53 protein-coding genes and 1 pseudogene (2 of these 54 only partly in view) are annotated in these 56,528 nt (G+C 61.9%); 33 read left to right on the top strand and 21 right to left on the bottom strand.

Annotated elements, in window-relative coordinates:
• The 7 genes from BM193_RS08715 to BM193_RS08685 all read left to right on the top strand — a co-directional run.
• Positions 1-556, top strand: the 3' portion of a protein-coding gene (locus BM193_RS08715; RefSeq protein WP_092798232.1) for a bifunctional 3-(3-hydroxy-phenyl)propionate/3-hydroxycinnamic acid hydroxylase MhpA. It extends 944 nt beyond the left edge of the window; only the last 556 of its 1,500 coding nucleotides appear in the window; its start codon lies off the left edge, out of view; its stop codon occupies positions 554-556.
• Positions 557-610: 54 nt separating this feature from the next.
• Positions 611-1,204, top strand: a complete 594-nt coding sequence (locus BM193_RS08710; protein ID WP_254785962.1) for a VOC family protein — start codon at positions 611-613, stop codon at positions 1,202-1,204.
• 10 nt (positions 1,205-1,214) lie between these two features.
• Positions 1,215-1,583: a nuclear transport factor 2 family protein gene (locus BM193_RS08705; protein WP_175533208.1), complete on the top strand. Its 369-nt coding sequence runs from the start codon at positions 1,215-1,217 to the stop codon at positions 1,581-1,583.
• A gap of 174 nt (positions 1,584-1,757) precedes the next feature.
• Positions 1,758-3,344, top strand: a complete 1,587-nt coding sequence (locus BM193_RS08700; protein ID WP_092798234.1) for a bifunctional 3-(3-hydroxy-phenyl)propionate/3-hydroxycinnamic acid hydroxylase — start codon at positions 1,758-1,760, stop codon at positions 3,342-3,344.
• 16 nt (positions 3,345-3,360) lie between these two features.
• Positions 3,361-4,254, top strand: a complete 894-nt coding sequence (locus BM193_RS08695; RefSeq protein WP_217638483.1) for an alpha/beta fold hydrolase — start codon at positions 3,361-3,363, stop codon at positions 4,252-4,254.
• A 5-nt stretch (positions 4,255-4,259) separates the two neighbouring features.
• Complete coding sequence (locus BM193_RS08690; protein WP_175533207.1) at positions 4,260-5,066, top strand: helix-turn-helix domain-containing protein; 807 nt, start codon at positions 4,260-4,262, stop codon at positions 5,064-5,066.
• A 31-nt stretch (positions 5,067-5,097) separates the two neighbouring features.
• Positions 5,098-6,282: a VOC family protein gene (locus BM193_RS08685; protein ID WP_092798237.1), complete on the top strand. Its 1,185-nt coding sequence runs from the start codon at positions 5,098-5,100 to the stop codon at positions 6,280-6,282.
• 183 nt (positions 6,283-6,465) lie between these two features.
• Here the strand turns inward: BM193_RS08685 and BM193_RS28260 are convergent, their stop codons facing one another.
• Positions 6,466-6,828, bottom strand: coding sequence for a hypothetical protein (locus BM193_RS28260; protein WP_139176141.1), 363 nt, complete (start codon positions 6,826-6,828; stop codon positions 6,466-6,468).
• Here BM193_RS28260 and BM193_RS08680 point away from each other — a divergent pair, their 5' ends adjacent.
• The 5 genes from BM193_RS08680 (at position 6,829) to BM193_RS08660 (ending at position 13,408) form a co-directional block, all read left to right on the top strand.
• Positions 6,829-7,902 (top strand): porin, encoded by a 1,074-nt coding sequence (locus BM193_RS08680; protein WP_175533206.1) that lies wholly within the window; start codon positions 6,829-6,831, stop codon positions 7,900-7,902.
• Positions 7,903-8,070: 168 nt separating this feature from the next.
• The gene (locus tag BM193_RS08675; protein ID WP_092832281.1) at positions 8,071-9,687 is read left to right on the top strand and encodes a bifunctional 3-(3-hydroxy-phenyl)propionate/3-hydroxycinnamic acid hydroxylase MhpA; all 1,617 of its coding nucleotides are present in this window, start codon (positions 8,071-8,073) and stop codon (positions 9,685-9,687) included.
• Between the two features lie 65 nt (positions 9,688-9,752).
• A complete protein-coding gene (locus tag BM193_RS08670; protein WP_092798240.1) occupies positions 9,753-10,661 on the top strand; it encodes an alpha/beta hydrolase in 909 nt (302 codons plus the stop codon).
• 164 nt (positions 10,662-10,825) lie between these two features.
• Positions 10,826-12,268 (top strand): MFS transporter, encoded by a 1,443-nt coding sequence (locus BM193_RS08665; protein ID WP_175533205.1) that lies wholly within the window; start codon positions 10,826-10,828, stop codon positions 12,266-12,268.
• Between the two features lie 120 nt (positions 12,269-12,388).
• Positions 12,389-13,408 (top strand): bile acid:sodium symporter family protein, encoded by a 1,020-nt coding sequence (locus tag BM193_RS08660; protein WP_092798242.1) that lies wholly within the window; start codon positions 12,389-12,391, stop codon positions 13,406-13,408.
• A gap of 241 nt (positions 13,409-13,649) precedes the next feature.
• Here BM193_RS08660 and BM193_RS08655 read toward each other — a convergent pair whose 3' ends face one another.
• A complete protein-coding gene (locus BM193_RS08655) occupies positions 13,650-14,396 on the bottom strand; it encodes a hypothetical protein (protein WP_092798243.1) in 747 nt (248 codons plus the stop codon).
• Between the two features lie 372 nt (positions 14,397-14,768).
• Positions 14,769-16,817, bottom strand: a complete 2,049-nt coding sequence (locus BM193_RS08650) for a M13 family metallopeptidase (RefSeq protein ID WP_092798244.1) — start codon at positions 16,815-16,817, stop codon at positions 14,769-14,771.
• 299 nt (positions 16,818-17,116) lie between these two features.
• On the opposite strand from BM193_RS08650, the gene BM193_RS08640 reads away from it, so the two are divergent.
• Positions 17,117-18,538: a carboxypeptidase-like regulatory domain-containing protein gene (locus BM193_RS08640; protein WP_139176144.1), complete on the top strand. Its 1,422-nt coding sequence runs from the start codon at positions 17,117-17,119 to the stop codon at positions 18,536-18,538.
• Positions 18,539-18,683: 145 nt separating this feature from the next.
• Here the strand turns inward: BM193_RS08640 and BM193_RS08635 are convergent, their stop codons facing one another.
• Positions 18,684-20,264, bottom strand: coding sequence for an isocitrate lyase (locus BM193_RS08635; protein ID WP_092798247.1), 1,581 nt, complete (start codon positions 20,262-20,264; stop codon positions 18,684-18,686).
• A gap of 336 nt (positions 20,265-20,600) precedes the next feature.
• A complete protein-coding gene (locus BM193_RS08630; protein WP_092798248.1) occupies positions 20,601-21,905 on the bottom strand; it encodes an MFS transporter in 1,305 nt (434 codons plus the stop codon).
• A gap of 152 nt (positions 21,906-22,057) precedes the next feature.
• On the opposite strand from BM193_RS08630, the gene BM193_RS08625 reads away from it, so the two are divergent.
• Positions 22,058-22,771, top strand: coding sequence for an SDR family NAD(P)-dependent oxidoreductase (locus BM193_RS08625; protein ID WP_092798249.1), 714 nt, complete (start codon positions 22,058-22,060; stop codon positions 22,769-22,771).
• A gap of 3 nt (positions 22,772-22,774) precedes the next feature.
• On the opposite strand, the gene BM193_RS08620 is transcribed toward BM193_RS08625, so the two are convergent.
• Genes BM193_RS08620 through BM193_RS08610 form a run of 3 tightly spaced genes read right to left on the bottom strand, consistent with a single transcriptional unit; the run spans position 22,775 to position 24,412 of the window.
• Positions 22,775-23,293, bottom strand: coding sequence for a hypothetical protein (locus tag BM193_RS08620; RefSeq protein ID WP_092798250.1), 519 nt, complete (start codon positions 23,291-23,293; stop codon positions 22,775-22,777).
• 28 nt (positions 23,294-23,321) lie between these two features.
• Positions 23,322-23,843 carry a DUF1993 domain-containing protein gene (locus BM193_RS08615; RefSeq protein ID WP_092798251.1) on the bottom strand — a complete coding sequence of 174 codons (522 nt, stop codon included), beginning with the start codon at positions 23,841-23,843 and terminating at the stop codon, positions 23,322-23,324.
• Between the two features lie 56 nt (positions 23,844-23,899).
• Positions 23,900-24,412: a hypothetical protein gene (locus BM193_RS08610; protein WP_092798252.1), complete on the bottom strand. Its 513-nt coding sequence runs from the start codon at positions 24,410-24,412 to the stop codon at positions 23,900-23,902.
• Between the two features lie 128 nt (positions 24,413-24,540).
• On the opposite strand from BM193_RS08610, the gene BM193_RS08605 reads away from it, so the two are divergent.
• The 6 genes from BM193_RS08605 (at position 24,541) to BM193_RS08580 (ending at position 31,174) form a co-directional block, all read left to right on the top strand.
• Positions 24,541-24,972 (top strand): hypothetical protein, encoded by a 432-nt coding sequence (locus tag BM193_RS08605; RefSeq protein ID WP_139176145.1) that lies wholly within the window; start codon positions 24,541-24,543, stop codon positions 24,970-24,972.
• 82 nt (positions 24,973-25,054) lie between these two features.
• Positions 25,055-26,020: a bifunctional helix-turn-helix transcriptional regulator/GNAT family N-acetyltransferase gene (locus BM193_RS08600; protein ID WP_092798254.1), complete on the top strand. Its 966-nt coding sequence runs from the start codon at positions 25,055-25,057 to the stop codon at positions 26,018-26,020.
• Positions 26,021-26,105: 85 nt separating this feature from the next.
• The gene (locus tag BM193_RS08595) at positions 26,106-26,744 is read left to right on the top strand and encodes a TetR/AcrR family transcriptional regulator (RefSeq protein ID WP_217649394.1); all 639 of its coding nucleotides are present in this window, start codon (positions 26,106-26,108) and stop codon (positions 26,742-26,744) included.
• Between the two features lie 126 nt (positions 26,745-26,870).
• Positions 26,871-27,674 carry an alpha/beta fold hydrolase gene (locus BM193_RS08590; RefSeq protein WP_092798255.1) on the top strand — a complete coding sequence of 268 codons (804 nt, stop codon included), beginning with the start codon at positions 26,871-26,873 and terminating at the stop codon, positions 27,672-27,674.
• A 147-nt stretch (positions 27,675-27,821) separates the two neighbouring features.
• Positions 27,822-30,053: a TonB-dependent receptor gene (locus BM193_RS08585; RefSeq protein ID WP_092832277.1), complete on the top strand. Its 2,232-nt coding sequence runs from the start codon at positions 27,822-27,824 to the stop codon at positions 30,051-30,053.
• A gap of 125 nt (positions 30,054-30,178) precedes the next feature.
• Positions 30,179-31,174: an extracellular catalytic domain type 1 short-chain-length polyhydroxyalkanoate depolymerase gene (locus BM193_RS08580; RefSeq protein ID WP_092798257.1), complete on the top strand. Its 996-nt coding sequence runs from the start codon at positions 30,179-30,181 to the stop codon at positions 31,172-31,174.
• Between the two features lie 13 nt (positions 31,175-31,187).
• Here the strand turns inward: BM193_RS08580 and BM193_RS08575 are convergent, their stop codons facing one another.
• Positions 31,188-32,162, bottom strand: coding sequence for a nucleoside hydrolase (locus BM193_RS08575; protein WP_092798258.1), 975 nt, complete (start codon positions 32,160-32,162; stop codon positions 31,188-31,190).
• 172 nt (positions 32,163-32,334) lie between these two features.
• On the opposite strand from BM193_RS08575, the gene BM193_RS28725 reads away from it, so the two are divergent.
• The 4 genes from BM193_RS28725 to BM193_RS08560 all read left to right on the top strand — a co-directional run bounded on the left by BM193_RS28725 (position 32,335) and on the right by BM193_RS08560 (position 33,965).
• Positions 32,335-32,472, top strand: coding sequence for a hypothetical protein (locus BM193_RS28725; RefSeq protein WP_175533204.1), 138 nt, complete (start codon positions 32,335-32,337; stop codon positions 32,470-32,472).
• A gap of 13 nt (positions 32,473-32,485) precedes the next feature.
• Entirely contained in the window at positions 32,486-32,752 is a 267-nt protein-coding gene (locus tag BM193_RS08570; protein WP_092798259.1) for a PAAR domain-containing protein, read from the top strand.
• An 83-nt stretch (positions 32,753-32,835) separates the two neighbouring features.
• Positions 32,836-33,486: a hypothetical protein gene (locus BM193_RS08565; protein ID WP_139176146.1), complete on the top strand. Its 651-nt coding sequence runs from the start codon at positions 32,836-32,838 to the stop codon at positions 33,484-33,486.
• A 44-nt stretch (positions 33,487-33,530) separates the two neighbouring features.
• Positions 33,531-33,965: a DUF695 domain-containing protein gene (locus BM193_RS08560; RefSeq protein WP_092798261.1), complete on the top strand. Its 435-nt coding sequence runs from the start codon at positions 33,531-33,533 to the stop codon at positions 33,963-33,965.
• On the opposite strand, the gene bla is transcribed toward BM193_RS08560, so the two are convergent.
• Together bla and BM193_RS08550 are read right to left on the bottom strand one after the other, a co-directional pair.
• On the bottom strand, positions 33,966-34,859 hold the full coding sequence (gene bla, locus BM193_RS08555; RefSeq protein WP_092798262.1) for a class A beta-lactamase: 894 nt from the start codon (positions 34,857-34,859) through the stop codon (positions 33,966-33,968). It abuts the gene before it with no gap.
• Entirely contained in the window at positions 34,856-37,528 is a 2,673-nt protein-coding gene (locus tag BM193_RS08550) for a hybrid sensor histidine kinase/response regulator (RefSeq protein ID WP_092798263.1), read from the bottom strand. Before BM193_RS08550 ends, bla begins: the two co-directional genes overlap by 4 nt.
• A gap of 523 nt (positions 37,529-38,051) precedes the next feature.
• On the opposite strand from BM193_RS08550, the gene BM193_RS08545 reads away from it, so the two are divergent.
• A complete protein-coding gene (locus tag BM193_RS08545; protein WP_092798264.1) occupies positions 38,052-40,283 on the top strand; it encodes a TonB-dependent receptor in 2,232 nt (743 codons plus the stop codon).
• A gap of 98 nt (positions 40,284-40,381) precedes the next feature.
• Here BM193_RS08545 and BM193_RS08540 read toward each other — a convergent pair whose 3' ends face one another.
• The gene (locus tag BM193_RS08540) at positions 40,382-41,236 is read right to left on the bottom strand and encodes an IclR family transcriptional regulator domain-containing protein (RefSeq protein ID WP_092798554.1); all 855 of its coding nucleotides are present in this window, start codon (positions 41,234-41,236) and stop codon (positions 40,382-40,384) included.
• A 212-nt stretch (positions 41,237-41,448) separates the two neighbouring features.
• Here BM193_RS08540 and BM193_RS08535 point away from each other — a divergent pair, with 212 nt between their 5' ends.
• From BM193_RS08535 to pcaF, 3 genes are read left to right on the top strand one after another with little or no spacing between them, the layout of a single operon-like run.
• Entirely contained in the window at positions 41,449-42,114 is a 666-nt protein-coding gene (locus BM193_RS08535; protein ID WP_092798265.1) for a 3-oxoacid CoA-transferase subunit A, read from the top strand.
• Positions 42,114-42,770: a 3-oxoacid CoA-transferase subunit B gene (locus tag BM193_RS08530; RefSeq protein ID WP_175533217.1), complete on the top strand. Its 657-nt coding sequence runs from the start codon at positions 42,114-42,116 to the stop codon at positions 42,768-42,770. Before BM193_RS08535 ends, BM193_RS08530 begins: the two co-directional genes overlap by 1 nt.
• Positions 42,767-43,969, top strand: coding sequence for a 3-oxoadipyl-CoA thiolase (gene pcaF / locus BM193_RS08525; RefSeq protein WP_092798267.1), 1,203 nt, complete (start codon positions 42,767-42,769; stop codon positions 43,967-43,969). The genes BM193_RS08530 and pcaF overlap by 4 nt, the downstream gene beginning before the upstream one ends.
• A gap of 18 nt (positions 43,970-43,987) precedes the next feature.
• On the opposite strand, the gene gluQRS is transcribed toward pcaF, so the two are convergent.
• The 9 genes and pseudogenes from gluQRS to BM193_RS08505 form a co-directional block, all read right to left on the bottom strand.
• Positions 43,988-44,908: a tRNA glutamyl-Q(34) synthetase GluQRS gene (gene gluQRS / locus BM193_RS08520; protein WP_092798268.1), complete on the bottom strand. Its 921-nt coding sequence runs from the start codon at positions 44,906-44,908 to the stop codon at positions 43,988-43,990.
• A gap of 419 nt (positions 44,909-45,327) precedes the next feature.
• Positions 45,328-45,888: a hypothetical protein gene (locus tag BM193_RS28255; RefSeq protein ID WP_139176147.1), complete on the bottom strand. Its 561-nt coding sequence runs from the start codon at positions 45,886-45,888 to the stop codon at positions 45,328-45,330.
• A gap of 188 nt (positions 45,889-46,076) precedes the next feature.
• Positions 46,077-46,499 carry a hypothetical protein gene (locus BM193_RS28250; RefSeq protein WP_139176149.1) on the bottom strand — a complete coding sequence of 141 codons (423 nt, stop codon included), beginning with the start codon at positions 46,497-46,499 and terminating at the stop codon, positions 46,077-46,079.
• A 131-nt stretch (positions 46,500-46,630) separates the two neighbouring features.
• On the bottom strand, positions 46,631-47,236 hold the full coding sequence (locus tag BM193_RS28245) for a hypothetical protein (protein WP_139176151.1): 606 nt from the start codon (positions 47,234-47,236) through the stop codon (positions 46,631-46,633).
• 40 nt (positions 47,237-47,276) lie between these two features.
• Positions 47,277-47,561 (bottom strand): hypothetical protein, encoded by a 285-nt coding sequence (locus BM193_RS28240; RefSeq protein ID WP_139176153.1) that lies wholly within the window; start codon positions 47,559-47,561, stop codon positions 47,277-47,279.
• Between the two features lie 60 nt (positions 47,562-47,621).
• The gene (locus BM193_RS28235; RefSeq protein WP_139176155.1) at positions 47,622-48,077 is read right to left on the bottom strand and encodes a hypothetical protein; all 456 of its coding nucleotides are present in this window, start codon (positions 48,075-48,077) and stop codon (positions 47,622-47,624) included.
• Positions 48,078-49,511 (bottom strand): RHS repeat-associated core domain-containing protein, encoded by a 1,434-nt coding sequence (locus BM193_RS08515; RefSeq protein WP_254786001.1) that lies wholly within the window; start codon positions 49,509-49,511, stop codon positions 48,078-48,080. It abuts the gene before it with no gap.
• A gap of 155 nt (positions 49,512-49,666) precedes the next feature.
• Positions 49,667-49,858, bottom strand: a pseudogene (locus BM193_RS08510) (type VI secretion system baseplate subunit TssF); the annotation flags it as partial.
• Positions 49,859-49,936: 78 nt separating this feature from the next.
• Positions 49,937-50,749, bottom strand: a complete 813-nt coding sequence (locus tag BM193_RS08505) for an outer envelope protein (protein ID WP_092798555.1) — start codon at positions 50,747-50,749, stop codon at positions 49,937-49,939.
• 452 nt (positions 50,750-51,201) lie between these two features.
• Between BM193_RS08505 and BM193_RS08500 the strand changes: the two genes are divergently transcribed.
• The 5 genes from BM193_RS08500 to BM193_RS08480 form a co-directional block, all read left to right on the top strand.
• Positions 51,202-52,716 carry an ABC transporter ATP-binding protein gene (locus tag BM193_RS08500; RefSeq protein ID WP_092798270.1) on the top strand — a complete coding sequence of 505 codons (1,515 nt, stop codon included), beginning with the start codon at positions 51,202-51,204 and terminating at the stop codon, positions 52,714-52,716.
• Positions 52,709-53,785 (top strand): ABC transporter permease, encoded by a 1,077-nt coding sequence (locus BM193_RS08495; protein WP_092798271.1) that lies wholly within the window; start codon positions 52,709-52,711, stop codon positions 53,783-53,785. The genes BM193_RS08500 and BM193_RS08495 overlap by 8 nt, the downstream gene beginning before the upstream one ends.
• Positions 53,778-54,707, top strand: a complete 930-nt coding sequence (locus BM193_RS08490) for an ABC transporter permease (RefSeq protein ID WP_092798272.1) — start codon at positions 53,778-53,780, stop codon at positions 54,705-54,707. The genes BM193_RS08495 and BM193_RS08490 overlap by 8 nt, the downstream gene beginning before the upstream one ends.
• Before the next feature lie 21 nt (positions 54,708-54,728).
• Complete coding sequence (locus tag BM193_RS08485) at positions 54,729-55,814, top strand: BMP family ABC transporter substrate-binding protein (RefSeq protein WP_092798273.1); 1,086 nt, start codon at positions 54,729-54,731, stop codon at positions 55,812-55,814.
• Positions 55,815-55,935: 121 nt separating this feature from the next.
• Positions 55,936-56,528, top strand: partial view of an HDOD domain-containing protein gene (locus BM193_RS08480; RefSeq protein WP_092798274.1) — the 5' portion only. The gene runs 244 nt beyond the window's last position; the window shows 593 of its 837 coding nt (coding positions 1-593); it begins with the start codon at positions 55,936-55,938; its stop codon lies beyond the right edge, outside the window.

Genomic DNA, 56,528 nt, shown 5'->3' with positions numbered 1-56,528 from the left:
CGATGCGTCCAACCTGGCCTGGAAACTGGCCGATGTCATTGCCGGTGACGCCGGTGAGGAACTGCTCGACACGTACGAGTCCGAGCGTTCGCCGCACGTGCGGGAATTCATCGAGACGGCCGTGCGCCTCGGCGGCGTGATCCAGACCCAGGACCCGGAAGACGCCCGCCGCCGCGACCGCGAGATGCTGGCCAATCCCCAGGTCTTTGCCACGCCACAGCCACGCCTGGGGCCAGGCGTGCACGCGGGCGGCGGCCCGGCAGGCCTCATCGGCGAACAGCCGGTACTGGCCGAAGGCATGCTGTTCGATGACAAGGCCGGCTATGCGTTTGCGCTGCTCGTCGACTCCACGTGGGACATCGCCGGCGCGGACCCGCGCGTGCAGCTGATACGGGCCGATACGCCGGGCGCGCGCGACTGGCTGCGGCGGCTGGGCGCCGGGGCGGTATTGCTGCGCCCGGATCGCTATGTCGCCGGCCTAGCGGCCGCGCCGCAGGATGTCAAGCGGCTGCTGCAATTCGCGGCAGTGCTCTGCGAACAACTTGCCCCGGCGTGAACACCGGCCGCCGAGGATGCGCTCGGCGGTCCTTATGAATCCTATCGACTGACCATGATGCCCAATTCCCTCACTCCCACGTCCTCCGCAGCGGTCGCGCAGCGGCCTGGCCTGGCCTTCAGCCACTTCGGCATGTTTGCCACCGACATGGCCAAAATGGAGGACTTCTACACGCGCGTCCTCGAATTTACCGTCACCGACCGCGGCCAGCTGCCCGGACCGAATGGCACCATCAATATCGTCTTCATGAGCCGCGATCCGGCCGAGCACCACCAGATCGTGCTCATGAGCGGGCGTCCCGCCGATGTCTCGTTCAACGTCATCAACCAGATTTCGCTGAAGGCCGACAGCCTGCCCACCCTGAAGGAGATGCACCGCCGCATACAGGCCGAAGGCTTGCCCGGCATTGCACCTGTGACGCACGGCAACTCGCTGTCGATCTACGTGCCGGATCCCGAAGGCAACCGGCTCGAACTGTACTGGGACTTGCCCTGGTACGTTTCGCAACCGCTGCGCGAACCGGTCGACCTGACGCTGCCGGACGAGCGCATCCTGGCCCTGGCCGAAGCCCATGCGCGCTCGCTGGCCGGTTTCAAGCCCCGCCACGAATGGCGCGCCGAAATGGCCCGCCGCATGGGCATCGAGTAAGGAAGCCGCCATGACCCCGAAAGCACATATCGTGGCGCTGGAGGAACAACGCCGCATGGCGATGCTGGCCGGCGACGGTGCGGCGCTGCGGGCGCTGTTCGCTGCCGACCTGCGCTATGGTCATTCGACGGGCGCCGTCGATACGCACGACAGCCTGCTGAGCAGGCTGACGGCAGGGGAGGTCGTCTACCGGCACCTCGCCTTCGAGCAACTGGTGGTGACGATGAACGACGATGCCGCCATCGTTTCAGGTGAAATGCACGCGACGATCTGCAAGGATGGCGAGGTGCGGCAACTCGCCAGCCGCTACCAGGCCGTATGGCTGCGCCGTGGCGGCACCTGGCAATTCTGCGCTTTCCAGAGCAGCAAACTGCCCTAGCGTGGCCATGCGGATGTTCATCAGGCGGACAAACAGAATGCAATCCGGACAGGCGGGGCGGGCGGCCCGTAGACTGCATTTCATCGTTCAATACAAGGAGATTGTCATGGCCCGATTGTCAGAACCGCAGCGCTCTAGCCCGCTGTCCGCCGCCCACCCTGCCAGGCGGGCGCCATGAAGCGCTGGGATGTCATCATTGCCGGCTACGGCCCGGTTGGCGCCACGCTGGCCATTCTGCTCGGGCAGCAGGGCCAGCGCGTGCTGGTGCTCGAGCAGGCCGGCGCGGCCTTCGACAAGCCGCGCGCGATCGGCATGGACCACGAGGCGATGCGGGTGATGCAGGCGTGCGGCATCGCCGACGCGCTGGCCGACAAGATCCGTCCCTTCCGTGGCGCCCAGTGGATCGGCGTCGACGGCCAGGTGATCGAAGAGATCGATGCGCACCCGGGGCCGTTTCCCCTCGGCTGGGCGCCCAATTTCACTTTTATCCAGCCACAGCTGGAAGCCTTGCTGCGCGAACGCGTCCGCCATCTGCCCACGATCGAGGTGCGCCTGTCCCACAAGCTGACCGGGCTTGCGCACGATGCGGCGGGAGTGACGGTGTGCGCCAGCGACAGCGCATCGGGCGAGTCGCTGTCGTTCGCGGCGGACTATTTGCTCGCTTGCGATGGCGCCGGCAGCACCGTGCGCGGCCAACTGGGCATCGGGCTGGAGGACCACGCCTTCGATGAATGGTGGGTCGTGCTCGATGCCTTCCTGAAGCGCCCCCTGTCGTTGCCCGAGACGGGCCGCCAGTTCTGCCACCCGCAGCGCCCCGTCACCTACATTCCCGGACCGCAAGGCCTGTACCGTTGGGAATTGAAGGTGATGCCGCACGAGCAGGCCGAACACTTCAAGCACACTGAAAACATACTGGCTGCCCTCGATGCGTATGTCGATACCGGCGCCCTCGAGGTGTGGCGCAGCGCCGTCTACCGTTTCCATGCGCTGGTTGCCAGGCAATGGCGGCAGGGCAGGGTGCTGCTGCTCGGCGATGCCGCGCACCAGACCCCGCCTTTCATGGGGCAAGGCCTGTGTGCAGGCATCCGCGACGCCGTCAATCTGGCGTGGAAGCTGCAGATGGTGCGCCAGGGCCGGGCTTCCAGCGCCTTGCTCGATACCTATGAGGCGGAGCGCCGCCCGCATGTCACGACATTGATCACCCGCACCAAGGCGATAGGCGAGCGCATCGGCGAACTCGATGTGCACCGCGCCCGTGCGCGCGACGCGGCGATGCTGGCCGAGATGGCGGTCGCGCCGCGGCCGCGACTGCGGCAGAGCCTGATCCCGTTGCTCGATTCCGGGGTGCTCGACCCGCAACGCTCGCCTGCCAGCGGCCAGATACTGGTGCAGCCGCGCGTGCACGATGGCGATGCTGCCGACAGCTTGCTCGATACCTGTCTGGGGGACGGCTTCGTGCTGCTGACCACCACCACGCAGGCACAGGCCTGGCTCGATGCGCCGGCGCAGCAGCAGTGGCTCGCCATCGGCGGCGCGCGGCTGGTGCTGTCCGGCGCGGAAGCGGCGAGCGGGCCTTGTGCATTTGCTCCGGTATTGCGTGAAACCACGCCCCTGTTTGAAACGATGGCGCTCGCGCATGGCTTTGCGGCGCTGATCGTGCGCCCGGACCGCACGGTGTTCGGCAGTGCCGCCACCGCCAGTGAACTGTGCCGCCTGGTGCATGCGCTGCACTCCCTGCTGCAGCCAGCGCAGGCAAGCTGACCCTTTGCAAAGGAATATGATGACAACACCACACAACAGCAGCATGGATGATTACCGCAGCATCTGGACCGACCTGGCCACCACGTCCTTCCGGCAGGGTTATATCGACGCCGGCGGCCTGCGCACGCGCTACGTCCAGGCCGGCCCCGCCGACGCGCCAGCATTGCTGATGCTGCATGGCACGGGCGGCAGCTGGGAAACCTTCAGCGGCAACCTTGGCCCGTTCGCCGCGCAGTTCAATTGCATCGCCTTTGACATGGTCGGCAGCGGCTACACCGACAAGCCCGACGTGGACTATGAGATCGGCGTGTATGTCGAACATGCGCGCGCCGTGATGACGGCGTTCGGCATCGAACGGGCCAGCTTCATCGGCGTCTCGCTCGGCGCCTGGATTGCGGCGCGTTTTGCCCTGACCTATCCGCAGATGATCGACAAGCTCATTCTGGTGTCGCCGGCCGGCCTCATTTCCAACGCCGCCAACATGGCCCACATCGTCGCGCAGCGCAGCCAGGCGGCTGACGCGCCCACGTGGGAGAACATCAGGAACGTCTTCACGCGGCTGATTCTGCTGGAAAAGAACCGCATCGACGACATCGTCGCCGTGCGCCGCGCCATCGTGTCGCTGCCCGGCGCGAAGGAAGCCATGAAGCATATCCTGGTGCTGCAGGACCCCGAGATCCGCCAGCGCAACACGATCACCGAAGACGAATGGCGCCAGCTGGCCGCCCCCGTGCTGCTGATCGGCGCCATCGATGAGCAGGATGCCTATCTCGAAACGGCGCAGCGCCTGCGCTCGCTGCTGCCCCAGGCCAGCTATGTCGAGATTGCCCAGGTGGGCCATTGGGGCCACTTTGAAGATCCGGCTGCGTTCAACCGCGCCGGCATCGCCTTCTTGCTCGGGCACGGATAATGCCGGTGACGCACCACCCGGTTCACGCGCTGGCCAGGGGCCTGGCGGTGATGGAAGCGGTCGGCCAGCTGGGCAAGGCATCTGCCGCCCAGGTCGCCACCGCCACCGCCATCCCCCGTCCGAGCGCCTATCGCTTGCTCGAGACGCTCTGCGAACTGGGCTATGTGCAGCGCGAAGGGCGACGCGACGGCTACAGCCTGGCCTTGCGCCTGCGCGCGCTGGCCTCGGCTTGCCGTGAAACCGACTGGCTCGCCGAGATTGCCGAGCCGCACCTGACGCGTCTGGCGAACGAGGTGGTGTGGCCGTGCGACATCGCCACTTACCAGGGCGGCGGCATGGTGATACGCGCCACCACCCACGGGCGCAGCCCGCTGTCGCTCGAACGCATTGCGAGCGGCCGCTTCGTGCCGATGCTGACGACGGCGACGGGCCGCGCCTACCTGGCGTTTTGCAGCGCGTTCGAGCGCCAGGCCATCGTCGACACGCTCGGCGATACGGGCCTGTCGGCGCGTGACGATATGCGTCACCCCTTGCTCCTGCAGCGCGAGCTTGAGGCCACGCGCAAGCGCGGCTATGGCGTTCGCCGCCGCGGGGCGCAGGTGAAGACGTCGAGTATCGCGGCGCCCATCATGGCTGGCGAGCAACTGGTCGCCTGCATCACCCTCAACTGGATCGACAGCGCCGCCGAGATGGCGACGATCATCGAGCGCCATCTGGCGTCCCTGCAAGCGGCGGCGCGCGGCATCGGCGACGCCTATTTTTCTGCCCTGCGGCAGCCGTCCGCGCTCGCCGCGCACAGCCTTTCACCCTGATTTCCCCTCAACCTTTTACTGACTGACCATCATGAATCCATCCAGCAAAACTTACGACGTCGGCGGTGTTGCCATGCCGCGCCCCTTCAAGCTCGTCCGCCTGGGGCACCTGGGCTTGTGGGACCCGGCAATCGCCCGCTGCCAGACCAACTTCATCGACCTGCTTGGCTTGCGCCACACGGACAATGTGCGCACGCCGAATGGCGACGTGATGGGCTTTTTCACCACTTGCAATACCGACCATCATGCGCTGATCGCCATGGATCCGACCGACACGGATCCGGTGCGCAAATCGTATTTTGATGCCGGCATCACGCTCAATCAGCTGTCCTTCCAGGTCAACAGCCTGCGCGAAATCAACGACGCCCACAGTTTCTTCATCAGCAAGGGCGTCCAGATCAGCCGCATTGGCCGCGATCTTCCCGGCAGTAACTGGGCCGTCTACGCCTTCGATCCCGATGGCCACCGGGTCGAGCTGTTCTACGGCATGGAGCAGATCGGCTGGAGCGGCGTGAGCAAGCCGGAAGCCATGTATCACCGCCTGCCGCAGACGGAGTTCCAGCTGCCCCAGCGCGCCGAGGCCGAAGAGGTGCGCGAGGCGCGCGAGCAGGGCATCGACCTCGGCTCGGGTTTCGGCAGCCTGTCGCAGCTGCCCTACATCTACGATGTGGGCGGCGTCCTGCTGCAGCGGCCATTCAAGGTGTCGCGCGTGGGGCCGGTACGGATCTTCGTCGCCGACCTGGACGCCTCGGAGCACTTCTATACGGACATTGTTGGCCTGGAAAAGACGCAGGAAGTGATGTACCAGGGCCATCGTTGCGTGTACCTGCGCGCCGGCAGCGAGCATCACAGCGTGGCGCTGATTCCGCTGGCGCTGCGCGCGCAACTGGAGATGAGCCCGAAGACGACCATGATGAGCCTTGGCCTGCAGGTGCAGACCTACGCCCAGCTGCGGGCCGCGCGCGCGTTTCTGGCCGCAAATGGCCTCGTCGAGGTGCCATTCCCCGCCGAGCTCCACCCCGGCGTGCAATATGCCGCCCATTTCATGCTTGATGACATGCATCGCATCGAACTGTACTTTGACATGGACCAGATCGGCTGGAATGGCGAGGTGCGTCCTCCCGCCGCGCCCGTGCCCGGCAACGCGTGGCCCGAGACGCTGCCCGCGACGGCCGCGACGTTCGCCGGACACATCCGTCAAGGCCCGCTGGGCTGACATGCCAGCGGCAGGGGAGCCGTGCGACCAGGCCTCTTTTTACCGCGCCACTGCGGCGGTCCCTCGACGGCCGCCGCCGCTTTTCCGCATAAAGCCGGCATGTCGAGGCATGGCCTGCAGGCAGGCCTGTTTCGGGCGTCGTCACGCCGCCCGTGATCAAACATTCTCGCCAGAACCATAAAATCAAAAAATCCTATTATTTGCGATAAAAATATAATTTACCTTGACTGTCAAAAATACGGGAAGTAACATAGTCGCAAATAATAAGATATTTAAAGTGTGGTCGCTCACGAAGTTATCCAGCTTTATCCAACCGAACACGGCCTTATCCCGGCCGTTTTCCCTGGCGGCAGAGCGTGCTCCCCATGCGCTCCACGGCTGGGTTAGCAGCGAGTGCCGGCGTAGCCATACAGCAGGCGCATGGTCAGGCCTGCCGACATACAACAGGGTGCTGGCAACACCGCTATCCGACAACTCCGCATCAGACGGACAGGGTAGGGCGCTTGCGCCGAACTGATAATTAAAATATCCATGAGACAAGGTCATATGAAAATCCAATTTCCGATCTTCCTGGGGGCCATGACAGCCTTGCTGTCCCATCCGGCCGTAGCGCAGAGTTCCGTTTCTTTCTATGGCGTCGTCGATGTGGGCCTCACCTACCTGGACAATTCCGGTGGCCGCTCGCGGACCTCCGTCGATTCCAGCCCGAGCAAGCCTTCACGCTTGGGCTTGCGCGGCGTCGAAGACCTCGGCGGCGGCCTGGCGGCTATTTATAACGTCGAGGCCGGCATACTTGTGGATACCGGCATGCAGTTTGACGCCACGACCTTATGGAGCCGCGAGGCAAGCGTAGGCCTGGTCAGCCGGACCTGGGGTACGCTTAAGATGGGCCGCATGCCTGACCTCTCCTACACGGACCTGGGCGTGCTCGACGGCACGCCGATGATCGAAGGCGGCATGCAGTCCGGCTACACGGGCTTCGGCAGGCCGGCGGGGCAACCGGGTCCCCCTCCGCCGGTCGATCTTCATTATGGTGGCGCCCGCTATAACAACGCCATCAAGTGGCTGGGCGATCTGGGGCATTTCCGCGCCGGTCTGATGTATGCATTGGGACGCGAGGATGGCAACGACAAGATGTGGGGGGCGATGCTGCGCTACGCGTCCGGCGGATTCATCGTCGGCGCCGCCTACACCCGGGACAACTTCACGACGGCGGTCTTTGCCCGTCAGGCCTTGCTGATCAAGACGCAATACAACACCGGATCTTTCACCTATGCCGCCAACTACGGCATCGGCAAGGATGACACCTCCCTCGCGCAGAATCGTCCGCTGGAACTGGTCGTGCTGTACGCGCCGACTGAGCGCTGGCGTGTCGGTGGCGGCTTGGGATATGCATGGGCGAGAAACGCGAGCGGACAAAAAGCGCGCATCGAACAACCTTTCGTCGGCGTGAAGTACCTGCTGAGCCAACGCACGGAGCTGTATACGATTGCGGCCCATGTCAAGACGAGCGACCCCACGGTGGTGCCGGCCAGTTTCGGCCCCTCGGGTGGCGCGCTGGCCGTATCCTCGTCGGATGCGATGAGCGGGCTGCGTCTGGGCATGGTGCACAACTTCTGACCAGGTTCCCATGCAACGCCATATTTCTCATGTGAACTTATTAGGCAAAAACGCAAGGGCGGGCCGCGCAGCCATCCCGCCAATGCGTTGGCTTGGGCGGCGTGGTTGCCTCCACTGTTTCGAGTCCGCTATTGCTAGCCGGATTCTTATCTTAACCATGGATTTTTAATGATATCTGATTTTGATGTGATCGTTGTCGGGGCGGGGCCGACCGGCCTGACGATGGGCCACCTGCTGGGAAAAATGGGCATACGCACCCTGATCATCGAACGCAACAAGGAGACCGTCGCCCAGCCCAGGGCCGTCTCCATCGACGACGAGGCCTTGCGCACCATGCAGGCGGCGGGCGTCCTGCAGGAGGTGCTGGCCGATGTCGCGCTCGATTATGGCCTGGCGTCGTTCGACGCTTCTGGCCGGCAATTGCAGGCGGTGCACCCGACGACGCGCGAGTACGGATTTCCGCGCCGCAATGCCTTCGTCCAGCCGCTGCTGGAAGGGGCCTTGAACAGGAGCCTGGTCAGCAAGGCGGGTGTCTCCACCCTGTTCAGCACCAGGTGCATCGGCATCTCCGAAAGCGGCGAGCACGTCGATGTGCGCGTCGTCGATGCCGATGGCAAGGAGCGCGAGCTGCGCAGCCGTTTCGTGATCGGCGCCGATGGTGCCAGCAGCTTTGTGCGCCAGTCGATAGGCGCGACGCTGGAAGGGGCGACCTTCGACCAGCGCTGGCTGATTATCGATCTTGAAAATACCAAGGACCGCTTCCGCGAGTCGATCGGCTATTTCGATCCGGCCCGTCCGGCAGTCAATCTGCCCGGCCCCGATGGCCGGCGGCGCTTCGAATTCATGTTGCACCCGCATGAGAAAGACACCGACTTCCTCGACGACAAGGTGATACGCGAGCTGCTGTCGCGCTATGGCCCCGACCAGGACGCCCATATCGTGCGCAAGCAGGTATATGGCTTCCATGCGCGGGTTGCCGATCGCTGGCAGACGCGGCGCATCTTCCTGTGCGGCGACGCGGCCCATTTGAGCCCGCCATTTGCCGGGCAGGGCGTCAACAGCGCCTTCCGCGACGTGCACAACCTGTCGTGGAAAATCGCCGCCGTCGTGCGCGGTGACATGGGACCCGGCGTGCTGTCGAGCTACCAGGTCGAGCGCGAACCGCATGCCCGCGCGCTGATCGACATGGCCGTCAAGAATGGCAAGCACTTCATGGTCAAGCCAGGGCTGCATGCGCGCCTGGCCAACCTGGGTACGCGCCTGGCGATGATGATACCGTCGGTGGCCGAGCATTACGCCCAGATGAAAAACAAGCCGAAGGGCAGCTACACGCAGGGCTTCCTGGCCGGCGCCGGCAGCTCCGAGCGCGTCGGCCGCCTTGCCCCGCAGCCGACGCTGGAAACGCTGGACCGCCGGCTGCACCTGATGGATGAGCTGATCGGCGTCGGCTTTGCCCTCCTCGTCATCGGCATCGATGCGCAGGAAGCGGCCGCCACGCTTGCCGCCGCCGACTGGAAACTGCCCGGCGTGCGGGTGCTGGCGATCGTGCCAAGAAATTACAACCTGCATCGCAGCATCTGGACGCAGGGGGCCGGACGCGATATCAACGACGCGTTTGGCGCCGATGCGAATACGCGCGTGCTGCTGCTGCGCCCGGACCGCTATGTCGCCTTCGATGCGCCCTACGCGCATAACCCGGAGCAGCTGGCGCAGCGCGTGCGCGCGCTGGTCGAGACTACCTTCGAGCCCGTCAGCGAGGCGCCGTCAGCGTCCTCGACAGGCTGAGAAAGCGGCCGTTGCAGCAGGCAGCGGCCCAGCGGAATTTAATTTGAACCAAGGAGATAGCAGTGATGGTAAATAACACGCAAGAGAGCACGGGCGACTTTGATGTCGATGATGTCGAATTTCTCAGCCATGACGGCAAGCCTCTGCTGGCGCGCGTCTATATTCCGCGCGGCACGGGACCGTTCCGCTCGATCATCGAAGTGCACGGCGGCGCGTGGAGCGACTTTGACCGCTTGCGCGGCAAGCACGTCCATGAGGCGCTGGCCCGCAACGGCATCACGGTCGTCGCCATCGATTTCAGGCAGGCGCAGGAAGGGCGTTATCCACGCTCCGTCGCCGACGTCAATTATGCGATCCGCTGGACCAAGGCGAATGCGGCGAAGCTGAAGACGACGCCGGACGCCGTTGGCATTTCCGGCAATTCCTCGGGGGGCCATCTGGCCATGCTGGTCGCCATGAAGCCCCACGATCCGCGCTTCGCCGCCATTGCCCTGCCGGACGGCGCCCAGTTCGATGCCAGCGTGCGCTGCGTCGTGATGCTCTGGCCCGTGATTAATCCGCTTGGCCGCTACCGCTACGCCAAGAGCCTGCTGGCCGCTGCGCATCCGCCGGTCTGGTGCGCGAAGATCATCGGCCTGCATGACGGCTACTGGCCGGGCGAGGCGGACATGGCCGAGGGCAATCCCATGCTGATGCTCGAACGCGGGGAGGACGTGCAAACGCCGCCGGCCATGTGGATACAAGCCAGCAACGATGAAGTGCATAACTACCTCGATCCCGATTCGCCGTTCAAGGGAACCGAACTCGAACGCTTCGCTTTCAACTACCGCAAGGCAGGCGGCAAATTTCAAGCGGAAATCATCGATGCGCCGCCGATGTTTACGACGGCTCATCCAACCCTGCCGGCGTCGATCGCGGCAGTGGACCGGCTCGTTGAGTTCGTGCGCAGCAATATTCCGGACCCGCGCGGCTAGGCGCAGCGCCCGCCGCGGCCGGATAGGACAGGGTCCAGTTCAAACAGTAAAGATAAAAAACTGGAGGACATGGGCATGCCGGCGCAGGGCAGTGCGCTTTGATTGCACAGGCGATGGCCGGGTGGTGCCGGTCAGCGCAAGCATGCCGTTGCACAGCGGGCACATTGAGTGCGGCGGCTGTTGCGCGCGGCGTAACCAAAGACCGCGTCATGACGCGGCAAGTAGCGACATTAGGAGACACAAGCATGGCAACACGACTGAACATCAGCGAGTTTATACAAGAGAGCCGTTTCAACGCATTTCACCTGCGCCTGTCCATCATCGGCTTTCTGCTGATCGTCTTTGACAGTTACGACCTGGCCATTTATGGCGCGATCGTGCCGGCCTTGATGAAAAGCTGGCAGCTCACACCCATCCAGGCTGGCGCCATCGCCAGTTACAGCCTGATCGGCATGCTGTTCGGTGCCATTACCTTCGGCATGTTGGCCGACCGGCTGGGCCGTAAAAAGGTGATCTGCACCGCCGTCATCATGTTCAGCGTGTTTACCGTGCTATGCGGCTTTGCCAGCGGGCCCACCTCATTCTCGGTGTACCGCGTCATTGCCGGCTTCGGGCTCGGTGGCATTCCCGTCACCGTGATCGCCATGCTGATGGATTTTTCTCCCCTCAAGAAGCGCGCCACGATTGCCACCGTCGTCCTGTGCGGCTACTCGCTGGGCGGCATTCTCGCGCCCCTGCTCAGCATTCCCCTGATTCCCCGTTTTGGCTGGGAGTCCGTGTTCTGGGTGGCCGGCGTGCCGCTGCTGCTGTTGCCGTTGCTGTTTCGCTACACGCCGGAATCGACCTTTGCCCTGATCCGCAGCGGCCGCAAGGCGGAGCTGTACACGCTGCTGGCGAAGATCGATCCGAGCCGCAAGATCGACCCGCACAGCGAGCCGTACGAAACGGAGAAATCGCATGCAAAGCTGCCGCTGACGGATTTGTTCCGCAGCAGCCGCGGCTTGAGCACCGTGATGTTCAGCGTGGCCATCATCTTTCACCTGATTCTGAACTATGGGCTGGTCAGCTGGCTGCCCAAGCTGATGATGGAAAACGGGTTTGACATGACCTCCGGTCTCAAGTTCCTGATCGTGCTGCATACGGGCGCCATCATCGGCACCCTGGTGCTGGGGCGGCTGGCCGACAAGTGGGGCATCAAGAACCTGCTGATGCCGCTGTATCTGACCGGGACCGTGACGATGCTCTTGTTGAGCTTTAACAAGGATCCCGTGCTGCTGTACGTGCTGGTGGCGGTCGGCGGTGCGGCCGTGGTCGGCGCACAGAGCCTGGTGCAGGTCTATATTGCCCAGTTCTATCCGGTGCACGCCCGCTCGACCGCCTTGGGCGCCATCATGGGGCTGGGCCGCATCGGCGCCATCCTGGGCCCCCTGCTTGGGGATATCTGCTGTCGCTGTCGCTGCCCATCTCGGTTGTGTTCACGGCCTTCGCGATTCCAGGGGTTTGTTCCTTCCTGGCTATCGCGATGGTGCAAAACCGCTATTCGCACGACCGCGCATCGTGCGGGCTTGCCGCGCACGATGCGGCCATTCCCGGCAAACCGGAAGTGATGCGCCGCTCTGCGCGCTAGGCGTGCACGGCCGCGCTGCGCGCCTATCCCATTGACTTCATCGAGCGCGTGCCGCGCGTGCTCGACTGAACCTTCGTATTCTTTCACCTATAGGTATCGTATGTCCCTCTCCAATTACCTGCCGGACAAATTCACTCTCAGCCTGGTGCTGACGGTAGCACTCGCCAGTGTGCTGCCGTGTGCAGGGCAGGTAGCCCAGGCGTTTGACGTGGTCACGGCAGTCGCGATCGGCCTGCTCTTCTTCCTGCACGGAGCCAAGCTGTCCAGGGATGCGGTCAAGGCGGGTGCCATGCACTGGCGCCTGCATCTGTGCGTGTTGACGATGACCTTCGTCATCTTTCCGCTCTTCGGCCTCGGCCTGAAGCCTCTGGCGAATCTGATCGTCACGCCCGATCTCTATCTGGGCTTCCTGTTCCTGTGCGTCTTGCCCTCCACGGTGCAATCGTCGATTGCCTTGACAGCCATGGCGCGGGGAAATGTGCCTGCGGGTATCTGCAGCGCATCGGCCTCGACCATGATCGGCATCTTCCTGACGCCTGCCCTTGCCGGCATGCTGATGGCGACGGAAACGTCGGCCGGCGGTTCGCTGAAATCGGTATCGTCGATCGTCATGCAATTGCTGCTGCCGTTCATCGCCGGCCAGATTGCACGCCGCTGGATTGGGCCATGGGTGGACAAGCACAAGGCGGTATTGAAATTCGTGGACCAGGGTTCCATCCTGCTCGTCGTGTATACGGCGTTCAGCGCTTCGGTCAATCAGGGGTTGTGGCAGCGGCTGCCGATGCTGGCGCTTGTCGGCCTGGTCGTGCTGATTGGAGTATTGCTGGCTCTGGTACTCATGACGTCCCGTTTTGCTTCCCGACGTCTGGGCTTTCCGCGCGAAGACGAAGTGACGATTGTGTTTTGCGGTTCGCAGAAAAGCCTTGCGAGCGGTATCCCCATTGCCAAAGTGCTGTTTGCGAGCCACACAATCGGTGCCGTGATTCTGCCGCTGATGCTCTTTCACCAGATGCAGCTGATGGTGTGTGCGGTGCTTGCACAACGGTATGCACGGCGCAATGCTGTCTCGGCCGCCAATGAGGTCTGTGCGGCTTCCCATTCAGCCCGGTCGCGGCCCTGACGGTGAGCGGCATCCTGATGGCCAGGCAGCGCATTTCTCAACGAAGTCGGTATCCGTTCTGATGACTTGAAACAGGCTGGACAGGAAAATTGCCACCTGGCAGAAAGACGGGTGTCGGCATGCGCTGTCTCCCTCGCGCTGGACGAAAAAAAAGCCACCCTCAAGCAGCTTTTTTCATCGGTACGGGGCAAGAGCCGTTGGCCATTGCTGGGCACGCATCGGGCACCGCCGCCGTGCGACATCAGGCGCTCTCTTGAGCCCGGTATTCAAATTGCTGGCGGCTGATCCCCTGCGTTACGAAGTCCGCATCCGCCGGTATCTGTGCCCAGAAAAAATCCCTTTTGAAAAGTGGAATCTTGTTGAATTTTTGCGAGCGGAATATCCACCGGTTTTTCTTGATGTCGCTGTAGCGATCGCCGATGAACTGTTTGTGCACGTCGGTGAAGGGCAGCAGCCGTTCGGCAAGGTCGGGAAAGGATAAGCTTGGATTGGCGTCCTTGAATTGCTCAAAAATGTCAAATTGATCCTTGCAGATGACTTGCAGCGCTGTCTCCGGGAAGCGATGGCGCGGCGACCACAGGACATGCCATCCCGACTCGATGTCATTGATGAACTTGACCAGGCGCGGCGTCAAGATAAAGGCATCCGATTCGATATGGATGATTTTATCGGCGCCTAATTCCCTGGCGACCTTGATCGAATGGAGAAAGCTCCGCCACCAGCCCGGATAATCGGCGCCGCTTTGCCGGCCCAGGTTGTCATCGAACCGGAGGATGAGGTTTTTGTCCGTATTGGCTGCCAGTGGCGCATCATGGGCAACGCTGTTGATGCTGTGCGCGGGGGGCAGGTATGGTGAACCATCATCAATCATTATTTTTTTGATTGCGTTGATGGGGATATTTTCGTAGTGGTCAAGCCAGCGCTGGTATCGGCTCTCCCATACCTGGGCGTCTTTGACGAAGCTGGTGCAAAAGATAAAAGCTTTCATTTTGGAAGTACATTCCTTACATTGGTAGTGACGATCGCTCGCTCAAGACGCAGCCTCAGTGCGCGCGGCGGGTGTCGACATAGGTGACGGGGTCCTTGCGCGCTGGCCAGGACCGCATCGCGGCGCTGATCGGGCGCAGCCAGAACTGGACAGGCTGGCCGGCTTGGCGTGACCTTCACGCTGGGACAATCACGCCGAAGTCTGCGCCGTGTGCTGCCCGTGTGCCGGGAACTGGCGGCATCGCGCCCATCGGCTGCCGGCTGAACCCGATTGCACGGCGTCCAGCGCGGCAGTTGCCCGCACATGCAACACCGGCTCCTGTGCGCGGCTCCACCTGAGGCCACGCAAAGGCATGCCGGCTATCTTACACCTTTACCACATGATCACGCGCTGCTCCGGCGCCAGATACATGGCGTCGCCCGGCTTGATGTCAAACGCCTCATAAAATCCCGGCTGGTTCTTCACGGTGCCTTTCGCGCGGAACTCGCCCGGCGAATGCGGATCGCTCTTGATTTGCGCAATCGCCGCCTCCGGACGCAGCTTGGCGCGCCATTTCTGCGCGAAACCGATGTACAGGCGCTGTTCGCCCGTCAGGCCGTCGAGCACGGGCGATGGCTTGCCATGCAGCGAACGCTGGTACGCCTTATAGGTGATCGACAGGCCGGAGTTGTCGCCGATGTTCTCGCCCAGGGTCAGCTCGCCATTGATATGGTAGCCGGGCACGGGGCTGTAGGCGCCGTATTGCTTGACGAGGCCGGCGGCCAGCGCCTTGAAGGCGGCGCGGTCTTCTGCCGTCCACCAGTTGCGCAGGCGGCCCTTGGCGTCGTACTGGCTGCCCGAGTCGTCGAAGGCGTGGCTGATTTCATGGCCGAAGGTGATACCCAACAAGCCGTAGTTGACGGCGTCTTCCGCTTTGACGTTGAAGAATGGCGGCTGCAGGATGGCGGCCGGAATCGTGATCGCGTTGAGCGACGGGCTGTAGCTGGCGTTGACGGTTTGCGGCGTCATCGACCATTCGTCGCGGTCGACCGGCTTGCCCAGCTTGGCCAGGTTTTGCCGCTGGCTCCAGACGCGCGACGCGCGCACGTTGGCGATCAGATCGTGCGGCTGCGTTGTCATGCTGCTGTAGTCGCGCCATTTGTCCGGGTAGGCGATCTTCGGTTTCAGGGCCGCCAGCTTGAGCTGGGCTTCCTTCTTGGTTTCCGGGCCCATCCAGTCCAGTTGCTCGATGCCATCCTTGAACGAGGCGACGAAGTTGTCGAACATGGCCATCACGCGCGGCTTGGTTTCCGGCGGCAGATACATTTCCACGTAGCGCTTGCCGACGGCATCGGCCAGGGCGCCGTCCGTGAAGCGCAGGGCCAGCTGCCATTGCGGTTCGCTTTGCGGCACGCCGCGCAGCACCGTGCCTTCGAAGGCGAAGCGCTCCTTGACGGCGGCGCTGTCGAGGAAGGAGGCATAGCTTTCGATGACGCGCCAGTTCAGGTAGCTCTTCCACGCTTCCAGCGGCACGGCGGCCACGGTTTCGGAGAAGCCTGTCATAAAGCTGGGCTGGCGCACGACGGCCGAGGTTTCCTTCTTGGCCATGCCGGCGGCGGCAAAGTAGGCTTTCCAGTCGAATGCTGGCGCCATGGCGGCGAACTGGTCGAAGGCGACGCGGTTGTAGGATTTCACGGGATCGCGCATCTGCACGCGCGTCCATTGCACGGCGGCCAGGCGCGTCTCGACGTCGAGGATCTGCGCCGCATGGTCGGCGGCCTGCTTGTCGCCGCTCATGGCCAGCATGGTTTCGATGTGTTTCAGGTACTTGGCGCGCACGGCTTGCAGCTTGGCGTCGTCGTCCTTCAGGTAGTAGTCGCGGTCAGGCAGGCCCAGGCCGGACTGGCTGATGTTGATGGTGTAGCGCTCGGGGTCTTGCGCATCGGGCGCGACATAGGCGGAAAACGGCGTGGCGATGCCATTGCCTTGCAGGTAGGCGAACAGGGCCGGCAAGTCCTTCTTGTCCTTGAGCGCGGCGACGCGGGCCAGATCCGCTTTCACGGGCTTGAAGCCGGCGGCATTGCGCGCCTTCTCATCCATGAAGCTGGTGTACAGGTCGGCGATCTTGTGCGCTTCGCTGCCCGGCTTGCCCGGGTTTTTCAGGGTGGCGTCGATCAGGCCGCGCAGCTGGCCTTGCGCGATTTCGCGCAATTCAATATAGGTACCCCAGACGGATTTGTCGGCCGGGATTTGCGTATTGCGGGTCCAGACGCCGTTGACGTAGCCATAGAAATCCTCTTTCGGGCTGACGGCCGGGTCGAGGGTGTTCAGGTCGATGCCGGAGACGGGGGCCGCCACATTGGCGGCTTGCTGGGCGTACAGCGACGGAGACGATAAGGCGAGCAAGGCGCAGCAGGCGGCGCTGATCAGGGAACGGTGCACGAAGATTCCTTTAATTTTAATCTGACTTCATGTTGGAAAACATGCTGTGTCCAAGCATGTGGCCGAAGATTATACCCGCCGGCTGCGGCATGTCATCAAGAGGAATGTTGCGCCCGCACCATCCTTTCTTGTGCAGAAGAGGCGCCCAGCGCCGCGCCGGCGGGGCCATGCTCGCCATGTCGTCCCCCACGAAGGCAGGCGAAACGCGTACCATGGCCAGCACAGACCCGGAAGGCATGGCGTTGCCGTGCGCGCGATGATGTCATCCGGAGACATTCCACATCATCCTACAACGATCCATGCGCCCTGATATCCGACGTTTCCCCTTTTTATTGATGCTGACGGCAGCGCTGGCCATAGCGCCCGGCCTGGCGCAAGCCCTGACGCGCACTCACCACTACAATTTCGCGGTGCTTGATGATGCACAGCGCCCCGTTGCCAATGCCCGAGTGTATACCATCGAGGCCGTTGGCTATGATCAGGCCGGGGGCGAATGCATCACCGGGCCGGACGGCCGATGTGGCATTACCTTCACCTCGTTCAGCCCCGTCAACGCGGGGATCGTCGCAGCCGTCGCCGGCGGCTGTGATGGTTATGCGGAATCTGGCGTGCTGTCTGTCAAGAGTTCCTTCTTCGTCAATGAAGACCGGCTGGACACCTCGTTGACCCTGAGCCGGAGCTTGCCGGTGCGGTTATCCGTCAAGGACGAGCTTGGATTGCCCCTGGCCGACGCACGCGCCCAGATATTGAGTCCGGCCCATTCGGAACTGGATCTGCGCTCCGGACTCGCGCCTGTTTGCAACACCAATGCGCAGGGCAGCTGTTCCGTGTGCGTCAACTATGCCAAGCTGGGGCCGAACGTGTGGGCCGATGTCAGCAAGGCTGGCTACTTGACGGCGGAAGCGGCGGGCGGACAATCCTATGCGCTGGCGGTGACGCTGTACCGGCAAGTGCGCACGCTGGCGCCAGTGACCGTGCTTGACAGCAAGGGCAAGCCGGTGGCCGGCGCCACCATCGATTTGCAGGTGTTTCCTGGCGGTCCGGAACTGCGTTGCCTGACGGACGTCAATGGGATGTGTCCTGGCAAGGTGCAGTTTGCCCTGACGGAGCCGAATTTCCGCATGACGGTGAAAGCGCGCGCGCCAGGCATGCATGACGCGACCGCCTATTTTGTCGAGCAACTGAGCCAGCCGAAAAAAACCTTCGACGTGACCATGACGCGGGACGACGATTATTTGTGCCGCAGGTTGACGACGCCAGCCTTGACCGCACTGGGCAAGCAGGTATTGCCTTCGGTCGAATTGCTGCGCAATATCGTTGCACAGAAGGAGGCCACATTCGAATATGGCAGCATCTGCCTCTCCACTTTCAAGAACAAGAAATACCTGTCGCTGCCCGTGCTGCAGCCGCTTGAGCCGGGCCGGCAGCGATACAGCAATACGCAGCTGGGATCCATTGTTTTTGACGAGCTGGTGCGCAAGATCCTGGACGTCACCAAGTTCTATGGCAAGCTGCCTGTCGATGGCTACGACATCAGCGTCGAGACGCAAGTGGCCGACAGGTCGGAGAATTACCGCAATGTGACGGCCAAGGTGTACCGCTTTTACTTGCCGAAGCAGGCCGTCGACAAGTACAAGGACAAGGATATCACCAGCCAGCAATTGATCGATGCGTCGGTGGTCTTGCTGAACGACGACAGGATCGAGCTCAAGCTGCAGTAAGCGGCGGTGGCATGCGCGCCCGGATGCCGCCGGCAGCAGCGCGGAGCAGAAATGCCACAGCCAGGCCGGTGGGCCTGGCTGTGGAAAGTGCGGCGGGTGCGCTCTGCAGCGTGATGCCTGCAGGGCGTACCCGGTGTTGCTGCTATCAGAACTGGTTCATGGTGTTGTCTTTGCCGGCCGCCTTCAGCGCCGCTTCGCCGCTGAAGTAATCCTTGTGATCGTCGCCGATGTCCGAGCCGGACATGTTTTGATGTTTCACGCAGGCGATGCCCTGGCGGATTTCCTTGCGCTGCACGCCGGCCACGTAGCCCAGCATGCCCTGGTCGCCGAAGTATTCCTTGGCCAGGTTGTCGGTCGACAAGGCTGCCGTATGGTAGGTCGGCAGGGTGATCAGGTGGTGGAAGATGCCCGCTTCGCGGGCCGAATCGGCCTGGAAGGTACGGATCTTCTCGTCGGCTGTGGCGGCCAGTTCCGTCTGGTCGTATTCCACGCTCATCAACTGGGCGCGTTCGTAGGCGGACACGTCCTTGCCTGCCGCTTTCATCGCATCGTAGACTTGCTGGCGGAAGTTCAGGGTCCAGTTGAACGACGGGCTGTTGTTGTACACCAGCTTGGCGTTCGGGATGACCTTGCGGATTTCGCTGACCATGCCGCCGATTTGCGCGATATGCGGTTTTTCCGTTTCGATCCACAGCAGGTCGGCGCCGTTTTGCAGCGAGGTGATGCAATCGAGCACGCAACGCTCTTCGCCGGAACCGGCGCGGAACTGGAACAGGTTGCTCGGCAGGCGTTTCGGACGCAGCAGCTTGCCTTCGCGCTTGATGATGACGTCGCCATTGCCCAGCGCGTCGGCCGACACTTCTTCGCAGTCGAGGAAGGAGTTGTATTGATCGCCCAGGTCGCCTGGTTCATTGGTCACGGCGATCTGCTTGGTCAGGCCGGCGCCCAGCGAGTCGGTGCGGGCGACGATGATGCCGTCGTCCACGCCCAGTTCCAGGAAGGCGTAGCGGATGGCGCGGATCTTGGCCAGGAAGTCTTCGTGCGGCACCGTCACTTTACCGTCCTGGTGGCCGCATTGCTTCTCGTCGGATACCTGGTTTTCGATCTGGATGCAGCAGGCACCCGCTTCGATGAACTGTTTCGCCAGCAAATAGGTCGCTTCGGCATTGCCGAAGCCGGCGTCGATGTCGGCGATGATGGGCACGACGTGGGTCACGTGGCCGTCGATCTTGGCCTGGATCGCTTGCTTGTCGGCGCCTTGGGCCGCGTCCAGCTGGCGGAACAGGCCGCCCAGTTCGCGCGCATCGGCCTGGCGCAGGAAGGTGTACAGCTCCTTGATCAATGCCGAGACAGCGGTTTTTTCATGCATGGACTGGTCCGGCAACGGGCCGAATTCCGAGCGCAGCGCGGCAACCATCCAGCCCGACAGGTAGAGGTAGCGGCGGTCGGTGCTGTTGAAGTGCTTCTTGATGGAGATCATCTTCTGTTGACCGATGAAACCGTGCCAGCAGCCCAGCGACTGGGTGTACTTGGACGGGTCCGCATCGTAGGCGGCCATGTCGTTGCGCATGATCTTCGCCGTGTAGCGGGCGATGTCCAGGCCGGTCTTGAATTTGTTCTGGGCGCGCATGCGGGCGGCGGACTCGGGATTGATGGCGTTCCAGGCGCTGCCTTGTTGCTCTTTCAAACCAGCAACAGCCTTGATGTCGTCTTGATATTGGGACATGTGAATCTCCTAAAAAGAAAAGCAATGTTTGAGAAAATCGCCGAGTGCGCCACAACGTCTTGTCGAAGCAAACTGCATGACTAAATAGTAGGCCGATTCGCCCTGATCTTCAAGTCTTATATAAGACATATAACTTAAATTAAGTCTTTGTTTTTCAAGGGATTAAATATTGTTTTTCATGATATGAAATGAATTTTCAAAAAGTGAGAGCGCTGAGGCGGCTGCTCCAACCGTTGAGTTCCGCGATGTGAAACGTCTTTTCAGATTTTGGTGCAGCGCGACAAATCGGGCGAAAAAAAAGCCACCCGAAGGTGGCTGTGGCTGAAGCGGGCGTTTTTAACGGCCCACGGTGCGCCGCTGATCCTTGATGAACAGCGCCGTCAGCATGCCGACCATGCATACGCCGATCACGTAATAGGCGGGACCCAGCACATTGTTCTTCAGCATCAGGGTCACGACCACGGGCGTCAGGCCGCCGAAAATCGCGTACGACAAGTTGTAGGAAAACGACAGTCCCGAAAAGCGCACCTGGGCCGGGAAGGCCTGCACCAGCACGTAGGGCACGGCGCCGACGACGCCGACGCACAGGCCCGTCATGGCGTACAGGGGCAGCAGCAGGTCTGGGCGGCTGCCGATCGTCGTGTAGAAGATATACGTACTGATGGCCAGCAGCACGGAGCCGACGAAGATCACGCGCTTGCCGCCCAGGCGGTCGGCCAGCATGCCGGCGATGATGCAGCCGAAGGCCAGGCACAGGGTGGCCACGGTATTGGCCACCAGCGTGGTGCGCGGCGCGATGTGGTGGATCTTTTGCAGCAGGGCGGGCGTCATCAAAATGACGACGACGATGCCGGCCGACAGCATCCAGGTCAGCAGCATCGACACGGCAACGGCGCCGCGGTGGCTGCGCAGCACGGATTTCAGCGGCATTTCCGTGGACAGGGCCTTGCGCTGCTGCATTTCCGCGAACACGGGCGTTTCATGCAGCCAGCGGCGCAGATACATGGCGCCGAAGCCGAAGATGCCGCCCAGCAGGAACGGGTAGCGCCAGGCGCCGTCGCTGATCTCCGCCGGCGTATAGACGGTGTTCAAGCCCGTCGCCACCAGCGAGCCGAGCAAAATGCCCACCGTCAGGCCCGCCGTCAGCACGCCGCAGGCGAAGCCCGTAAAACGGCTGGGCACGTGTTCGGACACAAAGACCCAGGCGCCCGGCACCTCGCCGCCCACGGCCGCGCCCTGGAAAATGCGCATCAGCAGCAGCAGCAATGGCGCCGCCAGGCCGATGGTGGCATAGGTGGGCAGCAGGCCGATCAGCAAGGTCGGCACGGCCATCATCAGGATGGACAGGGTGAACATGCGCTTGCGGCCCAGCAAGTCGCCGAAGTGGGCCATGACGATGCCGCCCAGCGGGCGCACCACGTAGCCGGCGGCGAAGATGCCGAAGGTTTGCAGCAGACGCAGCCATTCAGGCATTTCCGGCGGGAAGAACAACTGGCCGATGGCGTTGGCGAAGAAGACGAAGATGATGAAATCGTAGAATTCCAGCGCGCCGCCGAGGGCGGCCAGCGACAGGGTTTTATAGTCTTGTTGGGTGAGGGGACGGCTTGCGGCGTGGCTGGCGGCGGTGTTGGAAGTAGGCATGTGTCTCGTTCTTGTGTGTTATCGGAGATTGCCAGATCTAGCATACGCATTTCCACCGTATGAGTAAACGCGGCGCGTATGGGGATCAGCCTCAGCTGTGCTTAATACAACGCCGCTATCATCCGCGTTGACTTCATTGGAAAGGACATCGCATGAAAATCATGATCGTGGGCGCCAGCCGGGGCCTGGGACGCGCGCTCGTCGACGGGCTGAGCGAGGGGAACGAGCTGGTCGGCGTGTCGCGCCAGCGGCCTGCGGGTGCCGATGCGGGCGATGGTGCCGCCGTGCAGTGGATCGCGGCGGACATGGCCGACCCCATGGCGGCGGTCGAGCAGATCGCGCGCGAAGCGCCGTCCGACCTCGACGTGCTGATCTACAACCTGGGCGTGTGGGAAGAAAAGGCGTTCACCGATGACTACGCTTTCCTCGACGATGGGGACGAGGCCATCGTCGACATGATCAATATCAACATCACGGCCACGATATTGCTGCTCAAGCGCCTCGTGCCGCGCTTGCTGGCCAGCCCCAAGCCGCTGCTGATACTGACGGGCTCCACTTCCGGCCTGCGCCAGAGCGGCCGCCCGGAAGTGGCGTTCAGCGCCTCGAAGTTCGCCCTGAACGGCATTGCCGACGCCTTGCGCGAAAGTTTCCGCGCACAGGGACTGGCCGTGACGGCGCTGCAACTGGGCTATCTGAATACCTACGACGGCTTGTCCGTGCCGCTGGCGGACGCCGCCGCGCGGGGCGAGGGCGAGCTGATCCCCGTGCATGACGTCGTCGCCGTCGTGCGCATGCTGCTGAGCCTGTCGAACGTATCCTTCGTGCGCGAACTGGTGATGCCGGCGCTGCGCGACGAGCGCTTTTAACTCCTAGGCGTCGTCGCCGTAGACTGTGCTCCAGCCGAGCCGTTCTTCCAGCCACTCGTCCGCTTCGGACGAGTCCATGTGCAGTAGCAGCGCGCCCAGCCGCAGCTGGCCCTTGGCCAGGGCCAGCACGGCGAACACGGATTCGAGCATGACGGGGTCAAGCTGGCCCTGCAGGTCGCGCGCGGCGATGGCGGGCAGCTGGGCCCAGGCCGCCTGGTAGCTGACGGCCAGCCAGTCCGGCAGCGGCGGATTGTGCGGGCGGTGGCGCTCGAGCTCGATCAAGGCGATGAGCGCATAGAAATCCTCCTCGCGCGGCTCCGCCGTTCCCAGCAGGTGGACGAGCTGGGGCACGGCCGCATACGAGGCGACGCCCACGTCGCCCTGGTGGTGCAGCTCTTCCCATAGCTCATGCCACATGTCCTCGCCCGCCTGCATGGCCTTGAGTGCCTCGGCAACGTCATAGGGCTGGCGGTAGCCGCCTTCCAGGGTGGGCCAGATGGGATCGTCGAGTGTCAGCAGCATTGCCTTCCTTTCTTTCATGGACTAGTAGTTATTGTTGGCGCGCATACGCAAACATATGCTGCACATACTCGGCCTTGCCGAGCGGCACGCCGTTGTGCCGCAGGATGTTGTATGCCGTTACCAGATGAAAATAGAACTGCGGCGTGACCCAGTTCACCGCGTATTCCTGGCCCGTCATGTCGAAGGTCAGGCCGCCGCCCAGGGTGATGGCGACCGGCTGCTGCGCGCTGGCGTCGATCGCGGCGCGGTCCGCGGCGGCCAGCAGCTCCAGCGTGCGTGCGATCAATGCCCTGGCTGCTTGCATGCTGGCGGGTGTGTCGAGTGTCGGCAACGGCTGCTGCGTCAGCCGGCATACGGCTTCCTCCGCCTGGGTACACGTAAACTCCACCTGTCGCGCCAAGCTGTGCATGTCGGGCGCCAGCCGCGACTCGAGCAGGTTTTGTGCATCGAAACCCAGTGCCTGGGCGCGCTCCTCGCCTTTGCTCAATAGTGTCGTCAGGGAATGCAGCATCTGCGCAAAGCAGGGGATGGTGATCGCGTAGACCGACATGGATATTCCTCAAGTAATTATTTCGACAAGAAAAGGAGGCGGTGCGGCGCTTGTACTCAGGCGCTGCTCTGGCCGTGCAGATGCCCCAGCACGCCCGGGCAATGCTCGAACCAGCCATCGTCCTCTTCCCGGGCGATGAAGCTGGCGATCAGCGCCTGCTGCGCTGGCGGCGCGGCGGCCAGCAAGGTGTTGAAGCAGCTAATCGCCGAGGCGTGGGCCGTGCCGGCGCCGTTGGCGATGCCGACGAGAAAGTCTCCTGCCCAGTCGGGCAAGTCGGCGATCAGGCGCGGCAGTTCGTGCAGCAGGGCGGCGCAGTAGGCGTGTTCGCCGAAGCGCCAGGCGGCGCGGCTGGCCGTCTGGTAGGCGCCGTAATCGTGTTCGGCCTGCACGGATTGCATAATGGCCAGCGCGTAGTGCGGGCCTTCCGTGCCCGTCAAGGCATCGAGCATGGCGCAATAGCGCTGGAAACGCCGCTGGACGTCCTCGGGCGGCGTGGCGGCGTCGCCATCCTGGATGATGTTGCCCACAATTAGCAATTCGGCTTTCCAGAATTCAAAGGCGGTTGGCATGGCGGTGGCTGGCGAGAGTGGCGTCGGCCATGATTATGCCCCGTTCATCGGTATTTCAGCGTGCTGATTGAACATGCTACAGTCCGCCTTTGCCGCCAGCCTCGCGCGGCACTATCTGGATCAAGTTGATGCCCACCTGGACTTCCCCGCCCCAACTCGTCGCCCTGGCCGCCTTGTATGCGCGGGCGCAAGCCCATCCTGAAACGATCAGCGACGCGGCCTTCATCGAGGCCGTCAAGGCTGCCCACTGGCCCACCAACTGCTGGAGTTACGTGGAGGCGTCGTTCGCCATCATCGCGCCCGCCTGCGTGCTGCGTCCGCATCTGACCGCCGAACTGATCGCCTTGCCCATCGCCGCCATGATCGCCGGCGGCCAGGACGATGCGGGGCAAGTCATCGCGATTGGCCGGGCCTGCGCCACGCGCGACGCGCCGTATGTGGCGGTGAGCGAGGACGGCAAGCGCTGGCTGATGCAGGTGTGGCCGGGGCTGGGGGAGGTCGTCGAGACGGTATTCCAGGTCAGGCTGCAGGCGGCGCTGGTCGATGAGGATGATGAATAGGCGATGAACAGGCGCCGACGCTTGACACCGAAAGTTGGTTTGCGTTAGGGTATACGTAACTACTTACATATATCCCGATCTCATGTCTTCCAATCTGCAAACCTACGGCTCCCTGATGCTGGCCAGCCGCCTGCGCCGTCTTTCCGATCAACTGTATGCCGGTGTCGATGCCAGCTATCTGGCGGCCGGCGTCGAACTGACGTCGCGCTGTTTCCCCCTGTTACTGCTGCTGCGCGACAACGGGCCCACCTCGATCACGGCGCTGGCCGCGCAGATCGGGCAGACGCATCCCGTGGTGGTGCAGCTGGGGCGCAAGCTGCTCGACGCCGGTGTCGTGGTGGAGATGCAGGACCCGAAAGACGAGCGGCGCCGCCTGCTGGCGCTGTCCGACGCCGGGCTGGCGCTGCTGCGCAACATGGCCCCCCTGTGGGACGATGTGCGCGTGGCCGTCGATGCCGTCTTCGAGCAAGGCACGCCGCAGCTGATGGCCAGCCTGGACCGGGCCGAGGCGCGCTTGCAGGCGCAGGGTTTCGGCGAGACCATCGCCGCGTGCCGGCGCCAGCGCGAGCGGGCCGCCGTCGACATCATCGACTATGACGCCGCCCACGCGGCCGATTTCAAGCGCCTGAATATCGCCTGGCTGGAACGATACTTTTATGTCGAGGCGCTCGACGACCAGGTGCTGTCCGATCCGCAAAGCTCGATCCTCGACGCCGGCGGGCGGATTTTCCTCGCGCGCCTCGATGGCCGTATCGTCGGCACCTGCGCCCTGATCCGCGCCGGCGGTGACGCTGTTGAATTGTCGAAGATGGCCGTCACGCCCGAGTGCCAGGGACTGGGCATTGCGCGCCGGCTGATCGAACGGGCCTTCGACGCCTTCGAGGCCAGCGGCGCCAGGCTGCTGTTCCTGGAATCGAACAGCAAGCTGGCGCCCGCCATCGGCCTGTATGAAAGCAGCGGTTTTGTCCACGTGGCGCGGCCGGCGGGCGAGGCGCATTACCAGCGCGCCGATGTGTACATGGAATGGCAGGGCAGGCAACGCAGCTGAACGCCCCTATTGGCCGCCGCTCGCGTTACAATACGCGCACCCATAACGGAACCATGGTTCCACTATCGAAAGACGCCGACGCCGCATGCCTTCCTTCCCGATGCCCTTCCCGCAGATGATCGTTCCACCCGAGCCCACCCAGGCGCGCAGCAAGCAGGCGTTCGAGCGCCTGCTGCTGGTGGGCGAGCAGTTGCTGGCGGAAAACCGTTTCGATGAAATCGGCGTGGCCGACCTGGCCCGGCTGGCGGAAACCTCGGTGGGCACGTTTTACCGCCTGCTGGGCGACAAGGACACCCTGAGCCGCCTGCTGCTGCAGCGCTTTTTTTCCGATATGGTGGAAAAAGTCGAGACCCTGACGGAACTGCGCCAGTGGGAAGGGCGCAGCCTGGAAGAGTTCATCCGCGCCATGGTGGCCATGTTCGTGGCCGTGAACGGGGGGCGCAGCGGCGTCCTGCGGGCGCTCATCACGCGCGCCTCGCAGGATGCGCAATTCCGCGACCGGGTGCACCAGATCAATCATCTGATCTCGCAGCGCACGGTGGCCGTGCTGGCCAGCAAGTCTTCCAGCATCCGCCACCCGAACCCCACGCAGGCGATGATGGTGGTGCCGCCCGTGCTGCTGGGCATCCTGAACCAGCATACCTTGACGGGTTCCTTGTCCTTTTTGTCGGGTGCGGCGCTGGAGGATGAACTGGTGCGTGTTGCTTTAAATTACCTGACCTGAGATAAGCTGCGATATTTAGCGATTTAACTTGAAATCGGAATTCGGATTCCGTATTATGTTTTCCAACAGCAGGAAAACAGATTCCTGCACCTGAACACAAAGCATGTTCAACAGCAAGGAGACAGAATGCGGCGTCACACGACATCCGATGTTCCATTGCATTACCTCGACCTGGGCAAGGGCGATCCCACGCAGTCAGAGCCTATTTTTCTGCTGCACGGACTCGGTTCCTGCGCCGAGGACTGGCGCCCGCAAATCGATGCCCTCGGCAGCCGCTATCGCCTGATCGTGCCCGATCTGCGCGGCCATGGCCGCAGTCCCGCTCCGCGCGGCGACTGGCAGATCGGCGATTTTGCCAACGACCTCTTCAATTTGATGGACCAGCTCGACGTGCCGCGCGCGCACATCGTCGGCTTTTCGCTGGGCGGCATGGTGGGCCTGGAAATGGCCAACCGCGCGCCGGGCAGGGTGGCCAGTCTGTGCCTGATCAATTCGCAGCCCTTCCAGGGCCGCAAACCGGCCGCGCTGCTGTTTGCCTACTGGCTGCGGCGCACGGTGATCGCCACCTTCGGCTTGAAATCCATGGGCAAGATCATCGGCAGGAAGCTGTTCCCCGAGCCGGCCCAGCAGGCGCTGGTCGAGCGCTTCGCCACGCAGATGGCGGGCATGGACAAGCGCGCCTACCTGGCCGCGCTGGACGCCATTTTCCACTGGGATATCGATATTCACTTCCAGGCCCTGGCCATGCCCGTCCTCATCATGGCGGCCGACCAGGATTACACGCCCGTCGAATGCAAGCGGGTCTTTGCCGCACAGTTTCAGCATTGCGAGTTCGAGCTGATTGCGAATTCGCGCCACGCCACGCCCCTGGACCAGGCGCAGCGTGTGAATACCTTGTTGCAGTCCTTCCTCGCTACACATTCAAAATAAACAGGCCACTCGCCGCACGGGCAGGGGCCGGGAAACAGTCATCGCAAGGCAGGTGCACGCTTTTTGCGCGCGGGTACCGTTACGTCTTGCGATTCTGGAATCCGGCCGTTTTCCCTGGCGGTAAGCAAGCCTGACATTGGAGACGCTATGAAACTTGCTTTGAACCCCGCTTTGAACCCCTTATCCGCCGCTCTCGCCGTTGCCGGCGCCTTCAGTTTTTCCACCCAAGCCCAGGCGCAGGAAGCCGCCACGTCTGCCGCCGCCAGCGCCCAGAGCGCCAGCGAGGCCAGCGAGGCGAAGGAACGCATGGACACCGTCACGGTCTCCGCCCGCCGCCGCGAGGAGCGCTTGCAGGACGTGCCGCTGGCCGTCACGGCGTTTTCCGCCAAGGCGCTGGAACGGGCGAATATCCAGAACCTGGCCGACTTGCAGGAGCGCGTGCCGAACCTGACCGTGTACGCCTCGCGCGGCACGAACACCACCCTGACGGCCTTCATCCGCGGCGTGGGCCAGGCCGACCCCGTCTGGGGGGTGGACCCGGGCGTGGGCATTTATTTCGACGACGTCTACATGGCGCGTCCGCAGGGCGCCTTGCTCGACGTCTTCGACGTGCAGCGCATCGAAGTGCTGCGCGGTCCGCAAGGCACCTTATATGGCAAGAACACCATCGGCGGCGCCATCAAGTACATTTCGCGTCCGCTGGCGAAGGAAAACGGCGGTTCGGCGGAAGTGGGGATCGGTAACTATAATCAGCGCAATTTCAAGGCCGCCTTCAATGTGGCCAGCGAGAACGGCACCTGGCGCGCGCGCCTGGCCGCCGCCAAGCTGGACCGCGACGGCTTCGGCCGCAATACGTTCAATGGCGAACAGGTCAGCGACCAGGACAGCACGGCCGCGCGCCTCTCCGTCGGTTACTTTCCGCAAGACATACCCTTGACCGTCGTGCTGAGCCTGGACGCCACCGATGACAAGTCGGGCGTGCGCGGCTTCCAGCGCATGGGCGTGAGCGCCTTCGACCCGCTCAAGCGTCCGCCCAGCACGGATGCGTATGACATCCAGAGCGGCATGCCAGGCAATAACTTCACGCACAACCGGGGCGGCTCGCTGGTGGCCAACTACACCGTTTCGAACGACTGGTCGGTGAAAGTCATCGGCGCCAAGCGGCGCAGCACCTCCGAACAGACCATCGACTTCGACGGCTTGCCGCAGCCGATCGCCGACGTCTTCGGCGACTCGCGCGACGAGCAGAAAAGCCTGGAATTGCAAGCCTCGTACAGCGGCGATTATGGCGCCGGCGTCATCGGCCTGTACCGCTTCGAAGGCACGGCCGGCGGCGGCATTTACAACAACTTCCTGGGCCGCCAGTTCCAGGCCGCCGTCAGCACGGTGGAAACGGACAGCACGGCGCTGTACACGGACTGGACCTGGCCGGTGGGCAAGGTCTGGAGCATCAACGCGGGCTTGCGCCACACGCGCGAGGAAAAGCGCGCCATCGTCCTCAACCGCGCCTTTGCGGACGCCGGCTTTACGCGTCCGATCCAGACGGCGGCCGACTTCGACAAGTCGCTTTCCGTCAGCAATACCTCGCCGAAATTGTCTGTGCGCTACGAAGCGTCGAAGACGACGAATTTCTACAGCAACCTGTCGCGCGGTTTCAAATCGGGCGGCTACAACGTGCGCGCCAACAACCTGGTGGTGCCCGACTCGGCGCGGCCGTACAAGGATGAAAAGCTCGACGCGCTGGAAGTGGGCATGAAGTACGCGGCGCCGGACGATACCTTCGACGCCAACGTGGCCCTGTTCACCAACCGCTACAAGGACATTCAATTGTCCGTCTTCACCAGCTATGTGCAGCCGGGCGGCTTGCCCGGCTTCTATGGCGATTTCACGAATGCGGGCAAGGCGACCGTCAAAGGGGCCGAGTTCGAATTCTCGTGGCGGCCGAACCGCCAGTGGGAAGTCAATGGTTTCCTCGCCTTGCTGAACGCCAGCTACGACGAGTTCATGAGCGGCGGCAAGAACATCGCGGACACGCAAAAGTTCAGCAATACGCCGCGCCGCCAGGTGGGCTTGAACCTGACGCGCACGGACCGCGATGTGTTCGGCGGCGCGCTGCGCAGCATGGTCGGTTACGGCTACCGCAGCAAGGTGTATCCGACCACGGACTTGAGCGAAGTGCTGGCGCAGGGCGGCTACAGCATGTGGACGGCCGGCGTGGTATGGGAAGCGCCGAAGAACTGGACCTTCAGTTTGCACGGCAGCAACCTGGGCAACAAGCGCTACCGCACGGATGGCTACAACATTCCGGCGCTGTTCATCCTCGACGGTTTCTATGGCCCGCCGCGCCAGATCATCGCCAAGGCCGGTTACAAATTTTAAGGGTCTTCACTGCCGGGGCCGGATCCGTTGGGTCCGGCCCCGCCGGTCAGGAGTGCCGGTCTGGCCAAGGTCCAAGCCGGTTCATTGTCGCTGTTTTCGTCGTGAATAATAATCAGGAGACTGGCATGGCACATCTGCATCAGCAACTGCGTCACATATTCTCTGCACTCATCGCCGCCTGCGGCTTGCTGGCCGCGCTGCCGGCTGCCGCCGGGCAATGGGATTTCGGCCTGTACGCGAGCCTGTGGGGCTCGCGCGAGTACCAGGTCTGGCTACCGAGCAATTACAACGCCAATACGCCACTGCCCGTGGTGCTGATGCTGCATGGCTGCGGGTCCGAGCCGAACAGCATGGCGGCCGTCAGCCGCTACAACGAGCTGGCCGACAGTGAAAACTTCATCGTCGTCTATCCGCGCCAGAACGTCACGGCCAACCCCATGCGCTGCTGGAATTTCATGCTGCCCTTGAACCAGGAACGGGGCACGGGCGAGCCGGCCGTGCTGATGGGTATCTTGAACAAGGTCAAGAACAAATATGCGGTGCAGGACAGCCGCGTGTATGTCACGGGTATCTCGGCGGGCGGCGCCATGGCCTCCATCATGGCCGCCTGCTATTCCGACGTGTTCGCCGCCGTGATGGTGCATTCGGGCGGCATGTACAAGGGCGCCACGGGCATGGTCACGGCCGCCGACTCGCTGTTCAACGGCAGTTCCTTCGACCCGAAAGTGCGCGGCAAGGATGCCTGGCGCTGCTCCGGCTCGCCGCGCCGGCTGATGCCGACGATGGTCTTCCACGGCACTTCGGACATCGTCGTCAACCCCGTCAACGGCGAGCAAACCATCGAGCAATTCCTGCAGACCAGCGACTACGGCGACGATGGCCTCGACAATGACAGCGTGCGCTACCGTGCCGACAGCATCGTGCGCCAGACGGTGCCGTACGGCCGCAGCTATTCCATCGACACGTATCTGCACAGCGGCGCCGTCATCGCGCAAAAGTACACGGTCGAGGGCATGAACCACGCGTGGAGCGGCGGGCCTCCCGGCTGGCCATTCAGCGATGAGCTGGGGCCGGACGCCACCGTCATCAGCTGGAATTTCTTCAAGAATTACCAGCGCTGAACGGAGCTGATATTTACTTCAGCAGGCGCTGCATGACGATGCGGAAAAAGCGCGGCTGGTCCGACGCCAGGCACACCTGCGCGTTGGGCTGGCCCGCCACCTCGCGCGTGTAACCGTCATCCGCGACGGCAATACGCAGCGGCGTGGCGGGGCAGCTGGCCGGGTCGATCAGCCAGGTGACGGGCACCACGTCGAACAGCGACGGCATGTTGCTGGACCATGGCTGATACGCAGCGATCCACTGGTGGTACAGCAGGGTGACGGCATCCGTCAGCGGCGAGCCGTGGCCGAAGATGGCGTTGCGCTCCACTTCATCGAGGCGTATCTGCGTCGAATCGAGCGGCATCATGACGATCGGCACGCCTGAGGCGAACAGCGCCTGCGCACCGTTGACGTCGGAAACGATGTTGTATTCCCTGTCGGCCGGGCGCGCAGGCACGTACTGCGACTTGCGGTAGCCGGCGCGCACGGAGCCGCCCATCATGACCACCTGTTTCACCTTGCCGAAGGTGGCGGGATCGCGCGCGATGGCGGCGCCGATATTCGTCAGCGGCCCCAATGCCAGCATCGTGATCTGCCCGGGCTGGCGCTTGATTTCGCGCAAGATGAAATCGATGGCATCCTGCGGCGCCAGGGCAGGCAGAGCACCGCGTTGCGCGTAACGCGCCTGCGTGAACGGCGTCGGGTTGGGCGTGGCGATGCCTTGCGCGACGGGAATGTCGGCATGGCCCGTTTCGCGCAGCAGGCGTTCCAGCAGGCGTCCCCGCAAGGCCGTGTCGCCCCAGGCGGTGGTGATGCCGACGATCTCGATCTCGGGACTTTGCAGCAACAGCGCCAGGGCAAAGGCGTCGTCGATATCGTCGCCGATATCCATGTCGACGATGACCTTGTGCGCGGGCGCGGCGCTGGCGTGGCTGGCGCACAGTGCCGTGAACAGCAGAACGGAAGAGAGCGCAGCGCGGCGCAGCAGGGAGAGGCAGGGGAACATGGCAGACCTGTAGTAGTGTGAAGGCGCGCCGATTTTAGCAGGCGCGTCCCTTGAACCAGGACCGCTGGAAATATTGTGGGATGGAGTAAGCCTGATGGGGAATTCTTACTAAATATCAAGTTTTCTGTTTTCGTCTCATGGCATTGTCGATTCTCCAGCTTGATTGTGCAGCATGACCGGAGACAGCCATGGATGGCAGCAGGACGCCAATGGCGATATCTTCCGCAGCCGCGTCACGCCGGCCGTCGATCCGGCCAACTATGCGGCGCCATCGGTGGAAGCCATCCTGGAAAGCTCGGCGGACAAGTAGCAAGGGAGGCAGCATGCGCAAAGTCATCCGTTTGGGCGACGCCACGTCGCATGGCGGCAAGGTGCTCGGTTGTGCCGCCACGCACTTCACGGTCAATGGTATTGCCGTCGCCTGCGTCGGGGACTTGTGCAGTTGCCCCATCAAGGGGCATCAGGGCTGCACCATTGCCAGCGGGTCGTCCCGGCACACCATCAACGGCATCGCCATCGCCTTCGAAGGCGATACCACCACTTGCGGCGCCAAGCTGCTGGCGGGCGGCGCCAGCTTCAGCAGCTCGTGACCGAGCGTCCTCCCTGTATTTCCTGGTAACTATATAATCGGCGCTTGAGCGATGCCCGCTCCCGTATCCAATAAAGGAATGACATGCGAGGATGTTTCTTGCGCCCTGTGGCGCTGTGTGCCGTAGCGGCCGTGTGTGGCGCTGCCGGTGCCGCCGATGGGGTGGTGGGGGATGCGCAGCAGCGCGCGTCCCTGCTGGCGTTTTATGCGCAGCAGTATCCGGGCGAGGCGGCGGTGCGCACCGTGTTCGAGAGCGTGCCCGTGGTCGGTGGCCGTGGCAGCGAAGTGGTGGGCAGCGTGGAGGCGCCGCCGTATCGCGGCCATGGCGCGCTGTGCCGCACGCAGCGCACCAAGTTCGTGCTGCATGGCAGTGGCTGGCAAGAGGCGGGCATGGAGTATTTTGCCTGGCTGGACCGTGGCACCTGCCGCCCTGTGGCCGAGCCCGTGCGCATGCTGCAGCGTATTCCCGATACGGAACTGGAGGGCGTGCTGCTGTACCAGAAGTCGCTGCTGGAGCGGGCGCGATTGCTGATGGCGGGCAATACGGCCTGCGCGCCGCTGCGGGCGCTGAAGTTTACGCTGGCGGCCGTCGACGTGGGCGCCGCCGCCCCGCGCGCCGAGGAACGCTATGCGCTCGTGTTCAAGAGCGACCGCGACAGCTACGCGCGCGTCTGGCTGCGCAAGAGCGGGGCCCAGTATGACGCGTGGAATGTGACTTGCCCGCCGGTGCTGTAGACTGCTCGCCCTTTGCCTGATTTCACTTTTTGACTGTTGCAACCATGAACCAGAATTCCACTTCCGCCCGCAGCTGGGGCACCATCGTCACGCATAGCGACGAGATGGCCATCATTTACCGCTACGTCGATGCCTTCCACGACGACTGGGACCTGTCGTCGCAGCCGGACCGCATCATCATCGCCTGGCGCTACGAAGACGAGACGGGCATGCCCGCGCCGAACGAGCGCGAGCACATGGAAGAACTGGAAGCGGCGCTGGCGCCCGTGGTGGAAGAAGAGGGCTTTGCCACCCTGGCCCTGGTATCGACGGGCGAAAACTTGCGCGAATGGATTTATTACACGCAGTCGGGCGAGGAATTCTTCAACCGCCTGAACACGGCGCTGGCGCCGCGTCCAAAGTTCCCCATTGAAATCCGCAGCGCGGCCGATCCCGCCTGGTCCACGTATGCGGGCTTCATGGCCGCCTTGCCGAAGTAATTACACCAATGCGGCCGTCACGATGCGCGTGGCGGCCGTGATGATGTCCTGGTTGGTGTCCGCGTTTTTCTGTTCGCGCGTGTAGTACACGGCGATCACCAGCGGCGCGCCGCTGGGCGGGTAGGCCACGCCGATGTCGTTGACGCTGCCATACGCGCCCGAGCCCGTCTTGTCCGCCACCTGCCAGCCGGCCGGCACGCCGGCGCGGATGCGCTTGTCGCCTGTCGTGTTGCCGCGCATCCAGGCATCGAGCTGCTGGCGCTGCGGGGCCGGCAAGCTATTTCCCAATAACAATTGCTGCAAGCTGTGCGCCATCGACGCGGGGCTGGCCGTGTCGCGCACTTCGCCCGGGATGGCGCTATTCAATTCCGTTTCCCAGCGTTCCAGCTGGAATACGGTATTACCGATGCTGCGCGCAAACGCCGTCACGGCTTGCGGCCCGCCCAATATTTTCATCAAGAAATTGGCCGCGCTATTGTCGCTGTACTGCAAGGTGGCGGCGCACAGGTCGGCCACGCGCATGCCGTCGGCCAGATGCTTTTCCGTGATGGGCGAATACGTGACCAGTTCCTTTTTCTCGTAACGCACGTGCTGGTCCAGCAAGCCCGGCTGGCTGACGCTGCGGGCCAGCACGGCGCCAGCCAGCATGGCCTTGAAGGTGCTGGCCAGGGGAAAGCGTTCGTCGGCGCGATAGGCAACGCGCTGCTCGACGCCCTGGCGCCAGGCGGCAACGCCGAGGCGTCCGCCGGCGGCCTGTTCCAGCGCGGCCAGCTGCGTGTGGGCGCTGGCGATGCCGGTGGCGGGCGCGGCAAACAGCAGCGGCGTGGGGCACAGCAAGGCAACGCCGCTGGCCAGCAGGAGGTGGCGGCGGACGTGGTTCGGGGCGTCAGTCATGGTCTGGGAGTGTTGTTGGGGGGGGAAAGGGTAGCCAGCAGTTCGCCGATGGCGAGCAGGTTGGCCGGTTTGGTCAGATGGTGGTCGAAACCGGCCGCGCTCGACTGGCTGCGGTCGTTTTCGGCGCCCCAGCCCGTCAATGCGACAAGGATGACCTTGCTGCCGGCGGCAGTCTGGCGCAGCGCGCGCGCCACCTCGTAGCCGCTCATGCCGGGCAGGCCGATATCGAGGAAGATCACGTCAGGCAAGAATTGCGGCGCCATCGCCAGCGCCTGCGCGCCATCGTGCGCCACTTGCGTGGTGTGGCCCATCATGTCGAGCACGGCCGCGAGGGTATCGGCCGCATCGACATTGTCATCGACCACCAGCACGTGGAAGTGGCGCGTGGCCGCGGTGGCACCAGGGAGCGCCGGTTCCGGCGCGATCGCCGGCGGCGCCGCCAGCAGCGGCAGGCGCACGCTGAACGTGCTGCCCAGGCCGGCGCCGGGACTGGCCGCCGTGGCGCTGCCGCCGTGCAATTCGGCCAGGCGCCGCACCAGCGACAGGCCGATGCCCAGCCCGCCCTGCGCGCGGCCCATGTTCTGTCCCACCTGGGTGAACATGTCGAAGACGGTGGGCAGCGATTCGGCCGGGATGCCCACGCCACTGTCCTGCACCTCGATCACGGCCTGGCTGCCGTCGCGCCGCGCGCGCAAGGTGATGTGGCCGCCCGTGGGCGTGTATTTGGCGGCATTGTTGAGCAGATTGCCCAGCACCTGCGCCAGGCGCGTGGGATCGGCGCTGAGCGGCAACGGCGCTTCAGCGACCTGCACCTGCAACTGGTGGCGGCTGGCCTCGATCAGCGGCATGCTCGTTTCCACGGCACCCGCGATGATGGTTTTCAAGTCCGTGCGTTCCAGCTTGAGCTCGATCTGCCCCCGCGTGATGCGCGCCACGTCCAATAAATCATTGACCAGGTGCACCATCTGATTGACTTGCCGCTCCATCACGTCGCGCACTCTCGCCACGGTGGCCGGCTTGTCGGCGGCCAGGCGCATGATCTGCAGGCCATTGCGGATGGGCGCGAGCGGGTTGCGCAGTTCATGCGCCAGGGTGGCCAGGAATTCCGTCTTGCGCCGGTCCATCTCGGACAGGTTGTCGGCCAGCTGGCGCAGTTGCTGCTCCGAGCGCTTGCGCTCGCTGATGTCGCTGAACAGCACCGTCAGCAGGCGGCTGCCGGGGCCGCCCAGGCGCGCGGCAAACACTTCGAACCAGCGCTCCATGGCCACGGCCTCGTTTTCGTAACGCACGGGCTCGCCGGTTTTGACGACCTGGTCGTACAGGTCGAACCAGTGCTGGTCGTGCTCGGGCACGAAACTGCGGATGGTCTTGCCGATGGCATTTTCCAGGCCCGATTGCTTGACGAAGGCGGGGTTGCCTTCCAGGTAGCGGAAATCCACGGGCCGGCCTTGCTCGTCGTACAGCATTTCGATGACGCAAAAGGCCTGGTCCATCAGCTCGATCAAGGTGCGGTAGCGTTCCTCGCTGCGGCGCAGCGCATCTTCCACCTGTTTCTGTCGCGTAATGTCGAGCAGGACGCCCGGCAATTGCAAGGGCGTGCCATCGGCCGCGTATTCCACGCGGCCGCGCGCGATGACCGAGCGGTACTGGCCATCGCTGGCGCCGACACGGTAGCTGGCCTCGAACGGCGTATGTTCCCGCAGCGCCTGCGCGATGTGCGCGCTGACCTGGGCGCGGTCGTCGGGATGGATGATCTCCAGGTAGCGCGCCAGCGGCGCGGCGGCGGCTGCACCGGCATCGATGGGGAACAAACGTGCCATGTTGTTGTCGGCCGTGACCCTGTCGGCGACGATGTCCCAGTTCCAGGTGGCCACCTCGCCCGCGGCCAGGGTCAGTCGCAAGGTTTCTTCATTGTGCTTGCTGGCCGTCAAGTCAAGCGAGATGCCGGACAGGGCGATGACGTTGCCGGCGCCATCGCTGGCGCAGGTGCCGCGCATGTGCGCCCAGTGCAGCGAGCCGTCGGGCCAGCGCATGCGGATATCGACCTCGAAATCGCTGGCGCTGGCGATCGCCGCGTGCACGACGTTTTGCCAATGCTGCAGGTCGCCATCGAGCATGCTTCCCGTCAATTGCGCGTAATCGATGCTGGCTGCGGGCGGAAAACCGAAGTTGACCTTGAAGGCGTCGGAACACGTCATGCTGCCGCTGCCCAGGTCGATTTCCCACGTGCCCATGCGTCCACCCTGCATGGCCAGGCGCAAGCGCTGCTCCGTCTGGCGTTGCTGCGTCACGTCGCAATGCGAGCCCATCCATTCAAGCACGCTGCCATCAGGGGCGCGCACGGGCACCATGCGCACCACGACGTTGCGGTAGGCGCCGCTGACGTGGCGCAGCCGGTATTCCGTTTCGAACACGGTGGTCAACTGCGTTGGCATGAGGTAGGGCAAGTTGCGGTCGTCCGGGTGCAGCGCATTGATCCAGCCGCGTCCCATCAGCTCCGCTTCGCTCTGGCCCGTGTAGGCGCGCCACGAAGGCTGATCGGCGTCGAACAGGCCGAAGGTTTTCGTGCTCCAGACGATGTCGCAATGCGCGCCCAGCAGCAAATGTGCCGCCTGGGCGGCGGTCGGGGAAGGTGGCGAGTTGTGGCTGTGCTGGCTGGGTTCTGGCATGGATAGGGTCGTTATGGTGCGGCGCGCCGTCGCTGCACCGGAATGTGGCAGCACGGCATGTTCAAGTACGGCGATATTACAGTCAAACGCCGGCGCGGGCCTGTCTTTCAGGGCACGCACAGGGCATTTTTGCCGCTGTGCCAGCACGGCCGTGAGCGCGCCCGGAAATCGGCAAAACAACAACAGCCTGCCTGTAGTGTGGCTGAATAACCACTAGTCAGCCGTTTATGTTGATGAATGAATATTTTACATAACAATATTCTTGCAGCGCATTAGCCGCGTGAAATAAAGTGGCGCCTTACTGAAAAGTTGGTGTTCATCAGACATCCCAGAGATGCGGCCGGAACCGCTGTCAGCGTGCGCGACAGCCAGGGCAGAGCCAGTGACGCCGAGAGCGGGGGGACATCCGCTCGCGCTGCTGCACCGTGATGGTGCAAACGATCGTCCAGCGCCGTACATTCCGGAGACAAGTTGCAAGAAAGACAGATTTCGCAATTCTTTTTTTAAACTTCTGGGAAACCACATGATCAAGATGTCCAAGATGCACAAGCGTTTGTGCGCCAAAAGCGCTGCTATGCTGGCTCTGTCCGCTGCCTTGCCTATCGGCTCGGCTTATGCTGATGAAGCCGCTGCTGATACGGCGCCTGCCGCCAGCCAGCTGGAAACCGTGACCGTCACGGCACAGCGCCGCAAGGAAAATATCCGCGACGTGCCTGTCTCCGTGTCGCTGCTGCGCGACGAGAAGCTCGACGTGCTGGTGTCCGGCGGACAAGATATCCGCGTACTGGCCGGCAAGGTGCCGAGCCTGAACGTGGAATCGTCGAACGGCCGCACCTTCCCCCGCTTCTACATCCGCGGCTACGGCAATACCGACTTCAACATCTTCGCATCGCAACCGGTTTCCCTGATCTACGACGACGTGGTGCAGGAAAATCCTATCCTCAAGGGTTATCCGATCTTCGACGTGGCCGGCGTGGAAGTGCTGCGCGGCCCGCAAGGCACCTTGTTCGGCCGCAACACGCCTGCCGGCGTCGTCAAGTTCGAATCCGTCAAGCCGAACCTGGACAAGGTCGAAGGCTATTACAGCGGTTCGGTCGCCACGCACAACACCATCAATGCCGAAGGCGCCGTCAACGTGCCGCTGAGCAAAGAGTGGGCCTTGCGCTTCTCGACCCTGCGCCAGCACCGCGACGACTACGTCGACAACACGTTTACGGGCCAGAAGGATGCGCTGGACGGCTACAATGAACACGCCGAACGCGTGCAGCTGCTGTACGCGCCGAACACGACGTTCAACGCCCTGTTCAATGTGCATCAGCGCAACACCACCGGCAGCGCGCGCGTGTTCTACGCCAACATGATCAAGCAAGGCACGAACGACATCGTCGATGGTTTCGACCCGAACAAATCGTTCACCAACGCGCCGAACTTCCAGCACCTGCGCACCAACGGCGCCAGCGCCCGCCTGAGCTGGGACCTGGACGGCGTCAAGCTGTACTCGATCACCGGCTTCGAGCACGTGGGCAGCTATGTCTCGCACGGCGACATCGACGGCGGCGCGCCGACGGGCCCGGGCTTCATCCCGTTCCAGGTGGAAACGGCTGGCGGTATCACGAGCGTGAAGCAATACTCGCAGGAATTCCGCGCCGAATCGAAGAATGCCGGCCCGCTGAACTGGCAGGCCGGCGTGTATTACTTCAACGAAGACGCCAACGGCTTCTCCGACACCTTCAATACCGATACGCACGTGCTGGCGTCGCACCTGGCCAGCCGCCAGAAGAACTCGGCCTGGGCCACCTTCGGTTCCGTCAACTATGCCGTCAACGACGACTTTATGCTGCGCGCCGGCTTGCGCTACACGAAGGACAAGAAAGATTTCAACACGGTGACGGCTGACCGCGTCACGCAGATCGATCCGACCAGCGCCGACGTCAGCAAGGCCAAGGTCAACTGGGACCTGAGCGGCACCTATAAATACAACAAGGATGTGAACTTCTACGGCCGCATCGCCACCGGTTTTCGCGCGCCAAGCATCGCGCCAGCCAGCGACAAGGTGCCTGTCACCGTGGCCGATGCGGAAACCATCACCTCGTACGAAGCCGGCGTGAAGGCCGACCTGTTCAACCGCCGCGCGCGCGTTGCGTTCAGCGTGTATGACTACCAGGTGAAAAACCAGCAGCTGACCGTCGTTGGCGGCACCTCGAACGTGACGCGCCTGATCAACGCGGCCAAGACGAATGGCCGTGGCGCGGAACTGGAGCTGGAAGGTTTTGTCACGCCGAGCCTCAAAATGTCCCTGGGCGGCAGCTACAACTTCACGGAAATCAAGGACCCGAGCCTGTCGATCGCCACCTGCAACCCGGCGCGCTGCACCGTGACCGATCCGACGAACGCCGCCGGCAACGCCATCATCGATGGCAACCCGCTGCCGCAAGCGCCAAAGTGGACGGTGACGGCCACGGGCCGCTACTCGATCCCGATGGAAAACGGCGAGTTCTTCGTCTTCACGGACTGGGCTTACCGCAGCAAGGTCAACTTCTTCCTGTATGAAGCGACGGAGTTCGCCGGCAAGCCGATGCTGGAAGGCGGCTTGCGCGTGGGCTACACCTGGGATGCCGGCAAGTATGAAGTGGCCGCCTTCGGCCGCAACATCACCGACACCAAGCGCATCACGGGCGCCATCGACTTCAACAACCGCACGGGCTTCATCAATGAGCCGCGCCAGTTTGGCGTGCAATTCAAAGGCAACTTCTAATTGCCGGATACCCGGCGCCGGCGTGCATGCCGGCGCCTGCTTCAACCCGCCGACGGCTCGCGCCGCGGCGGGTTTTTTTATGCCTGTTCCGCTGCGCCTCAGGGCAGCAGCACGGACAATTCCCGCGCGCCGCGCTGCAGCACGGGCAGGAATTCCTCCTTCATCTGCGCGGCGCTGACGCGCGCCGCCTGGGCGCCCACGTTCAGCGCGGCCAGCACCTTGCCCGAGGCGCCGCGCACCGGCACGGCGATCGAGCGCAGTCCCAGTTCCAGTTCCTCGTCATTGATGGCATAGCCGTCCTGGCGCACGCCGGCGAGGATCTCGCGCAGCCGCGCTGGCGAGACGACGGTGCGTTCCGTCATCGGCCGCAGCCGGGTCCTGGCGAAATAAGCGTCGAGTTCATCGGGCGCCAGGTGCGCCAGCATCACCCTGCCCAGCGAGGTGCAGTAGGCGGGCAGGCGGCTGCCCGCGTTCAGCGCCACCGACATCACGCGCGACGTGGCCGAGCGGGCCACGTACAGCACTTCGCTGTCGTCGAGCACGGCCAGCGAGGAGGATTCGTTGAGGGCGCCGCTGATGTTGTTCAGATAAGGCTGCGACGACACGGCCAGCGGCGTCGACGACAGATAGGAATAGCCCAGCGTGAGCACTTTCGGGCGCAGCGAAAAATTGTTCATTTCCGCTTCCGCATAGCCGAGCTGCTGCAGCGTGTGCAGGCAGCGCCGCACGGCCGCGCGGGGAATGCCCGTCTTCTGGCTGATCTGCGCGATGGTCAGGGGGCGGCGCGTATCGCTGAAGGTGCGCAGCACGGCCAGGCCGCGCGCCAGCGAGGTCATGAAATTGGGATCGGTGAGCGCGTCGATCTGTTCGGCGATGCTGAGTTCGGCCGCCTGTTCCGTGGCGGGGCTATCGGATGGCGTGCCGGCGGGGCGTTGGATGGCTGGTTTGGGCATGGTCTGGGTCGGATGGTGGCGCGCACGCAACAGCGTGCCGCATGGTCGGATGATTCTAGTCGAGTCGTTGCCGTTTGTGTTCGTCACAGGTTTCGCTTGACCGCGACAAGCACGCATGGGTACACTAATTTGTGCGGTAATAAAACATTTGTTCGATTATCGAACAAACTGAACGGATTGACAAGCAAGACCTTCACCGGAAAGACGATATCGTGATCGATAAAATATATGAATCACTGGAACGGGCCGTGGCCGATGTTCCCGATGGCGCCACCATCATGATCGGTGGCTTTGGCAATGCCGGCATGCCGGCCGCGCTGATCGATGCGCTGATCGCGCAGGGCGCGCGCGATCTGACCATTGTCAACAACAACGCCGGCAATGGCGAAACGGGCCTGGCGGCACTGCTCAAGGCGGGGCGCGTGCGCAAGATCATCTGCTCGTTTCCGCGCCAGGCCGATTCGCAGGTATTCGACGCCCTGTACCGCGCCGGCAAGATCGAGCTGGAACTGACGCCGCAGGGCAACCTGGCCGAGCGCATCCGCGCCGCCGGCGCCGGCATCGGCGGCTTCTTCACGCCCACCGGCTACGGCACCCTGCTGGCGGAGGGAAAAGAGACGCGCCTGATCAATGGCCGCCAGTACGTCTTCGAGCTGCCCATCCATGCCGACTTTGCGCTGATCAAGGCGCACCGTGGCGACCGCTGGGGCAACCTGGTGTACCGCAAGGCGGCGCGCAATTTCGGCCCCATCATGGCGGCCGCCGCCACCTGCACCATCGCCCAGGTGCATGACGTCGTGGCGCTGGGAGAACTCGATCCGGAAGTGATCGTCACGCCGGGCATTTATGTACAACGCGTTGTCAGGGAGCAAGCATGATTACCCCATTTACCCGCGATGAAATCGCCGCCCGCGTGGCGCAGGACATTCCCGATGGCGCCTACGTCAACCTGGGCATCGGCTTGCCGACGCGCGTCGCCAACTACCTGCCGGCCGACCGCGAAGTCTTCCTGCACAGCGAGAATGGCTTGCTGGGCATGGGCCCCGCGCCCGCGCCGGGCGAGGAAGACGAAGACTTGATCAACGCGGGCAAGCAGCCCGTGACTTTGCTGGCGGGCGGCGCGTATTTCCACCATGCCGATGCGTTTGCCATGATGCGCGGCGGCCACCTCGACATCTGCGTGCTGGGCGCCTTCCAGGTGTCCGCCGGCGGCGACCTGGCCAACTGGCACACGGGCGCGCCGGACGCGATCCCCGCCGTCGGCGGCGCCATGGACCTGGCGCTGGGCGCGCGCAAGGTGTTCGTCATGATGGATCACCAGACCAAGTCGGGCGAGAGCAAGATCGTCGCGCAGTGCAGCTATCCGCTGACGGCGGTCGCCTGCGTCGACCGCATCTATACCGACCTGGCCGTGCTGGACGTCACGCCCGAAGGCTTGCGCGTATGCGCGATGGCCGACGGCCTCGATTTCACCGAACTGCTGGCGCGCACCGGCGCGCCGCTGCTGCCGCCCGTGCCAGGAGGCCAGCCATGAACCACGCTTTCATCTGCGACGCGGTGCGCACGCCGATCGGCCGCTACGGCGGCGCATTGAAGGACGTGCGCGCCGACGACCTGGGCGCGCTGCCCCTGCGTGAACTGCTGCGCCGCAATCCGTGCGTCGACTGGAGCGCCATCGACGACGTGATCTACGGCTGCGCCAACCAGGCGGGCGAAGACAACCGCAACGTGGCGCGCATGTCGGCGCTGCTGGCCGGCCTGCCGCAGGAAGTGCCCGGCTCCACCGTGAACCGCCTGTGCGGCTCCGGCATGGATGCCGTGGGCAGCGCCGCGCGCGCCATCGCCTCGGGCGACTGCGCGCTGATGCTGGCCGGCGGCGTCGAATCGATGACGCGCGCGCCCTTCGTCATGGGCAAGGCGGAGACGGCATTCGCGCGCAGCGCGGCCATCTACGACACCACCATCGGCTGGCGCTTCCCGAACCCGCTGATGCGCCAGCTGTACGGCACGGACGCCATGCCGGAGACGGCGGAAAACGTCGCCGACGACTACGCCATCAGCCGCGCCGACCAGGACCTGTTTGCCTTCCACAGCCAGCGCAAGGCGGCGCAGGCGCAAGCCGACGGCATCCTGGCGCAGGAAATCGTCGGCGTGCGGATCGCGCAAAAGAAGGGCGAGCCGCTGCTGTTCGAGCACGATGAACACTTGCGCCAGTCCAGCCTGGAGGCGCTGGCCAAATTGAAAGGCGTGGTGCGGCCGGACGGCAGCGTCACGGCGGCGAATGCCTCGGGCGTCAATGACGGCGCCTGCGCCTTGCTGCTGGCCAGCGCGCAGGCGGCCACGCGGCATGGCCTGACGCCGAAGGCGCGCATCGTCGGCATGGCGACGGCCGGCGTGGCGCCGCGCGTGATGGGCATCGGCCCCGCACCTGCCACGCAAAAGGTGCTGGCGCAGCTGGGCATGACGCTCGACCAGATGGATGTCATCGAACTCAACGAGGCGTTCGCCTCGCAGGGACTGGCCGTGCTGCGCCTGCTGGGCCTGCGCGACGACGACCCGCGCGTCAACCCGAACGGCGGCGCCATCGCCCTCGGCCACCCGCTCGGCATGAGCGGCGCGCGCCTGGTGACGACGGCGATGTACCAGCTGCACCGCACCGGTGGCCGCTATGCCTTGTGCACCATGTGCATCGGCGTCGGCCAGGGCATCGCCATCGTCATCGAGCGCGTCTGACGCGCTGACGCGCCTGGCTCAGGCCAGCTGCGCCAGGCGCCGTTCCCAGGCGGGAATGGCGCGTTGCCAGAAGCCCTCCACGCTGTCGGCGCGCACCTCCAGGCCGAGGAAGCGGGCGGCCGGCTGCAGGGCCGACGCCAGCAGCGCGCCGGCATCCGTGCCCGTATCGAAGGCGAGGGCGCCCGTCTGCTTCGACAGCTTTTCGCCGCTGCCGTTGGTGACGACGGGCACGTGCAGGAAGCCCGGATGCGGCAGGCGCAAGGCGTCCTGCAGATACAGCTGGCGCGGCGTGGAGTCGAGCAAGTCGGCCCCGCGCACCACCTGCGTGATGCCCTGCGCGCCATCGTCGACCACCACGGCCAGCTGATAGGCCCAGTAGCCGTCGCCGCGCAGCACGATGAAGTCACCCACCTCGCTGGCCAGGTCCTGCCGCTGCGGCCCATGCCAGCGGTCGACAAAACTGTAGACGGCGTCGGCTCCTTGCGGCACGCGCAAACGCAGCGCACGCGCCGCCTTGCCCGGCGCCAGGCCATGCCGGCACGTGCCCGGATACACCGTCGCGCCATGTTTTGCCGCCCCCGCCTGCAAGTTCGAATCCTGGATTTCCTTGCGTGAACAGCCGCAGGCATACACGAGACCCTCATCCTGCAACTGCTTCAGCGCCGCCTCATACAGCGGCAGCCGCTTGCTCTGCCACGTCGCCTCGCCATCCCAGTGCATGCCGCAGCGCTGCAGGCTGGCCAGGATACCCAGATCGGCACCCGCGACATTGCGGTCGTAATCCAGATCCTCGATGCGCAGCAGCCACGTGCCGCGATACACCTTGGCATCGAGATAGCTGGCCATGGCGGCAACGAGCGAGCCCATGTGCAGGGGACCGGAGGGGGAGGGAGCGAAGCGGCCGATGTAGGGGGAGGAGGGGGAGTTCGGAGACGACATGCTGTGAGTGTAGGCGGTGGTGACAGGCGCTAATGGTTTATTGCTCAGGATCGGGAGCTTTGGCGATAGCGGCAAGTATCGTGCAGGGTGCTGGGCAAGTCAAATTCTGGGCTGCCCCAGGTGCTGCCTAATTGATAATTAAATGTGTAACGTTATCTTCAACATATGAAATTTCTTCATTGCCGTAATGCGGGTCATTCAGCGCGCGGAAATGTAAATCCTTGTCGAATTTCTTCGCCCTGAACTTGTTACTCAGCAGTGCCACAACGCTCCCCTCATCTGGCCAGTTTGAAGAACATATTGCTATCAATGTATTCTCAAAAGAAATTTCATTGAGAAGACAGATTTTTAATTTTCGAGGTAGCTTCTTCAATAAATTCAGCCATTGTATCTCACTCGATTTTGGAAAAAATGTATCACTATTTTTTTATGTATTCTATTATTCGTTGCTGCACTTTTATAGATTTATCTATATTAATATGCGATTCACAATTATCATTCATTTTCAATCGGATGGGTGATTTTCTGGCTATTTTGTACTGCAAGATCATGCATGATGAGGATATTTTTATGTCATGCTGTACGATAACGCTTCCCCACGGGAATTGAAATATTATTTCTGATAACCCTGTGATTTTTCCGGGAATGCCAGACTTTCTTTGAATTTGTTTGACTAACGATGATTCACTCACGCCGTTGCCTATAGAATTATTTTCAAAGTAATGCATTATTATGTAATCTATTTCTGGGAAATTCTCTTTTACAATAATCAACTCGACAACGTAATCGCCTACCCATCCATTGATATCAAAAACATAAATTCCAGTCCCTGTTGTTGTGGGTTTGGTATGGAACGTATTGATAATTTTATTTATGAAATCGTTTGCTGGAGTTTTTTTCGATAATGCAATCTCTTCATTGATGAGCAATAATCCATCAATGAAATCAAAAATATAGCTTGGGATTTCAAATTTTTTCATTCTGTTATGCGGAATTTTCAATGAGGCATCTCGTATGAATTATTGCGGTGATTCAGCACGGTTGGTAGAGGCAATATTGTTCCCCATCGGCTTAATGTGGATATCAGTTCCATTTCTAATTTCAAACGTCACACTTGACAAAAATTCCTTATGTTGGTAAATAAGAATTTTCATTTTTGTCCTTTGATTTATTGCGTATGAAAATAGTGCATATTCCAGGATATTCCAATTGATGCCATCGCTGATTGAATAGATGCTGAAGCTGAAATGCTGCCCCATGGAAAGTTGAATGCGGAGAAAGTTTTTTTTACCTCGTCAGGATTTTTTTCCAATACTCTAGCAAGTAATCTGGTCAGGTTGTTCTTGTCGGATATCAACTGATTTTCCGTTGAGTTATATCCATATTTTTTGGTATTTCCTCCATCCCACGATAGCCATACACCCTTCATGTAATAATTTTCAAAGATAAAATTTATGCCAAAATCAAACTCATTCAAGCTTCCACACGTTGACAAATTGTGCACATAAGTGTTTGTTTTATTGTCTTCTATTTCAATGTCATTTTCTTTTGCAATTTTAATAAAATCAGATTCGTTAAGTGGCGCCATCATGATGCCGTCTAATAGGAGATAACCATTTCTTGTATCAAAGGATACTTTTTTAATTTTTTAAAACCTTGCCGGATGCCCTGGTTAAGGAGCGATAATATGATAATTCCCAACCTGACACTACACCATGAGCGCTAGCGGATTAGATTTTCGCATATCCACTCCAGAGTCTTTGCGTAGGAAATATTTCCTTGTTCCCGTTCTTGGGCCGCATCATGAAGAAAGGATTTTTTTAGTTCCAGAGTTCCATTTTTCGTGATCCACATGCAGATTGAATCAGAGATGGCATGATCTGTATTTGTTTCATCAAGTATTTTTGCCATCATATACAAGCCTTTCAAAATATGATTTTTCCACATATGAAATTCTGCCACAATCATGCGCAATCTCAGGGATTTGCTTTTTTGAAAGTAATCAAGAATTTTCTCTTGTTCATGGCTTGGTGAATTGTATAGGTAGTAACTAAATACAGGTTCAATATGGTCATTGAAAACGTTGTCGTCGTCGGCAGATACATTGATGGTGATGATGTTTTTTGCAATTTTCAACATGGCTGCGTTTGGCGGACTTTGCCATGCTATATCCCAGATAACCCGATGTAGTTCCGGGCTATAAAATTGGAGTTCGAGCAAGCGAGCAAAAAAATCAAGCTCGTTGCTTGTAAGTGGAGCAGTTTTCTTTGCGATAATTTTTCTTCGCAAACTTTTAAGATATTTTTCTTCCAGACGCAATTTTTTCATAGTTAATTAGAATGAACTCTAATTCATTGATAGTCTCGTTTTATCTATGATAGTTTGAACTGATGATTTTTCTCGTCTTTTTTGAAATGGTATAAGTAATGGATCTTCCCAATGATATTTTTCCACCTAGTATTTTTTCACCGGGTGCAAAATTTGGCATGAAAGTTATTTTAATATCCGCGTTATTGTCTTGAATGTATATTTCAAAATCTGAAATATTTCTTTGCTCTTTTTTGAATTCATCCAAAACCACGAGCAATTTTTCAAGACTTTTTCCGGAAATTTTGTCTTCTAAGTTTTCTATGTTGGATGTATGTTTTTCCATATCTCGATCGGAATAGGAAAGGTTTATTGGAATACTCTGTTAATTAATATTTATTCTCTATCATATGCTTGTATTTTTGCCATATATTATCATTGTTGAGCAAAGTGAAGATTTTTGATCTGCTTTGACTATTATGTATCCCCACGAGAAAGAAAAAAAATCCTCATACTTTGTCGATATTTCAGCTGGTTGATCTAGTGATTTTGAAATTGACTTACTTAGATATTTTTTTTCATTGATCATGTCCGAGTGACTGGAGTCATAGCCAAGTCTGTTGGTGATTCCATCTGTCCAGATTATTTCAATAATGTAAAGAATTTCATTTTTAAATCTGAGATTTACTCTTGTTTCCAGATTGAGAAATTGAATATTTTGCATGCTATATGTTTCAAATTCATTTATTTTTCCAAAACTTTCAAGAAAATTTATGTTTTTTATTTCTTTGATTGATGTATTTTTGTTTACGTGAAAATTCTCATTTATTTCAATATCTCCAGTATTCTTATTTATATTCATTTACGGCCTCGAAAATTTAAATGTTTTTGCGTTGGCTTTGAGCTTTGGTATATCTGAATCATCAATAAAATATTGGTTTCCTCCTCCTGCGCCTAGTAATGTATTTGCCAATGCTTTTCCCGTGCCTGCACAGATATCTTCCGATAGTTTGAATGCTTGAACCTGATCTCTCATCGGTCGCGCCCCTGGAGTGTTTCCGGAATGTGAGATTTGCGTTAAATTATTGTATGCCAATGCGCTTCCATTTTCGGAAATAAGTGTCATTCTGTCGCTGTAATAATTTCCGGGTTTGGGACCATACGGATAAAGGGAATATAAGATAGTCCCTTTTTTTAAAACAATATTTGTATATGCATCGACTCCTGGGTAGGGCGGCTTACCTTGCCATTTTGTTGCTGAAGCTGATGGATTTTTACCAATACAAGGATTGCATGGTGTGTTTTTTGCACATTTCTTTGCTAACCCTAATGGGTCATTCCAGCCAGTGGGATTTGGTGCATATGTATATGTATTTAATCCACCAAGCAAGCCAACTGGATCTTGCGTCACGTACCTGGCTACATCCGGATCATAGTACCGATACCGGTTGTAAAACAGCCCCGTTTCCCCATCCTCATACTGCCCCTGAAACCGCAGGGGCTGGTCGATTTCTCCCTCGACGTGCAGCAAGCGTCCCCATGCCTTGTAGCGCCCGCTCCAGACCACGTTCCCTTGCGCATCCGTCAGCTCGCGCGGCGTGCCCAGGTGGTCGCAGTGGTAGTGGGTGGTGCTGTCATGTGCTGCCGCGCCGTCGCCTGCTGTTTGGGTACGCTGCCATGCCGAGACATGTCGCGCTTCAATGTCCGCTTGTTCTTGCGCAATCGCCTCTTGCAGTGCGGCGTCATGCCGGGTAACGGGTAGATCCCATTGTGCGACGCGCGGCAGGTGGACCGCGCTTGCCTGGCGGCAGGCTGGCGAAGCGATCTTGGCCAGCGGCACGAAGCTGTCCGGCTCGTACAGGTATGTGACCGTCTCTTCGTGTCCAAGTTCCTGCGCCAGCGTGTCGCCGTCCCAGACGAAGAAGGTAGTGGTGGCGCTCGTGCGAGTGGGCTGATCTTTGCTGATGTCTTGCTGCTTGCTCCAGCGTGCTTCTTCTACCCGCTTGGCGATGCGGCGGCTGAAGGCGTCATAAAAGTAGCGGGCACGGTGGCGCGACTGGCGTTCCGTCCGGGTGGCGTGGCTGAGGCGGTTTTCGGCGTCGTAGCGCAGTTCCAGCTCGCTCCAGGTCGACTCCCTGCCTGGCGGATGGAAGCGCTTGCCGGTGGCGTTGCCTTGCTCGTCGTAAGCGTAGTCGATATCGCCGTAGTTGTTCAGGACGTTGCCGGGCGCGGGAGCCTTGTCGAGCAGATTGCCTGCGGGGTCGAAGGCGAAGCGTTCCGCCAGACCCGGCTGCACGGCGGCCAACAGCTGGCCGACGGGATCGTAGGTATAGCCGAGTTTGCCAAGCGGACCGGCAGCGGTGGCGCCTGTTTGAAAAATGGTGGTCAGATTGCCTTGCGCATCGTATGCGAAGCGGCGTTCTCGAATGGGGGAGGGCGCGTCGGCGCCGCGTCAAGGCGCTTGGCGATCCTGGCCGTCAGCAGGGCAACAGACTGGATCAGGCGCTCGACGTGCGGGTCTTCGCAGGTGTCTCCGGCGATCAGCAGGCGTCCTGCCGCTTTCGGATAGCGGCTGGAAAACTCGCGCGTGTACTGGCGGAACAGGCCCAGTTCGCGCTCGTAATAGGGCAGCAAGTGTTCCACAATCGCGCTCTCCGCCGGCTGGAAAGCTTCATGCTGGCATCAGGCGCGAAGGTGGGTATTGATGCGTGACAATGAATTTTAGAAATGGTACTCGGCGCGTAACATCGGCGTCTTCGCCGTCTGGCCCACGTTGCCGGTGGTGGCGGCCGAGTTGCCGAACTTGTTCTTCCAGTACTGGTATTCCAGGCCCACGCGGAAGGTGTTCTTGGCGCTGCCCAGGGCCGCGCCCACGTCGAACATCACTTGCATGTCGATATTCGTTTCCGCCGCCGTGTCGCGTCCCACTTCATCCTTGCCTTTCGAGTCGATGAGGTTGAAGAACCCCTCGAACGAGAACAGCGGCGACAGGGGGATGGCCCAGGCGCCCGTCAGCATGGCGTGCGTTTTATACGTGTAGCGGCCCGTCACTTGCGAGATGGGCGGGAAGGCGCCGCTGGGCGCGTTGCTTTCGCGCAGCAACAGCAGGCTGGTATTGAAGAAGCCGGGTACGTCCCACATCAGGGTGGGGCCGGCCACCAGCATGCGCTTGCGCGAGTTGTAGCCGACGTCGTTCTTGGTATTGACGTCGAAACCCAGCGTGACGCCGACGCCGCGCACGGGACCGAACTTGATGTCGCTGCCGCGCACCTTGCCGATGTCGATGGTGTTGCGGTACACCAGGTACGCCTCCTGCGCGCCGGAAGTTTTTCCCAGCGCGCCAGGGTCCTTGCTGTCGGACATGAGGAAGTCGAGGTTGACGAAATTGCTGCCGTATTTGTAGCCGCTGGCGTGCGTGATGGCGAAGATGTTTTTCTTGATGTCGTCCGGATTGAACGGTTCGCGGTAGTCATTGCCGGCGCGCCAGCTCAGCGCGGTATCGCTCCATTCGGCGGCCTGGGCTGTGGCGCCCACGCCCAGGGTGGTGGTGAGACAGAGCAACAGACACGGTATGGTTTTTGGCACTTTCGGCTCCTGATGGCGGTGTGGGAAAACGGGAACTGGGATGGCAGGGCGCGGGGGCGCCCACTAGCGCACACGATGCGCTGCGATGGGGCCAAATGCGCGCCGTTCAATCCATGATGCGAGAATCGCCGCGTCGGGCGATATGTCTTATCTGCATACTTACTATCAGTTCTTGCATATAATCATCGCACCTTCCCGCGCTTGCGGGGCAAGGCGGCTGCTGTAAAGCTGATAATTCTTTTCAAAATTGTATACAGGTGTTGTTTTTTTGAGGAAATGGAAATGCACGCCGCCACGCCGTGTCCCCAAGCGCTGCGGATGCCGATACGATAGAGACAAGAGCTTGATTTTTTCCACCGGCAACCATGCCGGCTACCCCGCAGCGAGGCATGAAAAAAACAATGACGGCACGCCTGGAATTACTCGACATCAGCAAGCGCTATCCGGCCGTGCTGGCCAATGACGGCATCCACCTCACCGTCGCCCCTGGCCAGATCCACGCCGTGCTGGGCGAGAACGGCGCCGGCAAATCGACCTTGATGAAAATCATCTATGGCGCCGTGCAGCCCGATGGCGGCCGCATCGTGTGGAATGGCCGCGACGTGGACATCGCCAACCCGGCCGCCGCGCGCGCGCTCGGCATCGCCATGGTGTTCCAGCACTTTTCCTTGTTCGATACTTTAACGGTGACGGAAAACATCGCCCTCGGTTTGCCGGCCGGCACCAACATGACGGAGCTGGCGCAGCGCATCGAAGCGACGGCGCGCCAGTACGGCCTGGACCTGGAACCGCAACGCCACGTGCATACGCTTTCCGTCGGCGAATGCCAGCGCGTGGAAATCGTGCGCGCCCTGCTGGCCCGGCCGCAACTGCTGATCCTCGACGAGCCGACGTCCGTGCTGACGCCGGGCGCCGTGGAAAAATTGTTCACCACCTTGCGCCAGCTGGCGAGCGAAGGCTGCAGCATCCTCTACATCAGCCACAAGCTCGATGAAATCCGCGCCCTGTGCCATACGTGCACGGTGGTGCGCGCCGGCAAGAACGCGGGCGTGTGCGACCCTGCGCAGGAATCGGCGGCCAGCCTGTCGCGCATGATGATCGGCGCCGAGCCGCCGGCCGTCACGCGCATGGCGCGCACGCCCGGTGCGGCCATGCTGAGCGTCAAGAATCTGCACTTGCCGAAGAGCCATCCGTTCGCCACCGAGTTGCGCGATATCAGCTTCGACGTGCGCGCGGGCGAGATCGTCGGCATTGCCGGCGTGTCCGGCAATGGCCAGCAGGAATTGCTGGCGGCCCTGTCGGGCGAGGACATGCGCGCGGCCCCCGCCAGCATCGTCTTGAACGGCACGCCGGCGGGACGCTTGCCGCCGGGCCGCCGCCGCGCCCTCGGTTTCGGCTTCGTGCCGGAGGAGCGGCTGGGACGCGGCGCCGTGCCCGACATGGGGCTGGCCGACAACGTGCTATTGAGCTTGCAGACTCCCGCCACCATCCGCCACGGCTTCCTGCGCCGTGGCGCGATCGCGCAGCGCGCGGCCGCCATCATCGCCCGCTTCCAGGTCAAGGCGGGCGGGCCGCAGGCATTGGCGCGCAGCCTGTCGGGCGGCAATTTGCAGAAATACATAGTCGGGCGCGAAGTCATGCGCGAACCGACCGTGCTGGTGGTGGCGCAGCCGACCTGGGGCGTGGACGTGGGCGCGGCCGCGCAGATCCGCGCCGAATTGCTGGCCCTGCGCGACGCGGGCTGCGCGCTGCTGGTCGTCTCGGAAGAACTCGATGAATTGTTCGACATCAGCGACCGCCTGCTGGTGATGGCAAAAGGAAAAATTTCGCCATCGCTCGATGTGGGCACGGCCAGTGTGGCCCAGGTGGGGCAGTGGATGAGCGGGCTGTGGCCGCAGGAGGCTGCCCATGGCTAAGTTTGCCTTGCGCCTGGAAGCCCGTCCCTCTCCGTCACGGCTGATGGCGTGGCTGTCGCCCGTGCTGGCCGTGCTGCTGACCGTGTTGTGCGGCGCATTGTTGTTCCTGGCGCTGGGCCATGATCCGCTGGCCGGCCTGGCCGTCTTCTTTGTGGAACCCTTGCGCGATGCGCACGGCTGGTCCGAACTGGGCCTCAAGGTGGCGCCGCTGCTGCTGATTGCCGTGGGATTGGCCATCTGCTTTCGCGCCAACATTTATAACATCGGCGCGGAAGGCCAGCTGACCCTGGGCGCCATCTGCGGCGGCGCGGCGGCCTTGTACCTGGACGATGGCGTGGGCGGCGCGGCCATCATCGGCGTATCCTTGCTGGCCGGCATGGCGGGCGGCATGGCGTGGGCGGGACTGGTGGCCTGGCTGCGCGACCGCTACAACGCCAGCGAAATCCTCGTCTCGCTGATGCTGGTCTACATCGCCCAATTGCTGCTCAGCTATCTCGTGTATGGCGTGCTGCGCGATCCGGAAGGATTCAATTTTCCCCAGTCGAAACTGCTGTCGGACGGCTTGCTGCTGCCGATGATCGTGCCGGAGACGCGCTTGCACCTGGGCATCGTCTTCGCCGTGCTGGCCTCGCTGGGCGGCTGGCTGTATTTATCCCGAAGCATCGCCGGCTTCCGCCTGCGCGTGGGCGGCATGGCACCGGCCGCCGCCCGCTATGCGGGATTTTCCTCGCGCAAGACCTTGTGGTCGTCGCTGCTGATCTGCGGCGCCCTGTCAGGCCTGGCGGGCGCGTGCGAAGTGCTGGGACCGATGGGACAGTTGACGCCCACGGTCTCGCCCGGCTACGGCTTTGCCGCCATCATCGTCGCCTTTGTCGGGCGCCTGCATCCGGTCGGCGTGATTTTTTCCAGCTTCGTCATGGCCCTGTTCTATATCGGCGGCGAACTGGCGCAATCGCGCCTCGGCTTGCCCAGCGCCATCACGGGCGTGTTCCAGGGCATCCTGCTGTTCGCCTTGCTCGCCTGCGACGTGCTGATCCAATACAAACTGCGCTGGAGGAAACATGGATAACCTGGCTCTCACCATCGCGCCCCTGATCGCCGCCAGCATCAACGCGGGCACGCCGCTGATGCTGGCCGCGCTCGGCTTGTTGGTGAATGAAAAGGCGGGCGTGGTGAACCTGGGCGCGGAAGGCATGATGCTGGTCTCTGCCATCACGGGCTTTGCCGTGGCCGTCAACACGGGCAGTCCCGCCCTGGGGTTTCTCGCGGGGGCGGGCGCCAGCATGCTGCTGTCCGGCTTCTTTGCCTGGCTGACCGTGTGGCTGGGCACGAACCAGTATGCGACGGGCCTGGCCCTGTCCCTGTTCGGCGCGGGCGCGTCGACGTATATCGGCCTGAAGTATGTGGGCAACAGCCTGCAGAATGGCCGCTTCGGCATCCCTGTATTGGAAGACATTCCCGTGCTGGGGCCGGCCCTGTTCCGCCAGCATCCGATGGTGTATTTGTCGCTCTTGCTGTGCGTGGCGATCGCCTGGTTTTTGTACCGCACGCGGGCAGGATTGGTGCTGCGCGCCGTGGGCGAGTCGCCGTCTTCCGCGCATGCGCTCGGCTATCCCGTGCGCCGCATCCGCCTGGCGGCCGTGCTGTTCGGCGGCGCCTGCTGCGGCCTGGCCGGCGCGTTTTTATCGCTCGTGTACACGCCGCTGTGGGTCGAGGGCATGGTGGCGGGGCGCGGCTGGATCGCGCTGGCGCTGACCACCTTTGCCACCTGGCGCCCGGCGCGCGTGGTGGGCGGCGCCTATTTGTTTGGCGGCATCACGATCCTGACGTTCCACGCGCAGGCGCTGGGCGTGCCCATCGCCTCGCAGCTGCTGTCGATGCTGCCGTACGTGGCGGCCATCGTCGTGCTCGTGCTCATTTCCAGCAATGCCAATTACATCAAGCTCAACATGCCCGCTTCGCTGGGGAAAAATTTCAACCCGGGAAATTAATCACTCACCACAAGGAAAACCATGTCCAAGAAATTACTGTGCGCCGCCGCCTGCAGTGCTGCGCTGATGTCCGCCATGCCCGCCATGGCCGCCGCGCCCGCGCCTACCCCGTTGAATGTCGGCTTCGTGTACATCAGCCCCATCGGCGACGCGGGCTGGACCACGCAGCACGACCTGGCCCGCAAGGAAATGGAAAAGGCGCTGGGCAACAAGATCACCACCAAATACGTGGAAAACGTGCCGGAGAGCGCCGATGCGGAACGGGTGATCCGCGACCTGGCGCAAACGGGCAGCAAGCTGGTCATCACGACCTCGTTCGGCTACATGAATCCCACCTTGAAAGTGGCGAAGCAATTTCCTAATGTGAAGTTCATCCACTTGACCGGTTACAAGACGGCGCCCAACGTGGCCAACACGAATGCGCGTTTCTACGAGGGCCGCTATCTGGCGGGCGTGTTGGCCGGCAAGATGAGCAAGACCCATGTGGCCGGCTACGTGGCGGCGTTTCCCATTCCGGAAGTGTTGCAGGGCGTGAACGCTTTTACGCGCGGCATGCGCAGCGTCGACCCGAAGGCGGAAGTCAAGGTGGTGTGGGTGAATAGCTGGTTCGACCCGGGCAAGGAGCGCGACGCGGCCATCACCCTGATCGGCCAGGGCGCGGACGTGGTCACGCATCACACGGACTCGACCGCCGTGGTGCAGGCGGCGGAAGAAAAGGGCAAGTATGCGATCGCCTACCACTCGGACATGAAAAAGTACGGACCGAAGGCGCAGCTGGCCGCCGTCACCCACCATTGGGGCGCGTATTACACGAAGCAGGCGCAGGCCGTGCTGGACGGCACATGGAAGTCCAGCAGCACCTGGGGCGGCATCAAGGATGGCATGGTCAAGCTGGAAGGCATCAACGCCGCCGTGCCCGCCGACGTGAAACAGTTTGTATTGGCGCGCGAGAAAGACTTGGTTGCCGGCAAGCTCAATCCGTTCAGCGCGCCGATCAAGGATAACGACGGCAAGGTGCGCCTGGACAAGGGCGTGCTGGACGATGCGGCACTGACGAAGATGGATTATTTTGTCGAAGGGGTGGCGGGGAAAGTTTCCGGAAAGTAATAGGTTGGAGTATGAACTTGCTGTAATATTGCCGGAAACGGGAGCAGGGCCGGGAGTACATGCGCTTTCCCGGCCCATCCACATAGCAGAGCCTGCACAGGCCCGTACCGGAGATTGACCCATGGATAGACTGGCAGTATTCAAGATTATCGCGCTGCAAGCGAGCAAGGGCGAGCTGACGTTCCCCGCCAACGTCAAGGCCACCTTGAAGCTGCAGGAAGCGCTCGACGACCCCGATTGCCATATCGAGGCGGCTGCGCGCATGGTCATGGCCGAGCCGCTGCTGTCGGCGCGTGTCGTGGCGCTGGCCAACTCGGCCGCCTACAACCGTTCCGGCAATGAAATCGCCAATGTGCGCGCGGCCGTCTCGCGCCTGGGCTTTGCCACCTTGAAATCGATGGTGGCGTCCGTCATCGTGCGCCAGCTGGGCAGCCAGATCACCGACCCGCAATTGCGCGCCAAGGCGGCCAAGCTGTGGGAGCACACGGCCCACGTGGCCGCGCTGAGCCAGGTCATCGCGCGCAAAGTCACGCATGTGGATGTGGAAACGGCCATGTTCGCCGCCATCGTGCACGAGGTGGGCGGTTTTTACCTGCTCTCGCGCGCCGAGGAATACCCGGGTTTGCTGGACGACAATACCGAAGACTGGATCGAATACGGCGAAAAACTGATCGGCCGCGGCGTGCTGCGCCAGTTGCAAGTGCCTGACATGGT

The sequence above is a fragment of the Janthinobacterium sp. 344 genome, from assembly GCF_900112025.1.
Lineage (GTDB): Bacteria > Pseudomonadota > Gammaproteobacteria > Burkholderiales > Burkholderiaceae_D > Janthinobacterium.
The sequence above is the reverse complement of the archived record's forward strand: the minus strand, read 5'-3'. Positions and strand labels throughout refer to the sequence as shown.

What these genes read in the sequence shown, in the direction of transcription:
- BM193_RS08710 (WP_254785962.1), top strand. Translation starts at nt 611, where the DNA reads ATGATGCCCAATTCCCTCACTCCCACGTCCTCCGCAGCGGTCGCGCAG.
- BM193_RS08705 (WP_175533208.1), top strand. Translation starts at nt 1,215, where the DNA reads ATGACCCCGAAAGCACATATCGTGGCGCTGGAGGAACAACGCCGCATG.
- BM193_RS08700 (WP_092798234.1), top strand. Translation starts at nt 1,758, where the DNA reads ATGAAGCGCTGGGATGTCATCATTGCCGGCTACGGCCCGGTTGGCGCC.
- BM193_RS08695 (WP_217638483.1), top strand. Translation starts at nt 3,361, where the DNA reads ATGATGACAACACCACACAACAGCAGCATGGATGATTACCGCAGCATC.
- BM193_RS08685 (WP_092798237.1), top strand. Translation starts at nt 5,098, where the DNA reads ATGAATCCATCCAGCAAAACTTACGACGTCGGCGGTGTTGCCATGCCG.
- BM193_RS28260 (WP_139176141.1), bottom strand. Translation starts at nt 6,828, where the DNA reads ATGACCTTGTCTCATGGATATTTTAATTATCAGTTCGGCGCAAGCGCC.
- BM193_RS08680 (WP_175533206.1), top strand. Translation starts at nt 6,829, where the DNA reads ATGAAAATCCAATTTCCGATCTTCCTGGGGGCCATGACAGCCTTGCTG.
- BM193_RS08675 (WP_092832281.1), top strand. Translation starts at nt 8,071, where the DNA reads ATGATATCTGATTTTGATGTGATCGTTGTCGGGGCGGGGCCGACCGGC.
- BM193_RS08670 (WP_092798240.1), top strand. Translation starts at nt 9,753, where the DNA reads ATGGTAAATAACACGCAAGAGAGCACGGGCGACTTTGATGTCGATGAT.
- BM193_RS08660 (WP_092798242.1), top strand. Translation starts at nt 12,389, where the DNA reads ATGTCCCTCTCCAATTACCTGCCGGACAAATTCACTCTCAGCCTGGTG.
- BM193_RS08655 (WP_092798243.1), bottom strand. Translation starts at nt 14,396, where the DNA reads ATGAAAGCTTTTATCTTTTGCACCAGCTTCGTCAAAGACGCCCAGGTA.
- BM193_RS08640 (WP_139176144.1), top strand. Translation starts at nt 17,117, where the DNA reads ATGCGCCCTGATATCCGACGTTTCCCCTTTTTATTGATGCTGACGGCA.
- BM193_RS08635 (WP_092798247.1), bottom strand. Translation starts at nt 20,264, where the DNA reads ATGTCCCAATATCAAGACGACATCAAGGCTGTTGCTGGTTTGAAAGAG.
- BM193_RS08630 (WP_092798248.1), bottom strand. Translation starts at nt 21,905, where the DNA reads ATGCCTACTTCCAACACCGCCGCCAGCCACGCCGCAAGCCGTCCCCTC.
- BM193_RS08625 (WP_092798249.1), top strand. Translation starts at nt 22,058, where the DNA reads ATGAAAATCATGATCGTGGGCGCCAGCCGGGGCCTGGGACGCGCGCTC.
- BM193_RS08620 (WP_092798250.1), bottom strand. Translation starts at nt 23,293, where the DNA reads ATGCTGCTGACACTCGACGATCCCATCTGGCCCACCCTGGAAGGCGGC.
- BM193_RS08615 (WP_092798251.1), bottom strand. Translation starts at nt 23,843, where the DNA reads ATGTCGGTCTACGCGATCACCATCCCCTGCTTTGCGCAGATGCTGCAT.
- BM193_RS08610 (WP_092798252.1), bottom strand. Translation starts at nt 24,412, where the DNA reads ATGCCAACCGCCTTTGAATTCTGGAAAGCCGAATTGCTAATTGTGGGC.
- BM193_RS08605 (WP_139176145.1), top strand. Translation starts at nt 24,541, where the DNA reads ATGCCCACCTGGACTTCCCCGCCCCAACTCGTCGCCCTGGCCGCCTTG.
- BM193_RS08600 (WP_092798254.1), top strand. Translation starts at nt 25,055, where the DNA reads ATGTCTTCCAATCTGCAAACCTACGGCTCCCTGATGCTGGCCAGCCGC.
- BM193_RS08595 (WP_217649394.1), top strand. Translation starts at nt 26,106, where the DNA reads ATGCCTTCCTTCCCGATGCCCTTCCCGCAGATGATCGTTCCACCCGAG.
- BM193_RS08590 (WP_092798255.1), top strand. Translation starts at nt 26,871, where the DNA reads ATGCGGCGTCACACGACATCCGATGTTCCATTGCATTACCTCGACCTG.
- BM193_RS08585 (WP_092832277.1), top strand. Translation starts at nt 27,822, where the DNA reads ATGAAACTTGCTTTGAACCCCGCTTTGAACCCCTTATCCGCCGCTCTC.
- BM193_RS08580 (WP_092798257.1), top strand. Translation starts at nt 30,179, where the DNA reads ATGGCACATCTGCATCAGCAACTGCGTCACATATTCTCTGCACTCATC.
- BM193_RS08575 (WP_092798258.1), bottom strand. Translation starts at nt 32,162, where the DNA reads ATGTTCCCCTGCCTCTCCCTGCTGCGCCGCGCTGCGCTCTCTTCCGTT.
- BM193_RS28725 (WP_175533204.1), top strand. Translation starts at nt 32,335, where the DNA reads ATGACCGGAGACAGCCATGGATGGCAGCAGGACGCCAATGGCGATATC.
- BM193_RS08570 (WP_092798259.1), top strand. Translation starts at nt 32,486, where the DNA reads ATGCGCAAAGTCATCCGTTTGGGCGACGCCACGTCGCATGGCGGCAAG.
- BM193_RS08565 (WP_139176146.1), top strand. Translation starts at nt 32,836, where the DNA reads ATGCGAGGATGTTTCTTGCGCCCTGTGGCGCTGTGTGCCGTAGCGGCC.
- BM193_RS08560 (WP_092798261.1), top strand. Translation starts at nt 33,531, where the DNA reads ATGAACCAGAATTCCACTTCCGCCCGCAGCTGGGGCACCATCGTCACG.
- bla (WP_092798262.1), bottom strand. Translation starts at nt 34,859, where the DNA reads ATGACTGACGCCCCGAACCACGTCCGCCGCCACCTCCTGCTGGCCAGC.
- BM193_RS08550 (WP_092798263.1), bottom strand. Translation starts at nt 37,528, where the DNA reads ATGCCAGAACCCAGCCAGCACAGCCACAACTCGCCACCTTCCCCGACC.
- BM193_RS08545 (WP_092798264.1), top strand. Translation starts at nt 38,052, where the DNA reads ATGATCAAGATGTCCAAGATGCACAAGCGTTTGTGCGCCAAAAGCGCT.
- BM193_RS08540 (WP_092798554.1), bottom strand. Translation starts at nt 41,236, where the DNA reads ATGCCCAAACCAGCCATCCAACGCCCCGCCGGCACGCCATCCGATAGC.
- pcaF (WP_092798267.1), top strand. Translation starts at nt 42,767, where the DNA reads ATGAACCACGCTTTCATCTGCGACGCGGTGCGCACGCCGATCGGCCGC.
- gluQRS (WP_092798268.1), bottom strand. Translation starts at nt 44,908, where the DNA reads ATGTCGTCTCCGAACTCCCCCTCCTCCCCCTACATCGGCCGCTTCGCT.
- BM193_RS28255 (WP_139176147.1), bottom strand. Translation starts at nt 45,888, where the DNA reads ATGAAAAAATTTGAAATCCCAAGCTATATTTTTGATTTCATTGATGGA.
- BM193_RS28250 (WP_139176149.1), bottom strand. Translation starts at nt 46,499, where the DNA reads ATGATGGCGCCACTTAACGAATCTGATTTTATTAAAATTGCAAAAGAA.
- BM193_RS28245 (WP_139176151.1), bottom strand. Translation starts at nt 47,236, where the DNA reads ATGAAAAAATTGCGTCTGGAAGAAAAATATCTTAAAAGTTTGCGAAGA.
- BM193_RS28240 (WP_139176153.1), bottom strand. Translation starts at nt 47,561, where the DNA reads ATGGAAAAACATACATCCAACATAGAAAACTTAGAAGACAAAATTTCC.
- BM193_RS28235 (WP_139176155.1), bottom strand. Translation starts at nt 48,077, where the DNA reads ATGAATATAAATAAGAATACTGGAGATATTGAAATAAATGAGAATTTT.
- BM193_RS08500 (WP_092798270.1), top strand. Translation starts at nt 51,202, where the DNA reads ATGACGGCACGCCTGGAATTACTCGACATCAGCAAGCGCTATCCGGCC.
- BM193_RS08495 (WP_092798271.1), top strand. Translation starts at nt 52,709, where the DNA reads ATGGCTAAGTTTGCCTTGCGCCTGGAAGCCCGTCCCTCTCCGTCACGG.
- BM193_RS08490 (WP_092798272.1), top strand. Translation starts at nt 53,778, where the DNA reads ATGGATAACCTGGCTCTCACCATCGCGCCCCTGATCGCCGCCAGCATC.
- BM193_RS08485 (WP_092798273.1), top strand. Translation starts at nt 54,729, where the DNA reads ATGTCCAAGAAATTACTGTGCGCCGCCGCCTGCAGTGCTGCGCTGATG.